Origin of the sequence: Janthinobacterium sp. MP5059B (assembly GCF_001758645.1) — a bacterium.
GTDB classification, from domain to species: Bacteria; Pseudomonadota; Gammaproteobacteria; order Burkholderiales; family Burkholderiaceae_D; genus Janthinobacterium; species Janthinobacterium lividum.
In genome coordinates this window covers 171,898-229,568 of sequence record NZ_LRHX01000023.1, presented here as the reverse complement: position 1 = coordinate 229,568, position 57,671 = coordinate 171,898, and the positions used below count along the sequence as shown (strand labels likewise).

Here is a 57,671-nt window from a genome sequence, read left to right as displayed (position 1 = left end):
CTGCGTTGCTGAAACGCAGGACCCATTCATCGGGGGCGGCCGCCGCGCGTGCCACGTCCAGGCGCAGCCAGACGGCGTCCTGCGTGTAGCCGGCGCTGACGGCGCCGGGCAAGGTGCGCCAGCCGGGCGCCGCCAGTGCCGCATCGGGGCCCAGCCTGCCCGTGGCATCGCGCAGCATCTGCAGGTGGCCGCTGGCGGACACGGGCTGCCCGCTGGCCGGCAGCAGCAGCGGCGCAGGCACGGGCGCTGCTGCTGCAGTGTGGGGGAACAGGGTGGCGAACAACAGGCAAATGGCGAGCAGGATTTTCATGGCGAGGCAGCTTACCACGGCCATCGGGGCAGTCAGAAAGACAACTTCCCGGCCCCACGGCGATCGGTTATCCTTGCGCCATGTTGAACCTCATCCTGCTTGAAGACGAAGCCGTGCTGCGCCACGAGCTGACCGAGTTTCTCGGCGATTGCGGTTACCGCGTCAGCGCCGTGGCCGACCTGGCCGCCTTCCATGCCTGCTACACGCCGGCCCTGCACCGCATTGCCATCATCGACCTCGGCTTGCCCGATGGCGAAGGCATGCTGCTGGTGCGCGCCTTGCGCGAGCAGGGGCAGCCCATCGGCATCGTCGTGTTTACGGCGCGCGGGGCGACGCAGGACAAGGTCAACGGACTGGGCGGTGGTGCCGATTACTACCTGCCCAAGAGCGCCGACCTGGACGAACTGGCCGCCACCCTGGGCGCGCTGGCACGGCGCCTCGGCGCGCCCCTGCCCGCCGCCGTGCCGCCGCCCGCCACGGCGTGGGTGCTGGAACTGGGACCGCGCCGCCTCTTGCCGCCCGGCTGTGGCGCCATTGCGCTGTCGCAACAGGACGTTACCGTGCTGCACGTGTTGATGGCCGAGCCGGAACGCATCGTCAGCCGCCAGCAGATCGTGCAATCGCTGGGCGAGGATTTTCTCAGCTACGACCAGCGCCGCCTGGATACCCAGATCAGCCGCTTGCGCCGCAAGGCGGAACAGGCGACGGGCCTGGCCTTGCCCATCAATACCGCCCGCAATGCCGGCTACCGCTTCTATGCGGACGCCGAAGTGCGCCCCTGAGTTTCCCGCCTGCCGCCGCGAAAGCGCTGTGGATAAGCCTGTCGATAAGTGTGCTCGCAACTTGTTGGCAAGCTGTGTGTAGCTGGTGCACAAGTTTGCCTTGCCACATCTTTACGCGTTTTTCATGCTGCTGCGGCACCGCGCGGGCCAGGTGACGGTGGCGCCTGCCTTACTCCCCCTGCCTGCCAGCCATGGCCAGCCCTCGTCACCCCTGTGTATAAACCTGTGGGCAAGTGCGGCATAAGCGGTGGAAAAGCACCGTATAAATCTGTGGGCAAGCGGTGGGCAAGCAGTGGATAAATATCATCGATGAATCACACGGTGATGCGCGTCTCGAATTTGCTGCGGAAGGTGGAAAAATAACTCTTCACGTTGCGCACATTCGCGTGCGCGGCGAACAGGCGGTGCGCCAGCGCGTGATAGGCGGGCATGTCGGCCACCTGCACCATCAGCACGAAATCGGGCCCGGGCGAGACGCGGTAGCATTGCAACACGGCGGGCTCGTCCGCTACGAGTTGTTCGAATTCCGCCATGCGTTCCGCCGCCTGCACGTCGAGCGTGATTTCCACGATGGCCGTCAGGCGCGCGCCCACCAGCTGCGGCGCGACGATGGCCACTTGCCGCTCGATGACGCCGCTTTCCCGCAAATGCTTGACCCGCCGCAAACAGGTGGGCGCCGAAACGTGCACCGCTTGCGCCAGCTCGCTGTTGGTTTGCGATGCATCAATTTGCAGGGCGTTCAGGATGCGACGATCGATCTCGTCGAGGGTAATGTTGCTATCGTTCATGATTGTGATGAATTGGAAAATAAATCGATTCTAAATGAAATAATATTTCATCGCAAAATAAGTGTGAAATATTCAGTCAAAAATACACGGATTTAGAAAGCATATTTCTTTCACTCTGCATTAGCATGCGTGCATTGATTAAATTTTAGACAGAGGTTTCCATGTGCGGCATCGTCGGCGCGGTAGCGCAACGTAATATCACTCCCATCCTGGTCGAAGGCTTGAAGCGTCTGGAATACCGCGGCTACGATTCCTGCGGCATCGCCCTGCATGCGGATGGCCGTCTGCAGCGTTCGCGCTCCACCTCGCGCGTGGCCGAGCTGGAAAAGCAGATCGCCGAAGAAGGCTTGAGCGGTTTTACGGGCATCGCCCACACGCGCTGGGCCACGCATGGCGCCCCTGTCTCCTTCAATGCCCACCCGCACTTTTCCCCAACGGAAGAGAATGCCCGCGTGGCGCTGGTGCATAACGGCATCATCGAAAACCACGACGAACTGCGCGCCGAACTGACGGCCCTCGGTTACGTCTTCCAGAGCCAGACGGATACGGAAGTGATCGCCCATCTGGTTGAGCACATGTACAACGGCGATTTATTTGAAACCGTGCAACAGGCCGTGAAACGCCTCGACGGTGCGTATGCGATCGCCGTCTTCTGCCGCGACGAACCGCACCGCGTGGTCGCCGCGCGCCAGGGCTCGCCCCTGATCGTCGGCCTGGGCAATGGTGAAAACTTTGTCGCGTCGGACGCCATGGCGCTGGCCGGCACGACCGATCAGATCATCTACCTGGAAGAAGGCGACGTGGTCGACCTGCAACTGTCGCGCTGCTGGATCGTCGACGTCGATGGCAAGCCCGTCGAGCGCGAAGTGAAAACCGTGCATGCGCACACGGGCGCGGCAGAGCTGGGCCCGTACCGCCATTACATGCAGAAGGAAATTTTTGAACAGCCGCGCGCCATCGGCGACACGCTCGAAGGCGTGACGGGCATCATGCCGGAACTGTTCGGCGACGACGCCTATAAAATCTTCAAGCAGATCGATCGCGTGCTGATCCTCGCCTGCGGCACCAGTTCGTATGCGGGCATGACGGCCAAATACTGGATCGAGTCGATCGCCAAGGTGCCCGTCAGCGTGGAAGTGGCCAGCGAATACCGCTACCGCGACAGCGTGCCGCACCCGAACACGCTGGTGGTGACGATTTCGCAAAGCGGCGAAACGGCCGACACCCTGGCCGCCCTGAAACATGCGCGCAGCCTGGGCATGCAGCACACCTTGACCATCTGCAACGTGGCCACCAGCGCCATGGTGCGCGAATGCGCCCTGGCCTACATCACGCGCGCCGGCGTGGAAGTGGGCGTGGCCTCCACCAAAGCGTTTACCACGCAGCTGGCCGGCCTGTTCCTGCTGACCCTGTGCCTGGCGCAAGTCAATGGCCACTTGAGCGAAGAACAGGAAGCGGCGCACCTGAAAGCCATGCGCCACCTGCCCGTCGCCATCGCTTCCGTGCTGGCGCTGGAACCGCAGATCATCGCCTGGTCCGAAGAGTTCGCCCGCAAGGAAAACGCCCTCTTCCTTGGCCGCGGCATGCATTACCCGATCGCCCTGGAAGGCGCGTTAAAGCTGAAGGAAATCTCGTATATCCACGCCGAAGCGTATCCGGCCGGCGAACTGAAGCATGGCCCGCTGGCCCTGGTGACAAATGAAATGCCCGTCGTCACCATCGCGCCGAACGACGCCCTGATCGAAAAGCTGAAGTCGAACATGCAGGAAGTGCGCGCCCGCGGCGGCCAGCTGTACGTCTTCGCCGACGTCGATTCGCGCATCAGCTCCGGCGAGGGCTTGCACGTGATCCGCCTGCCCGAGCACTACGGCGATTTGTCGCCGATCCTGCACGTGGTCGCGCTGCAATTGCTCGCGTATCACACGGCACTGGCGCGTGGCACGGATGTGGACAAGCCACGCAATCTGGCCAAATCGGTGACGGTGGAGTAAGCGGGCCGGATGTTGCCCTTCTCCGATGTCGCCAAACAATACGGTCTAACATCAGACAATACGGTTCGACATGACCTAAAGCAGTTTGACATTGATTTTTATGTCAATATCGGCCTTTTGATGAAAATAATAAAGTCTGAAACAAGATGGCAGGTGTGATGTTTGGTCGTTTCAACGCCCCCGACCTGTGGGGGCGTACATGCGGCGCCCCAGGCAAGGCGCCGCACCAACGCACTCAGGGCGAAGGGCGCAGTGTCGGTGACGTTCATTTCGCTGCTCGGTACCCTGAAAAGGGAGATAAATGTCTTCTTGTGATTGGGCTTAGCCTAGAGCAAATGGTAGCTAGATACCCTTCCAGTGCATAAAACGATGGGAATTCCACGACTGTACCGTTGAGGTTCCCAGGAATGGGGCCCACACTGCCACCCAGCGTGGAAATCACCAGGCGATGTGTGGCCTGGATGGTAACCTCGGCGTTTTCGCTGATGCGCCGCCATGTCGGGAACGTCACCGCTTCGGTGTATACCTTGTCGTAGGATGCCAAGCGCGATGGGCAGGTCGAAGATTTCGGCGTATTGTATTGATACGAAGAATAGCTTTATAAATCAACGTAGTTTCGTAGCTAACCTTTATCTACCTGACAGAAACGGTGTCCGGCTTCAAAAGCCATTGGGTGTCAGCTTGGCGTGCGAATCAGTGTTCAGGTTGATGATGAGGCTACTCGGAAATTTCTACCCTCATCATAGGTTAGGACACCGTCAACTTCGAGGCGTTTAACCCATCGCAGCGCTTGTTCAGGCATGACGTCTAACATTTCAGCTACCTCTCGGCGCCTTGCAGACGGAATTTCCTCTTGATGTTCTTGGTTTCCTTAATTATTAATTACTCCGGTTGGGTAGCTTAGTTCCGGTGGATCTTGGCGTAGCGATGGCCGCAGGTAATCACACGGCCGTCAGTAACGCTTTGCACGACATAGACGCCCATCTGGTTGCTGTGGCGCTTCACAAAATCAATCCCCATGTTTTGTTCAACGAGCTTCCGGCCGCGGCGATCGAGGTACTTCACGACACCGCCCCGGTGGTCGTATTCGCGGCTGCCGTACCTCAGCACCAGATCGACAATTACGGATGGGATACCCCGCTGCTGTTGCCGAACTTTCCCGTGATTTTTGCTATTCATCCCTATTCCTGATCTCAGTTGGTGGTATCCAACACTCCGCGAAAAGCGTGCCAAGATAAATTTCTTAATGAAATCAGATGGTTATATTTCTCAACCGCCGATGAAAGTTCGAATTCACGCATAAATATACTGAAAACGAGCAAAATTATTCTTATAAAAAAATGCAGCGAATATTTGCTCGAAAGTTGGCTATATAATGCTCATCAAATAAGTAGTCAGATACTAAGTGATTGATTTTTTTGGTGGGAGACTCCTGGCACGCCGATTGCATATAGACGCTCACTCATCCACCTGAACGAAAGCGATTCTTGGTTATGTTGACTCAACGTATTGCACGCTTGGCTGAACGCCTAGACCTCCCTCTACCCCGCATTGCCGGGCAAACGCGGTTGGGGCTTTCCGACACCCTGCGAGTGCACGGCGCAATTCCCCTGACCTGCTCGACCAAAGTGCCGGAACTTATCAAGAAAATCGACCCGGCGCTGAACTTCACGGTTGCCGTGGAGTTGCTCAATCAGTGCGATGTCTGGACCTGGTTCCAGACCAAAGGCACCGACGGCAAATTCAAGGCGACGGCTTTTCGCGAGCCCGCCAGCCTCGGGCTGGTACAAGCCAGTGAGGGCAAGTTGCCGCCGAATGATTTTTGCGTGGTGCTGGCAACCAACCAAATCGCGTTTGCCTGCAGCCCCGCGCACGACGGCCTGAGCCTGCGCGTGTTCAGCGCCTTTCGCCTGAAAACGCCGCCGGTCGCGCGCCTGCTGGTGACCAGCTTCGCTGAAGGCAATCTGCATGGCTTTGACGCGGTGGGCTTCTGCCAGATGGTGGCGGCGCAGACCCGCTTGCGCGCATGCATCGATCCGCGCGAAGCTGTGCGCGAATCGGACAAGGACCGCAACTTCATCAGCAATGTGCGCCGCTACCTGGAAGCGCTGCGTAACTACACAGAGTCTTCGGCGCCGCGCGCACGCTACGCACTGGCCGACCGCGCGCCAGTGCGTCTGCGTAACCTGGATACGGACGAGTGGCCACGCGCCTTCACCCGCGCGGGCACTCGGATTGAGATCCCGACCAGCAACGGCAAGAGACACACGCTGTCCTTCGACGATATTTCAGATGACGGCGAGGTGCTATCGACCGACTTCATTGACGACAGCGAAGAGTTGCTGGCAGAAGGCGAACTGCGCGTCAAGCCCGGTGATGACGCCTTCAAGCGCATGCGCGAAGCGCTCGACGCCATGGCGATGGGCAAGGATGAAGCCTATGGCCGTCTGCTGGAGGCGCTCACGCGCCCTGACGGGCTGCAGGAAATACCTCGGCCGGACCTGCCGTCCGGCGACCCGCAGACGCAGCGTCAACTGCAGGCCAGGGAGCTGGCACTGAACACGCCCGATATCGCCCTCATCCAAGGGCCGCCGGGCACCGGCAAGACCACCGTCATTTGCGGCATTATCGAGGAGCTGGTAAAGGCCGGTAAGCGCATCCTGCTGGTGGCGCCGACCCATGTTGCGCTGGACAATGTGCTGGAAGGCGTGGGTGACCGTCCCGGTGTTACCGCGATCCGCCTGGGTTCGGTAGAAAATGTCGAGGTGCCAGCCCAGCGCTTCCTGCTGCAGAACCGCAGCCGCGACCTGGTCCGCCGACTATCGCAGAAGCTCCGCAGCGCCGCCGGCGATGAGTTGGCGCAGGATCCCGTGGCCCGGGTGCAGCGCGAATGGGCCGAGCGCATCAAGGACGACGATGAAATCGGCGTTATGCTGCTGCTCAACGCCAATCTGCTGTGTGCCACGCCGATCGGCATCGCCATGGCGCGCGAGTTTCGCGAGGTGGAAGCGGTGTTCGACGTAATGATTATGGACGAAGCTAGCAAGGCGACCCTCACCGATTTCCTCGTCCCGGCGGCCCGCGCGCGCAAATGGATACTGGTGGGCGACCATCGCCAGCTGCCGCCGTATGTCGACCTGGGCGAACTGGAAGCGGTGGCGTCGGAACGCGCGAAACGGGCCGATCTGGCCGCGCCGAATCCTGTATGGATACGCGAAGTGAGCAGCCGGCTGCGACGGCATTTCGACGAGCGCATGCACCCCGATCCGGTGCGCAGGGAACGCGCCTGGCGCGCTTTGGTGGAGGAGCTGTGCCAACCCTTTGAGATCGGCGAGGCGGAGCGCGAGGAACTGGTGCTGCTGGGCTCCGATCCGGAAAAATGGCGCAATGAACTGAAGCGTACCGAGGTATCCCGCGCCGGCCACAGCAAGTTGAACGCCACGCTGCGTCTGGGTGCCGAGATGCTAGAACTGCAGAAGCTGGCACTGCCGAGTGTGTTTGAGCACCTTACCAAGTTGCCCGCCAGCCGGGTGGTCAAGCTCAATTACCAGCACCGAATGGCACCACAATTGGCCGAGTTTTCGTCCGAGCTGGTCTATGATGGCGACTACCCGCCGGCGGACACAACCGATCAGCTGGGCCTGGACATTCCCGGTCTGCAGACGCCATCGATCTGGCTCGACACCGCGTATCAGCCGGCCAAGCGGCGCTATGAATACCCGCGCGACACCAACTGGACAGGCGGCAACTACACCAATCCGCTCGAAATCGATGTTGCTATCGAACTGGTCGACACCTGCGCCTCTTGGGCAGTCCAGAGCTGGCGCGGCGACCTGCGCAAACGCGGGCGCGGTCCCGACGCGACGTTCGAGATCGGCGTAGTCTGCTTTTATCTGGAACAGGCACGCAGTCTTCGCCAGGCCATTTTCCGCCGCCTTCGCAGCGGCAGCGACCCGTGGCGCCGGCAATGGGATAGCCCGGCGGCAAACAATGCTCCCATCGATATTCACATCAGCATTGTCGACCGCTTCCAAGGGCGCGAGAAGGATTTGGTGATCCTGTGCACGACGCGCAGCAACCCAAACGGCAACCGCGGCCACGTCGACAATCTCAACCGCCTGAACGTGGCGGTCACGCGCGCGCGCCACAAACGCATCGTGATCGGAGACTCGACCACGCTGGCCGGCCAGGAGGGCGGCCGCCGGCGCGATCCCGGGGACCTGCTGGTTCGCCTATACGAGGGCAGCGAGCAGAAGAAGAAATGGGGTCGTGCATTGGGAGGCCAATAATGAGCGCACTGGACTTTCACGCGATTGAGGCGTCGCTGCACCACGCTGGTGTCCCCGGCGTGCCCACCGCAATCTTGGCGCGGGAGGTGCCGCTGTACGAAGTCGAATTTGCGGCACTGGAATGCGCGGAAGAGCGCAAGCTCCGCTCGGCTGACTGGGCAACCCTAGCGCTGGCGCGTGCGCTGGGGCGGATTTCGCCGGCGCTGGTCGATGAATACCTGGGTTTGGGTGACACGGTCTCGGAAGCCGCCGTCCACCGTTTGCTGGGCGACCAGCTGTTGCAGCACTTCCAAGCCGAGCCGGCGCAGGCCGACGAGAGCATGCTGCCCTTCCTCAGGCATTTTTTGATGTCCATGCCGCTCGCCGGCGACGCGCCGACGCAGGTAGCACCGGCGCCGACGCAGGCGCGCAAACTGCATACCTCGCAGGCATCGGACTCGCCGCTGTGCCAGTTGAGCGACCTGGGCAACACAGCACTGGAACGCGGCGCCTTTCCGCAACGGCGGGAGCGCCCGGCACGGCTCGTGTTCCTGGCTGAGCCGCTGCTGTTCATCAAGGTCGAAGATGAAAAACAGCAACGCAATACGCAGTATCAGCGCCGGCTGCCGCTGCCGCCGGAAGAAGTGCCGCCGTCACTACGTGCCTTGGACAGCACATTGTCCTTGCCGGCAGACGAGCGCATGACAGCCTGCGGCATTGGCGCCAGCGTGAGCGGCCTAAGGGGCCAGTTGGTGCGCATCGTGCCGGGTTCGCAGTGGGAAGTTCGGAAAGTCAGCCGCCCCGGCAACGAGAAACAACAACAGAAGACCGCGGCGCTGGTGCTGGCGGCATTTCACTCCACGTCCGGCGGACTGGTTTGGCGCACCTTCCTGCGGCACGGCACGCAGACGCGAGCCTGTCAGCAGATTGATGCCGCCGGGTTGATCAACGCTCAGGCGCAATATTCGGCCGGACTGCTGGCTGCCGTCAGCAGCGCCCTGGCGCTCCCAGCAGCCACCCGGCTGCGGGGCGACGGCGCGTACGAGCTGCCATGCGGTGGTGAACACATAGCCAACCTAATCAGTGGAAGCGACCGGCCGTGCGATGTCCTGCTGCCGGTGCAGCTCGACCAATGGCAGGCAGTCCTGCGCATTCACGCAGTTCCTGCCGATGGTGAGGCGGCGCGCCAGGCCTTTTACGCTTTCCTTCTGCGAAGTGACGCTGCGTTGCGGCGCAACTTCGACAGCACTTGCGTGGAAGTTGCGGCCCTCCTTACCGACTATTGGGAATGCAACCACGAGCTGCCGTCGGCCGACGAAGCCGCGATGAACGCATGGTCTCAGATTGAACTGCGTGCTGCGCTCTGCATGCGCCGCCTGCAGCGTGATCTGGTCTTTCCTTATGCAGCCAAAGAAGAACAAACATGACTGAAGACATCAAACAAGCGTCACAACCGGCCGCCGCCCCCATTATCGAGCTGGGCCAGCAGCGCGTAAAAGGTGTGCTGTTTATGCCCGCCAAATCGCCGGAACCGGCAGTCGGCTACTACGCGCAGGACACGGGACGTCTCGACATCGTGCATGTTTCCACCGACGACCTCAGCCAGTCCGCGCACATTCGCAATCGGCTGATCGCGCATATCCGGGCGGCCAGCGAGAAGGTGCTGTTCTGCAGCTTTCTGTTTGCCGACGAGGACATCGTACAGGCGCTGTGCGAAGCGGCGGAGCGCCTGCATGGAGGAGTCTACATCCTCACGGCGCTAGAAAAGCACCTGCGCGCCGAAGTGCTCGAGCTGGACGACGAGATTGACGCGCAGACCGCAAAACTGCAGGAACGCGCCAAACGTCACGAAGAGCACCTGCGGCGGCTGTCGCATGCCGGCGCTTGGCTGCGCAGCGCCGAAGACTGCCACGCTAAGTTCTGCGTTGTCGATGACACCTGCGCCATCGTCACCTCCGCGAATTCAACCAAGGAAGCCTACGAGATCAATCCCGAAGACGGCCTGGCCATCCACCAGCCAGTGACCGCGCGCGAGTTCGGTCGCCTTTTCGCCTACATCTGGCAGCAGCTGACCACCCTTGAATCGCTACCCGGCGCCAGCCTGGATGTGCACTCGCTGCCGGTTCCGCCCATCGTGCCGTGGCGCACGCTGACCAGCGCCGGCGAGAGCCGCTGTGTGACTACCCTGCGCCAACACGAAACCTCGCTACTGGATGCCGCCGTCGAAGTAATCGACCGCGCCCGCAGCCACCTAGCGATTGCCACCTACAGTTTCATGGGGATGGAATATCATCCAGTGGGCGTAGCGTTGCAACGCGCGTTGGCGCGTGGCGTTCGTATCGACCTGCTGGTGCAGCCACGGAACCACATCGAAGCGCAGCGTGCCTGCTTGGCCTGGCTGCTCGAGCTCGCGCCGAATCAGGTGCACATCCATGGCCATCGCCGCACGCATACCAAGTCCATCGTCGCGGATGGGCAGACCGTGCTGTTGTGGACCGGCAACCTGGACGCTAAGCATGGTTGGCATGACGGCATCGAGGTTGGAGTGGTGGTGGAAGACAGCGGCGTGGCGACGGCGGTCGGCCGCTGGACCCGCAACGTCATGCAACGCCGCACGCATGTGGCAGTGAGCGCACCGTCGGTACGTCAGCTGGCTGACGCGGGGTTCCCGACGGCCTTATCCGGCGACTGGGAGCTGCGGCTTCCCCCGAAGACGGCTATCGGACCGCTGATCGCCTCACTGACGCACCACCCCGTTGAACTGATGGAAGCGCCTGGCCAGCAGATGCTACGCAGCGCCGACGGGCAGGTGATGCACATTAAGGTGGATACTGCCAATCGCCACATCGACGTGCTGCGCCTGCAGCACGCCAACGGCAATGGCATCGCCCGTAGCAAGGGCTGGCTGGCGGACAGCATGCTGAAGATACGCGTGTCCCATCCACCCGCGCAGCAACAGGTACGCAAAAGCAAAGGACAACGATCATGAACCCTGAAAAAATCAGCGTATCGTGGGTATCGTTCAATAACGATCCCTACCGCCGTGAAAGGGACGGCTACTATAGCTATCAAAACAACGAGCGCGAAGCCGGTCCAACACTGGAGTTCCTGCTGAATCTGGGCTCTCCTGTGGCCGGCCAGATTAAGAAACACTATTTGCTGGTGCGCCGCCGGCGCACGCCCGAGGCTGGCGGACGGGACTTCCAACCATCTGAGGTGGACGTGGCCAAGGAACTGATGCGAGAGATAGGCCAGCAGAAAGGCCCCGAAGTGGAGCTGGTCTACTGGGACACGGACGTCGCACCGACTAACCATCAGGAATTGTTCCGCTTTACCGCGCCGGCGCTTGCGAAGATTAGACGCACCCATCCAAAGGCGCAGATCATCGTCAATCTCAGCCCTGGCACGCCGGCGGCGCAGACGGTGATGCTGGTCGCGTTGCAGGCTCGGATCTTGGGCGACAATGTCCGCGCCTATCAGGGCATTCCAAGGGATAAGAGGCAAACTGGGGAGGTCCTGCAGGAAGTTCACTGGAACCTGCTTGCCGAACTAGCAAGGAGCGGCGAAGATGATACTGCCTGTGAAGAATGGAGCATCGCTAATGCTCAATCGGAAAGCCTGCGAAAGGTCGCCGGGCTGGTGCAACGCTACGGTAAAGTGCCGTTTCCAGTATTGATTATCGGCAGCCGCGGATCCGGCAAGACCCATATCGCCGAAAGCCTGCGCCAGAACTATCTTGAGTGGAAGATGAAGCCCGTAAAGGAGTGGCACTACCAGATGAACTGTGCCGAGTTCCGTGGCGATCCGACGATACTGCGCAGCAGCCTGTTCGGCTATGCCAAGGGTTCCCACAGCACCGCCAGCAAGGACAGCAACGGCTTGCTGCAGCTGGCCCAAGGTGACTGCGTGTTTCTGGACGAGATCCACTGGATGGACCCACAGGCGCAGGGCGCCCTGCTGCTCGCGCTGCAACGCAACGGCAGCTTCCGCAAGATAGGCGGTGAGGAAATCATCAAGTCTAACTTCCGGCTTATTGCCGCCACCAATAAGTCGCGCGGCGCGCTGCGGGAGGTCCTAGCGCCGGATTTCCTCGACCGTATCTCGGAACTGGTCATCGAGTTGCCAGACTTGCGCGATTGTCGCGAGGATCTGGAAAACATATGGAAATCCGTGGTACGCCGCGCCTGTGAACAACTGGTGGAGCGCGATCCGGAGCTGGTGGTCAAGAGCGACAGCAGCGCCCCACTTATCAGGGACTACATCGAACAGTTCCGTCCGCACCAGCACTATATCGCTCGAGCGCTCCGGTCCATGCGGCTGGAGGGCAATTTCCGGGATCTGGAACGGCTGGCCAGACGCCTACTGGTGGGTGGTTTGCAGGAAGGGCGTCTGCTGTCGATTAGCCGCGAACTGGTCAATTCAGAATTGGAAATTCTAAGAAAGGAAGAGCTGGCCGAGGATGAACAAAGCGCTCGATCGCCCGTGTCACTGCAGGATGAGCTACCCACCATCTCTCGTTGTACAAGCTACCTGGGCGAAATGCGAGACAAAGGCAGGGTGCTGGCAGGTCCGGACTTGGTTGCAGAATGGGAGCGGCGACTGCTAGTGGCAGCCCAAAAAGCCACTAGCAGCGGCACGAAGGCTGCAGAGCTTCTGGGCATGAATCCCCGGACTTTTAATGCCAAGATGAAGGAGATCCAGCAAGACTGATTGTGGTGCCATACCGAGGATATGGAAATCTCACAGCTGGATGGTCCGGTGTTTTTGGTCATCCCCCTGTGTCAGCATAGATGTCGCGTCACTTGAATCACTTTAATCCATCCGGGGGCGGAAAAAAGACATGCAGTGAATCAGTATCCAGCCGAACGCAAGGAGGCCATCCTTCGGCAAATGATGCCGCTACACAACAAGCCGGTATCGACCTCGCAATTTGGAATGTAATGAAGTTGTAGCTTTCTGCCAAACGGAAAAACGTGCGCCAGCGTGACGGACGCAGAATCCACGGCTACTAGGATCACGTCAGGCTATTCTCCGGCGGAACTGTAAAGGTCGAGGAACATGTCGCCGTTGAAATGGATGAGGTGAGTCTGGTCGGACGAAAAGTTCTTGTTAATCCGTTTTATCACCGATCCGGTAGTACCGGCGGCAGTTATAAGTTTTTGTCGAACCGTATTAAAAAAATTCTAGCTGCGGCGTTTCATTAAATGTTTGATTTATAAGGAACTGCGTTGTCAAACCGTTTTAATTGTCCACATCTGGCGGCGCGCTGCCGCCGGAGAGGCGGCGCCTACATCGGATGCTCAAGGGCCTGGGCCGGTACGAGCACGGTACTGCTCTATCCAATTCACGGATTGTGCGATGCCGCCAAAGGGAAAGAAATGCAGGCTGACCTCGCCATGGGCTTCGGTCAGGCCATTGGCCAGGCGCTCGACAAACAGATCCGGTCCTGCCGTGCCGAACAGCTTGCCGATGGACACGCCGTACTTGGACCACATCGATGCGCAGGCGCTGACGCCGCACACGGCGGCATAACGGGCCAGCACCGCGATGCTCGCGGGGCCCGGCACGCCCACGCGCACGGGATGGTCAATGCCGCGCTCGCGCAGCGTTTTCAACCACGTCAACACGATGTCGGCATCAAACGCAAACTGCGTGACGATCAAGGGCGCCATGCCGCGCTTGCCGATGCTGTCGCACTTGCGTTCGAGCACCTCCCACTGTTCGGCCGTGCTCATGACCGGATGGCCTTCCGGGTGGCCACCCACGCCGATTACCTGCATGCCCGCGCGCTCGAAAATGCCTGTGTCGATCAGCGCGGCACTGTCGGAAAACGGTCCCATCGCGGTGGATGGATCGCCGGCGATCACGAAGCAGCGCTCGACGCCCGCTTCGGCGACCGCGCGCTGGATGAACGACTCAAACTCGGCGAGCGAGGCGATACGGCGCGCAGACAGGTGCGGCATGGGCTCGAAGCCGAGCCTGCGCACGGTGCGGGCCGCGGCCAGCCGCGCGTCGTTGTCCTCGCGTGGCAGGTAGGGAATGGCAATGGTTGACGCGGGCAATATCCGGGGAGCCGCCGCGTTCAATGCAGGCATGTCCTTCGCACTGATTTCCAGGGAATAGGCGTGCGTGATGTTGCCAGCGGCCCTGAGCTGAGCGGGATGCATCAGGAGATGACCCATGGCGTCGCTGCGGTCACTGCGCACTGGCGCTGGCAGGCTGGCGCGCCAGTGCGATGAAGGCCCGCACGTAGTCGATGGCGGTGTCCGTCTCGCGTGCCCCCAGGAAAATCTGCTTGGCGATGCCGTGCACACCCAGCCGCACAGGCACCACGTCCATCTTGGCCGCGTATTCCTCCACCAGCCAGCGCGGCAGGGCGGCCACGCCGCGGCCGCTGGCCACCATTTGCAGCATGATGTCGGTGGTTTCGATGGCTTTGTGGCGCTTGGGCGTGACACCGGCCGGCAAGAGGAACTGGTTATAGATGTCCAGGCGTTCGATGTCCACGGGGTAGCTGATGAGCACTTCCTGGGTCAGTTGCTGGGGCCGCACATAGGCCGCTGACGCCAGGGCATGGCCCTTGGCCACGACGAGCACCTGCTCGTAGTCGAACACGGGTTCGAATGTCAGCCCCGGCTTGTACAGCGGGTCGGGCGTGACCAGCAAGTCGATTTCGTAGCCGAACAGCGCGCCGATCCCGCCGAACTGGAACTTCTGCTTGACGTCTACATCCACGTCGGGCCATGCGGCCAGATACGGCGACACCACCTTCAGCAGCCACTGGTAGCAAGGGTGGCACTCCATGCCGATGCGCAGCGCACCGCGCTCGCCCTGCGCGAACTGGCCCAGGCGCTCTTCGGCCAGGTCCAGTTGCGGCAGCACCCGGTTCGCCACCGCCAGCAGATACTGGCCGGCCTGCGTCAGGCGCAGGTTGCGCCCTTCGCGCAGCCAGACGTCGGTGCCCAGTTGCTGCTCCAGCTTCTTCATGCTGTGGCTCAGGGCCGACTGGGTCAGGTGCAGCACGCCTGCGGCAGCCGTCAGCGACCCTTGTTTTTCGACCTGCTGGACGATGCTGAGGTGGATGCGTTCAAGCATTGAGATGAGCCATGTTCATGGATGTATGAAATAAGACCATTATACTTCATCGATTCCCGCCGCTATCATCGATTCCCTTGTTGCCTGCACTCTTACGGCCCTGGCGCATCCATCCACATGAAAGCAAACATGACACGTCCACTTCGTTTAGTCGCGGTTTCCGGCGGGCTGCAACGCCCTTCCAAGGCAGCAGCCCTGGCCGAGCACCTGATGGACCTGATCGCCGATGAAGTGCTGTGCGAACAACGCCTGGTCGAATTGGGCCAGCTCGCACCGCAGCTTGCCGGCGCGGTCTGGCGCTCCCACCTGCCCGATACGGTGGAGCGGGAACTTGCAGCGGTCGAGCAAGCCGACATCCTGGTGGTGGCAACACCGGTCTACCGCGGCGCGTACACGGGACTGTTCAAGCACTTCTTCGATTTCATTGACCAGGACGCCTTGATCGACAAGCCGGTCCTGCTGGCGGCCACCGGCGGCAGCGAGCGCCATGCCCTGATGATCGACCACCAGTTGCGGCCGCTGTTCAGCTTTTTCCAGGCACGCACATTACCGCTGGGTGTGTATGCGACCGACAAGGATTTCCTCGACTACCGCCTGCAGGACGAAGCCCTGATCCAGCGGGCCACGCTGGCGGTGCAACGGGCATTGCCCTTGCTCGACTTGACGCGTCATGCGAGATCTGCCACCGCTGAAGAGCTGGTCGCAGCCTGATACGCATCACGACGCTCAGCCATCAACACATACATTATTCGCAAAAATCAGGACACCAGATCACCATGAGCAAAGATTTTATATTCAGTATCAAGAGCATTGTTTTCGATGAAAACTATCACCCATCGGACAATACGCGCCTGACGACCAACTTTGCCAATCTGGCCCGGGGAAACAGTCGCCAGGAAAACCTGCGCAATACCCTGAGGATGATAGACAACCGCTTCAACAACCTGGCGCATTGGGACAACCCGAACGGCGACCGCTATTCGGTGGAGCTTGAAATCATCTCGGTGGAGCTGAATATTGATGTCGAAGGCAGTAATATCCCGTTGATCGAGATATTGAAACCGACCGTTATCGACAAAAAAACCGGTGAGCGCATCGATGGGATCGCGGGGAATAATTTCTCCTCCTACGTGCGCGATTACGACTTCAGCGTGCTGCTGCCTGAGCATAACAACAATCAATCCACCTTCACCGCTCCCGACGATTTCGGCGATTTTCATGGCAAGCTGTTCCGGCACTTTGTCAAATCACATACGTACAAAGAGCGCTTCAGCAAGCCGCCTGTCATTTGCATCAGCGCCTCGAGCAGCAAGGTCTATCACCGGACGGGGAATCAGCATCCCGTATTGGGCGTCGAGTATCAACAAAATGAATTTTCCTCGACGGATCAATATTTTGAAAAAATGGGCATGCAGGTTCGCTACTTCATGCCGCCAGATAGCGCCGCCCCCCTGGCGTTTTATTTCATCGGCGACCTGCTTGGCGACTACACCAATCTTGAGCTGATCGCCACCATCAGCACGATGGAGACGTTCCAGAAGATTTACCGCCCCGAGATTTACAACGCCAATTCGGCGGCAGGCAAGTCGTATCAGCCGAGCCTGAAGAACCAGGACTATTCATTGACGCAGATTGTCTATGACCGGGAAGAGCGCAGTCAGCTGGCAGTCAAGCAGGGAAAATATACGGAAGAGCATTTCATCAAGCCATACAAAAATGTCCTTGAACAGTGGACTGCCAGCTACGCTCTCTGACCAACCAACACACGAAATCACCACCATGAAAAAATTATTGCCTACCTCGACCGCCGGCAGCTTGCCGAAACCTTCCTGGCTTGCCCAACCTGAAAAACTCTGGTCGCCGTGGAAATTGCAGGACGAGGAATTAATCGAGGGCAAACAGGATGCCTTGCGTTTGTCACTGCAGGAACAGCAGCAGGCAGGCATCGATATCGTCAGCGATGGCGAGCAGACGCGTCAGCATTTTGTCACCACGTTCATCGAGCATCTGAGCGGCGTCGATTTTGACAAACGCGAGACCGTCAGAATCCGCGACCGCTATGATGCGAGTGTGCCGACAGTCGTCGGCGCGGTAAGCCGCCCGAAACCGGTGTTTGTGGAAGACGCCAAGTTTTTACGCCAGCAAACCACGCAGCCGATCAAATGGGCCCTGCCAGGTCCGATGACGATGATCGATACGCTGTATGACAGCCACTACAAGAGCCGCGAAAAGCTGGCCTGGGAATTCGCCAAGATCCTCAATCAGGAAGCCCGGGAATTGGAGGCGGCCGGCGTCGACATCATCCAGTTTGACGAACCCGCGTTCAATGTCTTTTTTGATGAGGTGAATGATTGGGGGATTGCCACCCTGGAGCGGGCGATCGAAGGGCTCAAGTGCGAAACGGCCGTGCATATTTGCTATGGTTACGGCATCAAGGCCAATACGGACTGGAAAAATACGCTGGGGTCCGAATGGCGTCAATACGAGGAATCTTTCCCCAAGCTGCAGAAATCGAATATCGACATCATCTCGCTGGAATGCCACAACTCGCGTGTTCCCATCGACCTGATTGAACTCATACGCGGCAAAAAAGTGATGGTCGGGGCCATTGACGTGGCATCCAATACCATTGAAACGCCGGAGGAAGTGGCCGACACCCTGCGCAAGGCGCTGCGCTTTGTCGATGCCGACAAACTCTATCCAAGCACCAACTGCGGCATGGCGCCCTTGTCGCGCCGGGTAGCCAGAGGCAAATTGCAAGCGCTCAGTGCCGGCGCAGACATCATCCGCAGGGAAATCTTGGCCTAGCCGCGCCGTGGCAAACTGGATTGTTGATTGACATGGATCAGGTCACGTAACAGGAAGCAGCCTATGCTGCATGACGCCACAGGCGCCGAGAGGCACCTGTGGCGTTGCTGCCTTAGAACTCTTCCCAGTCGGACGATGCCGTGGCGGCTGGCGCAGTTTTCCTGGCCGCCGGCACGCGCAGGGCAACGGCTTGCTGGCGCGGTACGGTTGTCGCGGCGATTGCCGGCTTGCTTGCCGGTGCGCCGGCGTCGAGCTTGAAGGCGCTCACCACCTGCGCCAACGTAGCCGCCTGCTCCTGCATGGCAGCGGCGGCGGCCGCCGATTCTTCCACCAGGGCCGCGTTTTGCTGGGTGACGTTGTCCATCTCGCTGATGGCCTGGTTGATTTGCTCGATGCCGGCCGTCTGTTCCGCGCTGGCCGAGGTGATTTCTTCCATGATGTCGGTAACGCGGCGCACGCTGTCGACCAGGTCGCTCATGGTGTTGCCGGCCTGATGCACGAGCTCGCTGCCCGCCGCCACGGTCCGGGTCGAGTCGTCGATCAGGGTCTTGATTTCCTTGGCCGCGGCAGCGGAGCGGTGCGCCAGGCTGCGCACTTCCGTGGCCACGACGGCAAAGCCGCGGCCCTGCTCGCCCGCGCGCGCCGCTTCCACGGCCGCGTTCAAGGCCAGAATGTTGGTCTGGAAGGCGATGCCATCGATGACGCCGATGATGTCGGCAATCTTGCTTGACGAAGCATCGATTTGCCGCATGGTCGCCACCACTTGCGCGATGACGGCGCCGCCGCGTTGCGCCACGCCGGAGGCCGTATCGGCCAGCACATGCGCCTGGCGCGCATTGTCGGCATTCTGCTTGACGGTCGAGGTCAGTTCTTCCATGGAAGAGGCTGTCTCTTCCAGCGAACTGGCTTGCTGCTCCGTGCGCGCAGACAGGTCCAGGCTGCCTGCCGCCACTTCGGACGAGGCCGAGGCGATCGTTTCCGTGCCGGCGCGCACCGTGCCCACCGTTTGCGCCAGGTTGTCGTTCATGCGCTTGAGTGCCTGCAACAGTTGTCCCATTTCATCGCGCGAATGCACGGTGATCTGGCTGCGCAAATCGCCTGCGGCCACCGTGTTGGCCACCTGCAGCGCCGTGGTGACGGGGCCGGTGATCGAGCGCGTGATGCCATACGCCAACGCCGCCGCGATGGCCAGTGCCGCCAGCGACATGCCGATCAGCAAGGTGCGCGTATTGGCATAAGTGGCATTGGCGTTGTCGCCCGCCGTGTTGGCCAGGGTGTTTTGCAAGCTGATCTGTTCAGCAATCAACTGTTTATAGACGAGCAATACGGGACGCAGCTGGCCGTACAGGTAAGCGCTGCTGTCGTCCGGCGTGCCACCACGGATCAGTTCAAGCAAGGCCTCCTGCCCCTGCGCGTAGCGGGTGTTGGCGTCGTTCATCTTGGCCAGCAACGCGCGCTCTCGGTCGGAATCGAGCATGTTCGCGAGCTTGCCGAGATTGCCGGCCGCCGCCTGGCGCGCAGCCAGGATGGCGTCCGTTTGTTTGCGTTGGTCGGCCGGATCGGCGCTAAGCATCATGTTGCGCAGGGCAATGGCGATATCGTTGATGTTGGCCGACACGCTGTTGGCGAGCTCGATCTTGGGCATGCTGTCATGCACGATATGGCCGGTGCCCTGGTTGATCTTGCCCAGCATGGCAATGCCCAGGCAAGAGATGATGATCAGCATGGCGCCGATGGTGCCAAAGCCTGTGGCGAGGCGTGTGCCGATGGTCAGATGGGATAAAAACTTCATGGCTGTCTCAATACGGAGGGAATGGTGAAAAGGTCGGCGGCGTACAGATGGCTGCCGCGCCGCCAAGCGGACGACGATCCTAGACCTTTTTGAATGATATTTCCATAGGGCAATATGCCTAGTTTCTCCCCGGGGCACACGCCAGTTCCGCCTGTCCTGCGGCTTGCCCGCGTTTTCAGCTATATTGGCAGACACCTGCCGGGCAGCACGCCATGACTGGCGCTGCTGCCAATCCGGCCGTTTTTCTCATTTCCAGCCATAGGTCCGCATGACTTCTTTCCGTCTCCGTTTCTTCCCCTTCCTGTTGGCCTTGCTGCTGGCGTGCTCGCTGGCCCCGCCGCCCGCCTGGTCGCAGCCCGTCGATGACGCCGCCACGGCCGACCAGCGTCTCGATGGCTTGCGCAAGCAGATCACCGGTATCCAGAAGGCGCTCGATGGCGAGGCTGAGCTCGATGATGCGACCCTGTCGCAGATGCGGGCTGATGCGCTGGCGGCCAGCGCCGAGGCGGACAAGGTGGCCGATGCGCTCGCGCCGACGCTCTCCAGCGTGCAGGCGCGGCTGGCCGAGCTGGGCAAGCCGGCGGCGGGTACGAAAGATGCGCCCGACGTGGCGGCGCAGCGCAGCCAGCTGGACCGCACCAGCAGCGCGCTCGATGCGCAAGTCAAACTGGCGCGCCTGCTGGCCGTGGAAGCGACGCAGGCCTCGGAACAGGTGTCGACGGTGCGCCGCGCCCAGTTGCAGGCGCGCCTGGGCGAGCGCACGGCCTCGATACTCGCCGGTTCGTTCTGGAAACAGCTGCATGCGGAATTGCCGCAGAACCTGCAGCGCTTGCGTGCGCTGGAGCTGGAATTGGCGAATGCGGCAGGCGCCACGCCGTGGTCGGCCTGGGGCGGCTTGCTGGCCGCCATCGTGGCCGTGATCGGCGCCAGCGTCTGGGCATCGCGCTACTTGCTGGTGGTGACGTCCACGCGCGTGCCGCACGGCCGCTTGCGCCGCTCGCTGCATGCGCTGGCCGTGCTGGTGCTGGCGCTGGCCACGCCGGGCCTGGTGGCGGAATTGCTGGCCATGGGGCTGCGCTGGGAGGGCGGCCTGTCCGAAAAAACCTCGACTTTCCTCAGCAGCTTGATCGGCATCATCTGCTTTGCCGGTTTTACGGCGGGACTCGGCCACGCGCTGCTGTCGCCGCGCCGCGTGTCGTGGCGTCTGCTGCCCCTGCCCGATGCGCTGGCGCACCGCATGCGCAACTTCCCGTCGATGTTTTCCTTCATCGTCGTGCTCGTGTGGGCGACGGAACGGGTCACCATCGTCATCAATGCGGGCCTGTCGACGGCCGTGGCCGTCAACTGCATCGTCGCCCTGGTGATGAGCACGACCATCGCCTATGGCTTGATGCGCGCCGAGCGCTGCTGGCGCCAGTTGCGCGAGGCCGATCCGGCCACCCTGGTCACGCCCCTGTGGCTGCGCTGCGTCACGGTGCTGTTGTGGCTGGCGCTGGCGTCGAGCGTCATCAGCTTGTTGATCGGCTATGTGGCGTTCGGCAGCTTTGTCGCCAAGCAAATCGCCTGGGTCATCGTGGTGGTGTGCAGCACCTATCTGTTGACGGTGCTGGTGGACGATATCTGCATGCTGCTGGCCTCCACGCCACCGCCGCCGGACGCAGCCCATCCTGTACTGGCCACGCCCAAGGCGCGCGACCAGGCGGCCGTGCTGCTGTCGGGTATCGGCCGCGCCATCGTCGTGCTGCTGGCCCTGATGCTGCTGCTGGCGCCGTTCGGTGAAGGTCCGGGCGAGCTGTTCCAGCGGGTCGGCAAGCTGCAGGATGGCCTGGCCATCGGCGAGGTGGCGATCCGCCCTGCCGCGCTGATCCAGGCCCTGCTGGTGCTGCTCGTTGGTTTTGTTGCGCTGGGCCTGTTCAAGCGCTGGCTGCAAAACAGTTATTTGCCGACCACTAATCTCGATACGGGCATGCAAGTGTCGTTCATCACCTTGTTCGGCTATATCGGCGGCGTGCTGGCCGTGGCGCTGGCCCTGTCGGCGGCCGGCATCGGCCTGGAACGCATCGCGTGGGTGGCGTCAGCCTTGTCGGTGGGTATCGGTTTTGGCTTGCAGGCGGTGGTGCAGAACTTCGTTTCCGGCTTGATTTTATTGGCCGAACGTCCTGTGAAAGTGGGCGACTGGGTGTCGCTGGGTGGCGTGGAGGGCGACATTCGCCGCATCAACGTGCGCGCCACGGAAATTCAACTGGGCGACCGTTCCACGGTGATCGTGCCGAACTCGGAATTCATTACCAAGACGGTGCGCAACGTGACCCTGGCCAATCCGCTGGGCCTGGTGCAGGTCAAGCTGCCGCTGCCGCTGGGCACGGATGCGCAGGCGGCGCGCGCGCTGATCCTGTCCGTCTTTGTCGACAATCCCGACGTGCTCGACACGCCGGCGCCCAGCGTGCAGCTCGATGGCATCGACAATGGCCTTTTGCTGTTCAATGCCACCGGCTTTGCCTCGTCGCCGCGCTTGACGTCGGGCATCCGCAGCGCGCTGCTGTTCGAACTGCTCAAGCGCCTGGACGAGGCGCACATCGCGATTGCCAAGCCCAGCACGATGGTGCTGAGCACGGTGCCGGCCCAGCCGGAGGCACCGGCCATGTCGGCGGTGGCAGCCGCACCGGCACCCACACCCGTGCCGCCGCTGACCTCTTAACGCACGGTCGACCACAGCAGCGCCGCCAGGTACAGGCCGATGCCGAACGCCGTGTGGGCCATCAGGCTGCGCAGGCGGGCGGCCGTCGGATGCGGCGTCTTGCTGGCGGCCAGGCCGGCGCCCATGCCCGGCTGCAAGATGCAAAATGGCGCGGCCACGCTCAGCACACCCGCCAGCAGGGCCGGCGCGAACGTCGGCCCTTGCACCCATTCCTCTCCCACCAGCGCCAGCAGCACGGCCGCAAACAGCACGCCGATCACATAATGAAACGTCCAGCCCAGGATGGCTTCATCGCGCACGGGCGCCGTCTGGGCGATGTTGGTGTGCGTGATCGTGCCGCGCGGCAGATGTCCCAGCCAGCGCCCCACCATCGCAAAGTTCAGCGAAGGAATGCACCAGAAGCGTTTTAACGCCACCGCCCACACATCCATCACCGCCGTCGCGCCCACGCCGATGGCCAGCGCATCGAGCCAGAGTATTTGCATTGCCGCTCCTAACATTCAATTAATTGCTTGAATGTTATAAGGGTGCTAGCATCGTGTCAATGAAAAATGCCGATATCGAATTTCTCACCGGTTCCGCCGGGTTTGCCCATATTTTAGGCAGTGCGCCGCGATTGCGCCTGCTCGAGCAGATCGCACATGGCGAATATGCGGTGGAGCAGTTGGTGGAGTTGACGGGTTTGTCCGTGGCGAATACTTCCCAGCATTTGCAGCAGTTGCGGCGCGCCGGTTTTGTGCAGGCGCGGCGCGACGGCAAGCGCGTGCTGTACCGGCTCGGCAGCGGTCCCATCGTGCAGCTGCTGGCCGCGCTGGACGTGTACGCGCAGCATCAGCGCAGCGAATTGCAGGCGCTGAGCCGGGGCGACCACGTGGAAGCGATCACGGGCAATGAGTTGCTGGAACGCATGCACGAAGCCAGCATCACCGTGCTCGACGTGCGGCCCGCGCAGGAATTCGCTGCCGGCCACTTGCCCGGTGCGATCAATATTCCTTTTGATGACTTGCAGCGCCGCCTCGGCGAATTGCCCGCGAACGCAGAGATCGCCGCGTATTGCCGCGGCCCGTACTGCGTGCTGTCCGTGCAGGCCGTGGCGGCCCTGCGCCAGCACGGCTTGCATGCGCGCCGTCTCGGCAGCGGCTACGATGACTGGCAGGCGGCTGGCTTGCCGGTGAGCCGGGCGGCGTGATGGCGATCCCCGACAGCAAGCAGGAACTCATCGAGGCCATCAACAGCACGTATGCAAAATTGATGCAGGAGCTGGCACGCGTACCGCCCGCGCTGGCGCGGGATCCCGTGCTGGAAGGACAAGTGGCGGGCACGCGCATGAGCGTGTGCGACCTGCTCGCCTATCTGGTGGGTTGGAACGAGCTGGTCTTGCACTGGCATGCGCAGCTGCGTGCCGGCAAACGCATCGAGGACATCGCCTTCCCGGCAGAAGGTTTCACGTGGAACGCTCTGGGAAAATTGGCGCAGCGCTTCTATGCGGACTATGCTGAACTGGGCATGGACGACTTGCTGCAGCGCCTGGAACAGGCGAAGAACCAGCTGCTGGCGCTGATCGAGGCGCACGACGACGCGCAATTGTATGGCCTGCCCTGGTACACGCATTACACGATGGGACGCATGATCCAGTTCAACACGGCGTCGCCGTATGCGAATGCGCGCACGCGCTTGCGGGCCTGGCTCAAGACCTTGTAGCAGCCGACCGGCAGGCTTGCACGATTGCATCAGTACGCTCAGAAAACTTTTCAGGCAGGATAGTGGTTTCACGCGTAACCAATGAAGGATCACCATGCTGACCATCGCCCTCGCGCAGATGAATCCCACCGTGGGCGATTTCGACGCCAATGTCGCCGCCATCATCGCGCGCATGCAGCGTGCCAGCGACGATGGCGCCGACCTGCTCGTGTGCCCGGAACTGTCGCTGTGCGCGTATTACCCGGGCGACCTGTTCGAGGATGCCGCCTTCCTGCGCGACATGCAGCAGGCGCTCGATACGCTGCTGCAGGCATCCACGCGCTGGCCGGCGCTGGTCACCGTCATCGGCACGGCGCGGCCCAATCCCGGCGTCGGCAAGCCCCTGTACAACGCCTTGCTGGCGCTGCGCGACGGGCGCATCGTGGCCGAATACTACAAGCAGCTGCTGCCCACCTACGGCATCTTCGACGAGGGGCGGCATTTCGAGCCGGGCCCGCCCGGCGCCTGCACCCTCGATATCGCCGGCTGCAAGGTCGGCTTCATGATTTGCGAGGATGGCTGGAACGACGATGGCCGCGCCTACGCCGTCAACCCCTTCGACGCCTTGCACGCGGCGGGGCCCGACCTTGTCGTCAGCATCAACGCCAGCCCGTCCGACATCGGCAAGCGCGCGCAGCGCCACGCCGTGTTTGGCGCCGCCTGCGCGCGCGTCAAGCTGCCCTTGCTGTTCGTCAACCAGGTGGGCGGCCAGGACCAGCTGGTGTTCGACGGCGCCTCGTTTGCCATGTCGCCGAGCGACGGTGTGCAATTCGAGGCGGCCCGCTTCGTCGAGGATTTTCCCTTGCTGCGCTTTGCCGATGGCCGTTTTACGCGACCCGATGGATCGGCGTTTCCCGTGCCGGATCCGGATGGCATCCCCGCCGTGGAGTTTGCGCGGCGCCAGATCGTGCTCGGTTTGCGCGACTATGCGCGCCGCTGCCGCTTCACGAAAGTCGTCGTCGGCTGCTCGGGCGGCATCGATTCGGCGCTGACCCTGGCCCTGGCCGTCGAGGCGCTGGGCGGCGACAACGTCGTGGGCATCACCATGCCGTCCGTGTTTTCCAGCGCCGGCTCCGTCACCGATTCCGTCGCCCTGTGCGCCAACCTCGGTATCGTCCTGCACACGCACCCGATACGCGACATCGTGGCGCAGTACGAAGCCGGCTATGCCCAAGCCTTCGACGGCAGGCTGCAGGGGCTGCCGCTGGAAAACCTGCAGGCGCGGGTGCGCGGCACCATCCTGATGGAATACTCGAACGCCTTCGGCGCCCTGCTGCTCACCACCGGCAACAAGAGCGAAATCTCGGTGGGCTACTGCACCCTGTATGGCGACACGAACGGGGGACTGGGATTGATCGGCGACCTGTATAAAACGGAGGTGTTCGCCCTGTCGCGCCACCTCAACGCCAGCGCCGGGCGCGAGCTGATCCCCGCCGCCGTGCTCGACAAACCCCCGTCGGCGGAACTGGCGCCGGGCCAGCGCGACACCGATAGCTTGCCGCCGTATCCCGTGCTCGATGAAATCTTGAAATGGCATATCGAGGGACGCCGCCTGCCGGCGGCTGAAAGTGCGCAGGCGCTGACCCTGGTCGACCAGCTGCGCGAGACGGACGAGGGCCGCGCACTGGTGACGCGCATCCTCGGCATGGTCGCCCGCAATGAGTACAAACGGCGCCAGGCGGCGCCCATCATCCGCGTGCGTTCGCGCGCCTTTGGCAGCGGGCGCCAATTGCCGATCGCCGCCCACTACCCCACCGGAGACGACGCATGAGCTCATCCTATCCTGCCGACGCGGCCATCCTGATCGGCCGCTTCCAGCCTTTTCACCATGGCCATGCGGGCTTGTTGCAGAAGGCGCTGACGACGGCCGCCCAGGTGGTGGTGGTGCTCGGTTCCGCCTTCCATGCGCGCAGCCCGAAGAACCCGTTTACGTGGCAGGAGCGGGCCGCCATGATCGCCGCCACCCTGCCCGAGGCGCAGCGCGCGCGCGTGCATTACGTGGCCGTGCGCGATTACTACGACGATGGCCTGTGGGCCGATGCCGTGCGGCGCGCCGTGGCGGGCGCCGTGTCGACGGCGCAGCGCGTCACCCTGGTGGCTTGCTTCAAGGATGCCACCAGCTACTACCTGCACCACTTCCCGCACTGGCAGTTATTGAATCTGGAGATCGATCCCGGTGCGCCCATCGGCGCGACGGCCATCCGCAACGTGCTGTTCGAAGCGGAAGACGTGGATGTGTCGCTGAGCGCCGTGGCGCAGCTGCTGCCGGCCGCCATCGGCCAGTATGTGAAGGCGTGGACCTTGTTGCCATGGTACGCACCGCTGGTGCAGGAATACCGCGCCATCGAAGCGTATAAAGCGCGCTGGCGCGCGGCGCCGTATCCGCCCATCTTCACGACTGTCGACGCGCTGGTGCAGACGGGTGGCCACGTGCTGCTCGTGCGCCGCGGCGGCTATCCGGGCAAGGGCTTGTGGGCGCTGCCCGGCGGCTTCCTGGAGCCGCGCGAACGCCTGCTGCAGGGCGCCCTGCGCGAACTGGCGGAAGAAACCCAGCTGGGCGTGCTGGCGCCCACCCTCGTCGAGGCGCTGGTCGGCGTAGCCGTGTTCGACCATCCGGACCGCAGCCAGCGCGGGCGCACCATCACGCATGCGCATTATTTTGACTTGAAGACGCGCCAGCTGCCGGCCGTGAAGGCGGCCGACGATGCGGCGCTGGCGCAGTGGGTGCCGGTGAGCGCCCTGCCGGCCATGGAAGAGCAGTTCTTCGAAGACCACTTCCACATCCTGAACCACTTCCTCAAGCTCACGCACGAGGGGCGCTGAGGGGGCTATCCCCCTCAGCGCGCATCAGGACGTGATGCGTTCCCAGCCATGTTTGACAGCCGCCTTGAAGTTGTCCCACGCTGATTGCGGATACGTGTGCTCCCACGTGGAACGCAGGTCCGCTTCCACGTCGTCCCACGGGCGGCCCCGGTAGCTGTCGCTGCTGGCCATCGAATGGCCATAGCGGTAGGCGGGATCGTAGTCCTCGAAGCGCGCGCCGGTGGCGACATAGGTGGCGCTCCAGTGGCTGCGGTAGTACTGCTCGTCGTCGTAGCTGGTGCCTGGCAGGTTGTCCGCGCTCGGGTAGCGGCGCGCGTTGGCGCCCGCGCCCGATGACGGCGGTGCCATGCCGCCCGCAAATTGCTGCGATGCCGCCGCTTCGTTCAGGTTGCCCTGCTGCGATGGCGCGCTGGATTGCATGCTGGCGCCCTGGCGCATTGCGCTGTCGTCGTGCGGCGCGCCTTGCCAGCCGCCGGCGCGCCAGTGGTCGGCGTGCGCATCGATGTCGAGCGGCGCGTAGCGCTCGACGAGGTCGGTGGCGCGCTGGATATCGGCGTCGCTTGCGCCTTCCAGTGTCAGCACGACATGTCCGCGTCGCACGGCTTCCGCATAGATGTGGCGGTCGGCGTGGCTGCCGAACAGATCCGTAAAGAAATGCTTGATATTGTCGAGCAGGCTGTCGCTGTCGTCGCGGCGGATGTTTTCCGTGGCGGAAAAGTCGTCACTGCCCGCATCGTGCAGGCGGATGCTGGCGCCGGGAAAGCCCGCCGTGATCAGGTCGTGCCGGGCGCGCTCGGCCATGTCGCGGACGGCGAAAACTGCTGCCAATGTATGTGCCATGATGGTCTCCAATCGGTGAACAACGTCCTTCCAGTGTAGGCCGTGAAAACCGAAAGGGGCGCTCGTTTGCCCCTTGGAAACCGTTGTCTTCGTCAAATATTGACGAAGTGAAATCTCAGTCCGGCGTGCCCACAAACGTGCGCAAAAAGTCGATAAAGGCGCGCACCTTTTCCGCGATATGCTGGGTGTTCGGATACACGGCATACACGCCCTGCTCCGGGAAGGCGACGTCGGGCAGCAGGCGGCGCAGGCGTCCCGCGCGCACTTCTCCTTCCACCTGCCATTGCGGCAGCAGGGCCACGCCGCAGCCGCCCAGGGCAAAGCCCAGCAGGGCCGAGGCGGAGTCGGAATGGATGGCGGCGTCGTCCTGCACGGCAAAGGCGGCGGGGCCATCGGGCGTGTGCACGTCCCAGCGCAGGGGCGTGCTGAGGCGGCTGTGCGCCAGCCAGCGCGCGCGCTGCAAGTCGGGCAAGGTGGCAATATCCCTGCCGGGCAGGCTGGCCAGGTAGGCGGGCGAGGCGACGGGCCAGATCGCATACGGCTCGATCAGCGCGGCGCGGTAGCTCGAATCGTTGAGTGAACCCATGCGGATGGCCAGGTCGTAGCCGCCCGAGATCAGGTCTTCATGCGACGACGACGAGGAATGCTGGATCTGCAGCTGCGGATGGGCGGCGGCAAAGGCGATCAACGCGGGGATCACCGTGCGGCTGCCGTATTCGACGGTGGTGGTCAGGCGCAGGGTGCCGCGCAAGCCCTGATGGCCCTGGCGCGCCGTTTCGATGGCGCCCTGGGCTTCGCTCAGCACGCGCTGGCAATCCTCATAAAAGCGCCGTCCCACGTCGGTCAGCGCCAGGCTGCGCGTGCTGCGCGTCAGCAGCGACACGCCCAGCTCCGCCTCCAGCTGTTTCAAATTGAAGCTGACGACGGCCTTGCTCTGGCCCAGCACGGCGGCGGCGGCCGTCAGGGAGCCGGCGTCGACGATGGCGATGAAAATACCCAAACGGTCGAGACTGATCATAAATAAAAATGAGTAAACATGCGGCTTCCAGCGGTTTGTCAAAATTTCTTTGACAGTGTAATCGGGGCTGGCCCGTTACGCAAATGGCGCTGGACGCTTAAGCTGGCCGTTTGCCATTTGGAGCACCATGGACTATCGCAAAAAGGTGGCGGCCATCTATCTGCTGGGGTTTTTCGTCGACCTGATCAACATGTTCATCACCAGCGTCGCCTATCCCGACATCGGCCATGCCTTGCACGCCTCGGTGGCGCAGCTGGCCTGGATCAGCACGGCCTACATCCTCGGCCTGACCATCGTCATCCCGGCCAGCGCCTGGCTGGCTGCCTATTATGGCAGCAAAACCGTGTTCATGGCATCGTTGCTAACTTTTTTATGCGCCAGCATCGGCGCCGGCCTGGCGCCATCGATCGAGGCGCTGATCGCCTGGCGCTGCGTGCAGGGCCTCGGCGGCGGCTTGCTCATTCCGCTGGGACAAAGCATGACCTACCAGCTGTATCGGCCTGCCGAGCGTCCCGGCCTGTCCTCCGTCATCATGCTGGTGGGCTTGCTGGCGCCCGCCCTGTCGCCCGCCTTGGGCGGCGTCATCGTCGACAGCCTGTCGTGGCGCTGGATTTTTTACCTGAACGTGCCTTTTGCCGCGCTGGCGCTGCTGCTGGCCGCCTGCTGGCTGCGCCCCGACCCGCCGCGCGCGGCCGTTCCCCGTCTCGACGTGGGCGGCCTGCTGGCGGGCAGCACGGCCATTCTGCTGTTGTTGCTGGGCTTGACCATGCTGGGCACGCCAGGCGAGTGGCTGGCCGGCGCCGCCATGCTGGCGCTGGGCGTTGCCTGCGCATGGGGCTATGTGCGCGGCGCCCTGCGCAAATCCACGCCGCTGCTGAACCTGCGCCTGGCCGCCGAACCGCTGCTGCGCATCGCCATGCTGATGTATCTGCTGGTGCCGGGCGTCTTCATGGGCGTGAGCCTGCTGGCCATGCTGTATTTGCAGGGCGTGCTGGGCATGTCGGCGTCGACGGCGGGCGCGCTGATGCTGCCGTGGGCGCTGGCCTCGTTTGCGGCCATTTCGCTCACCGGCAAAAGCTACCGCCGCGTGGGGCCACGGCCGCTGTTCCTCGCTGGGGCGCTGCTGCAGGCGGCGGGCATGCTGATGCTGCTGCGCGTGGCTGCTGCCGACCAGTTGTTCTGGCTGGCCGGCGCGTATGCCGTGATGGGCTTTGGCGGCGGCTTGTGCAGCAGCACGGCGCAAAGCACGGCGTTCCTGCGCACGCCCGACGCGCAGCTGAGCCAGGCCAGCGCCGTGTGGAATATCAACCGCCAGCTGGGCTTTTGCCTGGGCGTGGCGCTGCTCAGCGTGCTGCTCAACGGCTTGCTGGCGGCGCAGGGTATCGCCACCCTGGACGACCCTGCCCTGCATGCGCGCGCGGCACAGGTGTTTCACTGGTGCTTTGCGCTGGCCGCCGCCTCGTGCGTGTTGCCCCTGGCGCTGTGCATGCGCATCGATAACCGCGCCGTTCTCGACCTTTTACATCACCATGGAGCAAGCAAAAAATGAAGACAACGAATCCCTGTTTTGACGACGTGTTATCCACGCATGTGCTGATCCGCGAGTGGCTTTCCGGCGAGGCCACGGCGCCGGAACATTGCGCTGATTTGCTGGCGCGTTTTTCGCCCGCGTTCACGATGGTGTCACCCGGTGGCAAGCAGCTCGATCATGCCGGCTTGACGGCGTTTTTCCAGGGCGCCGGTGGCAGCCGTCCGGGCCTCGTCATGCGCATCACGGACTTGCGGCTGATCCAGGACAGCGCCGCCGGCGCCACCGTGTCTTACCGCGAGTATCAATCGCTGCCCGGTGGAGAAAATACCGAGCGGCTGTCGACCGTCGTGTATGAGAAAACGCCGGCTGGTAGCCTGCTGTGGCGCCATTTGCACGAGACGTGGGTGGCGCGGGCGGATTGATCTTGCCACGTGGTGGCACGCGCGCTGCCTGAAGGACGATGCGCGTATCATGCGGTTCTTGCACTCGGAGAAAACAAAGATGCGCATAGACACGACATCGGACTCGCCAAGCTGGACCAAGGTCTTTGACATTGGTCATGAACTGCGGCAGCTTGGTCCTTTGATGGAAGAAAAATATCCTGATCTCGACTGGGAATTGTTTGTCTGCCTGCGCTGCGTGCCAAAAGACTTGCAGCGAAAAACATTCTGCCGCTATTACGCCAGCGACAAAATGTTTGGCCTCGATATCGCCATGGAAGAGGAAGACTTCGTGCCGGTGAAAAAAGACACGCCTGGGCAACGCAAATTGATCGGCACCGCTTTCTTCACTTTTTTTGCCGCCAGCATCCGGAAATACGAGAAAAAACTCCCGGGACTCCAGCCCGTTTCAGCGCAACTGATCGCCGATGTGCGGCAATGGTGCATCGATAATCAGTGGACGGATTCCGCCGTCTGATCCGCCATGCACACACGGGCACTCAAGTGAGGTCGTGCAAGTCCTTGCGCTGGGCCGGGCCCACCGTAAATTGCGAAAACGCGACCTCGAGGCCGGCGCGTTCCGGCGTGCAGCACATGGGCCCGACAAGGTAGCTGCTGGCCTCGGGAAATGGCGCCAGGCGCAGCAGCGGCCATAGCTTGCCATCGGTCGAATACTGCACCCGGATCACGCCCTTTTCCACCGTCACGCGCAGCCAGAAACCGTCCGGCATGGCGGGAGCGATGCTGACGGCCCAATCCGATGTGTCCACCGTCAGCACAGTGCTCAACAGTAACTGGCCGTCGGAAAATTCGACGCCGCATTTGATCCAGTTTTCCGCGTCGATGCGCACCATCATTCCCGCCTGGTCGTACAGCGCTGCGTACTGCGCCGCCACATGCAGCTGCGCCGTGAAATCGCCTTTGATGTCAGTGCCGAAAAAGTGGCCGCTGTCGCGGATAAACCCATACGCGGTCTTGCGCCAGAAATCCGTGTTGGCATCCGTCGTCACGCGCAATTGCGCGCCGTCGGCGGACCAGTTTTCCGGTGGATTGAGCCAGCTGCCTTGCGTGAACATTACGTGCCTTTCCGAGCTAAAAAGATCACATAGTTTGCCCCCATCCCAGCGCCTTGTACAGGGCAATCGCATCGATATAGGACGCCGTTTCCGTCAGCAGCGCTTCGCGCCGGATATCGTATAAGGCGCGCTGGTTTTCCAGTACGGCCTGGTAGCTGCCGGAACCGCCCTGATAGCGCGTGCTGGCGATGCCGAGGGCCGCGTTGCCGTGGCGTGCCGATTCCAGCAGGGAAGCCAATCGCGTCTGGTTTTGCGCCAGCTGCGTGACGGCATTTTCCACGTCTTCCTGCGCCAATAACATCGTTTGTTCATAGCGCGCCAGCGCGCCTTGCGCTTCGGCCTGCGTGCCGCGCAAGCGCGCCTTGACGCTGCCGAGGCGGAAGGCCGGATAGCTGACGGAGGGCGCCACCTCGAAGGCGCGCGCGCCGCCGTCGAACACGCCGCTGCCGCGCAGCGCAAAGAAGCCCAAAAAGCCGCCCAGGCTCAGGCGCGGATACAGGTCGGCCGTGGCGGCCCCCACGTCTTCGCTGGAGGCGGCCAGCAGGCGCTCGGCACGCACCACGTCGGGCCGCTGCTTGATCAGGCGGTTCACGTCGCCGAGCGGCAGCTGGCCCGCCAGCGGCGCTTCCTGGCGCGGCATGGTCGCCAGCGAAATGGCGCCCGGCGCCTGGCCGCTCAGCACATCGAGCCGGTACTGCGCCTGGCGCAATCCCGCCTGCAATGGCGGCAGCATCGCCTCGCTGCGGGCCAGGTTGGCCAGCGCGTTGTGGCGCTCTTCCGGCAAGCCGCTGCCGGCACGGATGCGCGCATCGATCAGGGCGACGGTGTCGCGCCAGCTGTGCACCTGCGCCTGCGTCAGCGCCAGGTTTTGCTGGTAGCCCAGCGCCTCGTAGTAATTGCGCGCCACCTCGGCGGCGATCGTCAGCTGCACTTGCCGCAAGTCCGCCTGCACCGCTTCGGCGCGCGCCTGCGCCGAGCGGCTGATATGGGCCAGGCGGCCGAACAGGTCGATCTCCCATTGCGCGTCGAAACCCACGCGCGTGCTGGCGCTGGCGGCGCGGCTATCGGGTGTGTCCTGTCGCACCTGGCGTTGCCATCCCGCCTGGCTGGTGACGGCAGGCAGCTCATCGAGCCGGCGTTCGTCGAAGACGGCGCGCGCGGCCAGCAGGTTCGCTTGCGCCTGGACGATATCGAGGTTGTGTTCGAGCGCGCTGGCGATCAGCTGCGACAGGCGCGCATCGTCGAAAAACGTCCACCAGGCGGCTTCGCTGACGGCGCTTGCACCGGGTGCGAATTGCGCCTGCTGTGGGCTGGCCAGGGTGATGGCGGGCGTGCCCGGCGTGACATAGGCGGGGCTGACGGCGCAGCCGGCCAGCAGGGGGAAAAGGGAGACGAGATAGCGGTAATTTTTCATGGGGATTCCTTCAGCGCCTGGGACAGGTCGCGCGCGCGCGGCGTGGCATGGTCGGCCGTGTGGCGGCGGGCCAAAAAGGTGTACACGGTGGGCAGCACGAACAGGGTGAAGAAGGTGCCGATCAACATGCCCGAGACGATCACCACACCCAGCCCGAAGCGGCTGTTGGCGCCGGCGCCGGAAGCGAACAGCAGCGGCACCAGGCCCACCACCATGGCGGCCGTCGTCATCAGAATCGGGCGCAAGCGGATCTGCGCCGCCTTGCGGATGGCCGTGATGCGGTCGAGCTGTTCATGTACCTGCAATTCGTTGGCAAACTCCACCATCAGGATGCCGTGCTTGCTGATCAAGCCGATCAGGGTCACGAGGCCGATTTGCGTGTAGATGTTGACGGTGGCGTAGCCGAGGGCCAGCGGAATCAGGGCGCCGCAGATCGACAGCGGCACGGTGATCAGGATGATCAGCGGGTCCGTCAGGCTTTCATACTGCGCCGCCAGCACCAGGTAGATGACGACGACGGCCGCCAAAAAGGCCAGCAGCAAGGCATTGCCTTCCGTGGCGAACTGGCGCGCATCGGACTGCCAGTCGTAGCTGAAGCCCGGCGGCAGGGTTTTCGCCACGCCGTCGAGAAAGGCGACGGCGTCGCCCAGGGTCACGCCCGGCGCCGGCACGCCCTGGAAGGTGGCCGCATTTTGCTGGTTGAACTGGGTCAGCATGTTCGGCTCGATCTGTTCCGTCACGGACACCACGGCGGACAGGGGCAGCAGGCTGCCGTCGTCGGCGCGCACGTACTGCTGCGTCAGGGCTTGCGCCGTCAATCTCTGTTCGCGCGGGCTTTGCGCGATGACATCGTAGGCGCGGCCATCCATGCCGAAGCGGTTCAAATAATTCTCGCCCACCAGCACGGCCAGCGATTCGCCGATGTCCTGCATGCGGATGCCCAGGCTGTTCGCCTTGGAACGGTCCACGCGTACTTTCACGACGGGGTTGTTGTAATCGAGGTCGCTGTCGACGACGGCAAACAGGCCGCTGTCGCGTGCGCGCTGCTTGACGTCTTCCATGGTGCGGAACAGGGTGGCGTAATCCTGCGCGCTGCGCAAGACCATCTGCACGGGCAAGCCGCCGCTCGATCCCGGCAAGGGCGCCAGCTGGAAGGTGAAGATGCTGGTGCCTTCCACGTCGCCCACGGCGTGCTGCAATTCCGCCTGGATGACGGCCGCATTGCGCGAACGCTCGGCCCACGGCGTCAGGTTGATGCCGCCGATGCTAGACGCAGGCCCCTCGCCGCCGTTGATGATCCAGCGCGAGTCCGTTTCGGGGATATTCTTGTAGATGTCATCGAGCTTGTAGGAAAAGCGTTCCACGTAATCGAGGTTGGCATGCTGCGGCGCCTTGATCGCCGTCAGCACGCTGGCCTGGTCTTCCGCCGGCGCCAGTTCGCGCTGCGGCAGCAGGTACAAAAACGGCAGACTGACCATCACCAGCGCGGCGAAACCGGCGCTCAGCCAGCGGTGGTGCAGGGAGCGGTCCAGCAGGCGCGCATAGCGCGAGGTCAGGCCTTCGAAGAAATGCTCGGCGGCGCGCGCCATGCGCCCTTCCGTCTGTTTCGGCTGCAGCAGCAGGGAGCTCATTACGGGAGACAGGGTCAGCGCCACCACGCCCGACACCACCACGGCGCCGGCCAGGGTCAGCGCAAATTCCTTGAACAGCGCGCCAGTCAGTCCCCCCATCATGCCGATCGGCGCATACACGGCCGCCAGGGTGATCGTCATGGCGATGACGGGGCCGGCCACTTCGCGCGCGCCCACCAGGGCGGCCGCCACGGGCGTCTTGCCTTCCTCGATATGCCGGTGCACGTTTTCCACCACGACGATGGCGTCATCGACCACCAGGCCCACGGCCAGCACCATCGCCAGCAAGGTGAGCAGATTGATGCTGAAACCGAAGGCCAGCATCAGCGTCGCCGCGCCCAGCATCGACAGCGGGATGGTCACGACGGGAATCAGCACGGAGCGCAGGGAACCCATGCACAGGTAGATGACGATGACGACGATGAGCAGCGCTTCGAGCAGCGTATGCGCCACCTCGTCGATGGACGACTGGATGAAGCGCGCCGTCTCGAATGCCAGTTCGACCTTCACTCCGGGTGGCAGGGTTTTCTGGATCTCCGGCAGCAGCTTCCTGATGCCGTCGACGATCACCAGCGGGTTGCCGCCTGGCGTGGGCGACAGGCCCAGGTACACGGCCGGCACGCCGTCCATGATGCCGCTCGTCTCCGTGGCGGCCGCGCCCAGTTCCACCGTGCCCACATCCTTCAGGCGCACCAGGGCAGCACTGTCATCGCCACCCTTGCGAATGACCATGTCGCGGAACTCCGCCACGCTGGTCAGATCCGTGTTGACGCTGATGTTCGAGACGACGAATTGTCCTTTCACCTTGCCGGGCGCCGCCTGGTAGTTATTGCGCCGCACGGCGTCGGCCACGTCGGCCGCCGTCAAGCCGCGCGCGGCCAGCTTGGCCGGATCGATCCACAGGCGCATGGCCAGCTGCTGGCCGCCATACACGTCGACCTTGGCCACGCCGTCGATGGTGGCGAACATTGGTTGCACCACGCGCGCCAGGTAGTCTGTCAGCGCGGGCGCGGACACGCTCTCGCTGGCAAAGCCGACATAGGCGACGGCCGAGGAATCGCCGGCCGAGCGCTCGATGACGGGGTCAAACGCGCCTTCGGGCAGCTTGTAGCGCACCTGGTTGACCTTGGCCATGACTTCCGTCAGCGCCTGCGTGGAATCGCGGTTCAGCTCCATGCGCACGGTGACAGTGCTGCTGCCCTGCACCGACGACGAGGTCAGGTAATCGATGCCTTCCACCGACGATACGGCTTGCGCGATGGGCTGTGTGACAAAACCCTGCATCAGTTCCGCCGAGGCGCCCGGATACGTGGTTTTCACCGTGATGGTGGACGATTCGAGCATCGGATATTGGCGGATCGGCAGCTGCAGGATGGCGATCACGCCCAGCATCAGGATCAATGTGCTGATCACCAGCGCCAGCACGGGGCGGCGTACGAATAAATCGGTAAATTTCATGGTGATGGCCTTCCCTTACGAGCCGGCCTTGGGCGCGGCGCGCTTGGCCTCGTCCAGGGTATTGGCCACGGCTTGCACTGCCATGCCGTCGGCCAGTTTCAACTGGCCCGAGGCGACCACGCGCTGGCCTTCGCGCAAGCCGTCAAGAATGGCCACGCGGCCCCCGGCCCGCTCGCCCAGTTTCACGCCCACGCGCTTGACGGTGAGCGGCTGTTTTCCTTCCTGCTGCGCGACGAACACGGTGTCGCCATACGCGCTGTAGGTCACCGCCGTTTCCGGCACCGTCAGTTGCTGGCCTGCCTCGCGCGCCACGCGCACATTCGCATACATGCCCGCTTTCAGCGCGCCGCGGGGATTGCTCAATGCCGCCTGTACCTGCACCATGCGCGAGCGGGCGATCAGCGGGTCGATGGCGTTGATCTTCGCCGTGAAGATGTCATCGGGATAGGCGTCCACCAGCACTTGCACGGCCTGGCCTGGCGCCAGCTTCGCGCTGCTCTGTTCATCGAGGGCGAAGTTCACCATCAGCGACTTCGTGTCGATCAGGCTGGCCACCGTGTCGGCCGCGTTCAGGTACTGGCCCGCGTGCACCTTGCGGATGCCCAGCTGCCCGGCGAACGGCGCGCGGATGGTCTTTTGCGCGATCAGCGCTTCCGTCTGGCGCACGTCGCCCAGGGCTGCGTCGCGCGCGGCCAGGGCCGTGTCGAGCTGCTCCTGCGTGGCCGCCTTTTCCTTGACCATCTGCACCGTGCGGGCATGGCTGCTTTCCGCGTTTTTCAGCTGCGCGCGCTGGCGCAGCAGGGCCGCCTGTTCCGGTGCGTCATTCAGCTGCACCAGGATGGCGCCGGCGGGCACGGTCTGGCCCGACTCGAAGCGGATCTGCGTGATGCGCCCGCCCGCCTCAGCCGCCACCTGCACCTGGCGCGCCGCTTCCAGTTCGCCCACGCCAGCGAAGTAGCGTTCCTGCGTGCCCAGCATGACGGGTACCAGCGCCACCTTGGTGGCAGGATAGGCGGCGGCGTCGGCCGCATGCGAGTCGGCACGCGGATACAGCGCGGCACCGGCGACGGCCAGGGTGATGGCCAGCGCGGAGGCGCCGACGATTTTCGTATTCATGATGAAGTCCTTTACTGCAGTCAAAGGGAGAAGAGGCGCAGCGGAGGCTGATCAGGTCCGCTGCGCGTTGAAAAGTACAAACAGGGCGATGGTCCACAGCAGCAGCACCAGATGCGTCGTCTGCAAGCCTTCCTGTGCGATCCAGTAGCCGAACCACAGGCCGCCCAGGTGCATCAGCAGCAAAAATGCGGCCATGGCGCACAAGGCCAGATTTAGCCAGGGCAAGGCAGCGGCCAGGCCGTCGCCGGCAAACAGCGCCACGCCCGTCCAGGCGGCAATGGCGGCCAGCAGTTGCAGCGTCAGCACCACGCCCAGCGACAGCCGATGCAAGCTCAAGGATGTGAGCGCGCGGCGCAGCAGCGGCGTCTGGATGGTCGGGTCCTGGCGCAGCGGGTCCATGCGCATGGTGTTGCCGATGGCCCAGACGGAGCCGTGGAAGGCGTGCAAGTTGTTGATGGCGGCCAGGGTGAGCCAGATGGCCAGGCCGGTAGCGAGGATGGCGTGAAACAGCCAGATGGAGTGCTGCAGCTGCATGGGATTCCAGTCCAAAGAGTGTCTTGCTGGCACGCGGACGTGGAAACTCCTCGACAGCGGGGAGCTACCGGCCTATTATGCAAGCAATTAGTTGGTTAACTGGCCCCATGATAGTTGAGCGAAATGAATTACACAAGTAAACGTTTGGATAATAGCGAGGCGCCGCAAACGACGGAGCGCATCCTGTATTTCATCAAGACCAAGGGACCCGTCTCCACGGCAACCCTGGCCAAGACGCTGGACATGACGGGCGAGGCGGCGCGCCAGCAAGTGCAAAAGCTGGTGGCGGCGGGTTTGATCGAGGGGCGCCAGGAAGCGCAGGCGGGCGCCGGACGGCCGCGCCAGAACTGGGTCTTGACGGAGGCGGGCAATGCGCGCTTTCCCGACACGCATGCGCAGCTGACGATCAAGCTGATCGGCTCGGTGCGCCAGCTGTTCGGCGAAGCGGGGCTGGATAAACTCATCACCCAGCGCGAGGAGGAAAGCCGCAGCGCGTATGCGTTGGCGTGCTCGGCGCCGGATTTGCCCACGCGCTTGCAGCAGCTGGCGGCCGTGCGCGATGAAGAGGGCTATATGGCGCGCGTGGAAGCGGACGGCGACGACTGGCTGCTGATCGAAGACCACTGCCCCATCTGCGCCGCCGCGCGCACCTGCCAGGGCTTTTGCCGCTCCGAATTGCAGCTGTTCCAGGAAGTGGTGGGGCCAGGCGCCAGCATCGTGCGCGAGCAGCATGTGCTGGCCAATGCCATGCGCTGCGTCTACCGCATTTCTGTCTTGCCCTAAGCCTTGGGAAACAGGGGCCAGGTGCCTAGCGCCACCAGCCCCGCCAGCCACCACACGACGGGCCAGCTGCTGGCCGCCAGCAGGTGCGGGATGGCGATCGGCGTAAGGAACAGCCCCACGTAGACCGCCGTGTTTGCCATGCCCAGAGCCGTGCCCGCGTTGGCGCCGCCCGCTTCCGTGGCCAGCTCCGTGTAGGCCACGCCATGCCAGGCGGATACGGCGATGCCGGCAGCCACCACGGCGGCCATCAGCAGCCAGCCCGGCGCGTCCAGCCAGGCGATGCATCCAAGCACAATGAACGACGTCAGCGCCACCAGGGCCGAGCCGCGCAGCCAGGCGGGCCGGTTCGCGTGGCGGTCCGTGTGGCGTCCGCTCCAGATGCGCATCACCATGGCGCCCGCCTGCAGGGCCACCATCACGGCCGTGATGGCCGCCAGGCCCAGGTGGCCATGATCGTGCAGGAAGACGGTGGCGAAGCTGAGCACGGCAAATTGCGGCACGCACAGCAAGCCGATGGCGGCCACCATGCGCCAGACTTTACGATTCCGCAAAGGCGGCGCAGGCTTGACCTCCATCAGGCCCGTGGACGCGTTGTGCGGGCCCGTGGCAGCCTCGGCAGAGAAATCGGGTTCATGCATCCAGCGCCACGTAAAAAACGCCGACAGGGCGCATACGAGGGCCAGGGCGCCAAACACGGGCATGAAGCCATAGCGCGATGCCAGGCTGGGCAGGACGAGGGCGCCGAGGCCGCCGCCCAGGGGCACGGCCGTCTGGCGGATGCTCATGGCGAAACCCCGTTCGCCGGCGCCGAACCAGCGCATCACGGCGCGGCCGCTGGCGCCATTCACGCTGCCGCCCAGCACGCCGACCAGCGCCAGTCCGGCCGCCAGCGCCCATAGCGGTGGCACCGTGCCCTCAGTCGGGGTGATCCATAGCAGCAAGGTCAATAGTGCCAGCATGGACCCCAGCAAGCCCGTCAGCAGCACGGGGCGGTCGCCCCAGCGGTCGGTGGCCATACCCCATGGCAATTCGGTCAGGGCCACGCCCAAGCCCATGGCGCCCAGCGCCACGCCCAGTTCCGTATTGCTCAGGTGATAGCCGCTGCGCAGCCAGATGGCCGTCGTGGGCATGCCGTTGGCGGCGGCGGAAAAGCTGGCATTGGCGGCCACGCCGACGGCCAGCACCTTCCAGCGGTGGGCATTGCCCAGCGCGGGCGCGGTGGCGGGGACAGGAACAGGAACAGGAACGGCTGGGCAGCTGGTGGTCATGGCAGGGAGGGGAAAGTGGTTGACCCTGACAGTGTTGCGCAGTACGATCGTTCTGAATATCAGATAATTTACCAGTCACCATCCCATAAAACAGGACAATCTCCGTCACGCCATGAGCTTGCTGAATTTCGACATCGCCTTCTTGCGCAGCTATGTGGCTGGCATCGAGCTGGGCAGCTTTGCCCGCGCGGCGGACAAGGTGGGCCGTTCCACCTCGGCCGTCAGCGCGCAGCTGAAAAAACTCGAGGAGCAGGCGGGCATGCCCCTGTTCCGCAAGGATGGCCGGGGACTGGCGCTGACGCCGGCCGGCGAAGTCTTGCTCGGCTATGCGCGCCGTTTGCTGGAACTGAACGACGAGGCGGCCGTCGCCTTGCGCGGCGCGGAACTGGAAGGCTGGATCCGGCTGGGCTTGCAAGAGGATTTTGGCGAAGCCTTGCTGCCCGACGTGCTGGGGCGCTTTGCCCGCGCGCATCCGAAGGTGCGCATCGAGGCGCACGTGGCGCGCAACACGGCCTTGATGCAAGGCCTGGCCATGGGCCAGCTGGACCTGGCCCTGCTGTGGGGCGGCGCGTGCATCGCTGACGTGGCCGAGTATCCGTCGCAGCAGCGCCAGCATATTGCCGAACCGGCGATGCGCTGGATCGCCTCGTCCAGCCTGGCCTGGCGGCCCGAGTCGGGCGAACCGTTGCCGCTCATTGCGTTCGACCGCGACTGCCTGTTCCAGCGCTGCGCCACGCAAGCGCTGGACCATGCCGGCATCGCCTGGCGCACGGCGTTTACCAGCCCCAGCCTGGCCGGTCTGTGGGCGGCGGCCGCAGCCGGGTTGGGCGTGACGGTGCGCACGGGCCTGGGCTTGCCCTCAACCGTGCGCGCGCTCGATCACGTGGCGGCGGGCTTGCCCGCCCTGCCCCCGTTGTCGCTGGAGCTGCTGCGCGCCTCCAGCGTGTCGAGGCCGCCCGTCGAGCGGCTGGCTGGCTTGATCATCGAATCGCTGCAGAATGGGGCGATTGAAAACGCCTGAAATTCAAGTGCGCGCAATCAACACCTGCACGGGCGCCATGGGGAAATCGCTGGCGCTGTATTGTTCCACTTCCCGCCAGCCCGTGTCGCGCAGCAACTGCGCCAATTCTCCCTGTAGAGTTACCGTGCGGCCCAGCATGCGCATCGGCAAGTAATACGGCAGCACGCGCGCCGCGTCGCCGGCTGCCGGGGCGATTTCCGCCTGCACGCAGATGAAGACACCTCCGGGTTTCAAGGCTGCATGGATCTTGCGCAAGGCCGCCGCCATGTCGGGCACGAAATGCAGCACGGACGAGCACCAGATGAGATCGTAGCCACTGCCGATATCGTCGCTGTCCAGGTCGCCACCCAGCGTTTCCAGCCGGTCCGATAGTTGCGCATGGGCGATGTTCGCTGCCGCCACGGCCACCGTTTCCGGCCAGTCGAAAACGCAGCCGTGCAAGCCCGCATGGGCTTGCGCCAGTGCAATGGCAACCCAGCCCGGGCCGCCACCCACGTCAAGCAGGCGCAAGGGCGTGTTGCCGTTCGCAAACGGGGCGATGCGCTGCATCACGGACAGGGCCGCGCGCATGGTGACGGCGCGTTGTTCCTGGCCAATCTGCTGCTGCGCGGCAGCGGCCCAGTTGACCCCAGTCGCCGTGTTGTACGGTGCGGCCTTGCCACCCTCGCGCACCAGTGTACTGAGCTGCGTGGCGAAATGGCGCAGCGCATGCAGCCGGTACAGCCAGGCGTCGCCGCAAAAGGCCACGGAGGTGCGGCAGAAATACTGCAAGGTGGCGGCCGTGCAGCGGTAGCGCTGTGCCTCGCCATCGGCCGCATCGCGTTCCAGCACCTGCATGCTCCAGAGTAATTCCAGCAGCAGGGCCGTGTGCGGCGCGTGCAGCGACAGGGTGTCGGCCAGCTGCGCCGGCGTGTGCGGCGTGACCAGCAGTTCAAAAATGCCCAGTTCCAGGGCGGCGGCCAGCCCGTCCGCCTGCACGGGGGCGACGGCCAGGTCCCAGTAGGGTTGCAAGGCGTGTTGTGAGGTGAACGGCATGGTGCTTCCTTTCTGCGTAGTGGGCACGAGGTGTGCATAACGCTATTTTATGCAACAATGAGAATAATTATCATTTGCATTTGTGTGCGACCCGGCGCATTTCGTATGCGCGACGGCGCGCGCGAAAACAGGAGGAGCGATGATGGAACAGGACAGGGAAGCGGCAGGCTGGACGCGGCGCCAGCTTGATCCCGGCATGGGCGAGTGCCGCGCCGACCAGCGCCAGGTCGATCAGGGCTTGCTGCTCGTGCATTCCGATTACCGCCCGCGGCTGGCGCTCGTCGAGCAATCGAAGCATGACGATGCGGGCGGCATGGTGATCACCATCGGCCTGCAAGGCGTGTCCGGCTACACGACGCGCGATGGCGAACAATTGCGTTTCCGGGGGGGGCATACGACGGTGACGGCGTTTCGCCACGTCAGCGGCGAGCGCCGTTTCGAGGCGAATCAACGGGCGGCGCAATTGCGCGTGCTGGTCGCTGAAGACGCGCTGGCGCGCTACTGGCCGGAGGGCCTGGCATCCCTGCTGCCCAACGGAGGCGCGCGCCAGCTGGCGCATGCGGCCACCACGGCGGCCTCCGCCCTGCAGGCGCGGGCGCTGCTGCGTGCGACAGACCCGCTGGCCGTGCATATCGGCGTGCTCAGTGTCCTGGCGGAACAGTTGCGGGCACTGCGCCCGGCGCCCGCGTCCGCTCCCGCGCCGCGCTGGCCCGAGGCCGAGATGATCAAGCTGGAGCGTGCCTACGCGCTGATGCAGGAGCAGATGGCGCAAGACCTCACGCTCGATTACTTGTGCGCGCAAGTGGGGCTGAGCCTGTTCAAGCTCAAGCAAGGATGGCGCTACCGCTACAACGACAGTCCGCAGCGCACCCTGCTGGCGCTGCGCATGCAGCGGGCAAAGTTACTGCTGGAAAATGGTTGCCAAGTCGCCCAGGCGGGCTGGCAAACGGGCTATCGCCATCCGTCCAATTTCAGCGCCGCGTTCAGCCGCTATTTCGGCTACGCGCCGAAGACCGTGGGACGCGCTGGCACGTAAAAAGCCGGTGTAGAATCGGCGGGCAGCACACTCATACGACCCACAAGGAGACATGATGGCCCGCAAAATCTTTGTCAATCTGCCCGTCCAGTCGCTGGAACGTTCCGTGACGTTCTTCACGGCGCTGGGCTTCAGTTTCAACGCCCACTTCACCGATGAAACGGCGACGTGCATGATCGTTGCCGACGACATCTTCGTGATGCTGTTGACGCACGACAAATTCCAGCAATTTACGCCCAAGCAGCTGTGCGATACCAAGGTGGCGACGGAAGTGCTCGTGTGCCTGTCGGCCGAGAGCCGGGGCGAAGTCGATGAGCTGGTGGCGAAGGCCGTCCAGGCGGGCGGCAGCATCTACAAGGAGCCGATGGATTTCGGCTTCATGTATGGCCACAGTTTCCAGGACCTGGATGGACATCAGTGGGAGTTGATGTACATGGAACCAGGCGCCGTACCTGGCTGATAGGTGGTGGTGTCTGGTGGTGTCGGATTACGCGGCGTGCCGCCGCTAAGCCGACCTACGCGACAGATCGGGTAGGTCGGATTAGCGCGGCAACGCCGCGCGTAATCCGACGTCTCCGGCCAGCTCAGGAAGCCAGCGCCAATAAATCGACCACTTCCAGTCCGGCCAGGTCTTGCGTCGTGTTGCCCGCAAACGCGGCGCGGCTCGGCTGGCCGTTCTTCAGCCAGGTGCGCGTGACAGCCTTGATCTGCGCCAGGGTGCAATTGAGCACGCCGGTGCGGAATTGCTGGCGCACGGCTTCCGTCGTGCCGCGCTGCTGCATGTTCCACGCCGTCAGCGCTTCCGCGTATGGCGAGTGCGGCTTGTCGAGGCCCTTGATGACGCAGATGATGGCTTCTTCCACTTGTTCCTGCGAGAAATCGCCGTCGAGGATTTGATCCAGGGTCGTGCCGAAGTCGGCGTACGTGCCGGCCAGGCGCGGATCGCGGTAGGAACTCAACGTGAACGTGCCGGCGCCGGCCGCATAGCTGGCGCTGCCGCCATACGCGCCGCCTTTTTCGCGCAGGGCCGTATGCAGCACCTGGTTGGTCATCAGTTCGGCGGCCACGGCCAGGGCGGACGCGTCCGGGTTGTGCACGCCAGGCACGGCCCAGGACACGAAGCAATGGTTGATCTGGCTCGTCGCATGCAGGGCCGTGTTGGCCAGCGGCAAGGCATTTGGCGTTGCCGTGTCGCTTGGCGTCGTGGCATCGGTGCTGGCTGCCGGCAATTCCAGCAAGCGGGCCAGGGTGATGCCATCTTGCTCCAGGCCTGCGCACAGCACGGTCGGCTGCTGGGCGATGATGTGCGCGTGCAGGGTGTCGAGTTCGCGGGCGATTTCCTGCAAGCCTGCCGACGTCTTGCTCAATTGCTGCAAGCGGCGGTAGAACGGCAGCGCTGCCGGGCCGCCGACGATGTCGTCGAAGCGGCGCGTGGGCGACAGCGGCGCCGCCGCAGCCAGCATGGCGTAGCGGTTGCCCGATTCGGCCAGGCTGCTCAATTTGTCCTGCACCAGGCTTTCGATCAGGAAAGCCAGGCGCTCTTCTTCATCGAAGCGGGGCTTGGCGATCCAGGCCGACAGCACGGCGGCGATCGCCGCGTGTTCTTCACGCAAGCCGCTGGCCGAGAACGACAATTCCACGCGCATCGCTTGTTGCGGGCGGGGAATGGCTTCCAGGCCGATGTGGAACGAGGGAACCATGCTCTGGCGCCAGGCGCTGGCGTCGTCGAACGACATGTCGCCCACGCCCAGTTCCGGCGCCAGGTCCGTGTACAGGCGCAGCCAGGGCCACGACGCTTCCGGCAGGTTCGACACGTCGTACAGTACGTTGGCATAGCTGATGCCGTTCGAGGCGATACTGAACGCCACGGCGCCGTCGACGGCGGCGGGAATCGGCAGTGCCGGGCGCGGCAGCGCACTGACGTCGCCGGGGCGGATGCGCGGCAAGACTTCGGAATTCGATGGCAGTTGCTGATGCGCTTCCAGCGCGGCGGACTCGGCCACGATGTGCTCGCGTTCCGCATCCGTCAGCGTCGCTTGCAGGGCCGCCAGCTTGGCGTCTTCCTGTGCGGCGCGGTCCGTGAAGTAGGCGCTGTCGGGCACCACGTGGGTCGTCAAGCGGGTCGGATTGGCGATCAGCTCGCGCACCAGCTGCTTGAAGAATTCCGGGTCTTCGATCTGTTGTTCCAGGGTTTCCAGGATGGCCGCGTTGTCGAACGCATCCATCACGTCGCCGCCGTACATGGCCAGCGGCAAGGCGTGCAGCAAGCGGCCCAGGCCGTATGGCATGCGGCCGCTGCTGATTTCGCGCTGGCTGTACTTGATGTCGCGCAAGGCCGCGTGCAGCACGGCGGCGGGAATACCCTCTTGCGCCGTCTCTTCCAGGGCCGTCCAGATGCGCTGGTGCGCATCGGCGATTTGTTCTTTGGTTAAACCTTCCATGCCGATGTGGAACACCATCTGGCGGATGCCCGCGTCGCGGCCATTCATATCCGATGGGCGGCCATAGCCGGCCGATTCCATGGCGCGCATGATGGGCGCCGACGATTCGCCCAGCAAGCCGTGCGACAGCAGATGCGCGTGGTAGTACGCGATGGGGTCGCTCGACTCGCCCATCAGCCAGGCGAATTGCAGGCCGAACTCATCGTCGCGCGCTTCCTGCGACGGAATCTTGACGATGTTTTCCTGCGGCGTGGTCCACGCGGGCGCCAGCTGCGGCAGGCGGCGTTCGGAGAAACCGCTGAGCTTGGACAGCACGCGCTCGGCGACTTGTTCCTGCACGGCCGACGCTTCGATATTGCCGGCGGTCATGATCACGGCTTGCGACGGATGGTAGTGGCTGGCGTGGAATTCTTTCAGCATGTCATGCGTCAGTTCCGGGATCACCAGCGGATCGCCGCCCGACTCCACTTCATACGTCGTACCCTTGAGCAAGGCGCTGGCGATGCCGCTGTCGAGCGCGCGCATGGGGCTGTTGAAAGCGCCCTTCATTTCATTGAAGACGATGCCCTGGTACACCAGCTTGTCGCCTTCGAACGCATGGCGCCAGCCTTCCTGGCGGAAATTCAGGTAATCGAGGTTCGGGAAGAAGGCCGCGTCCAGGTAGACGTCGAGCAAGTTGAAGAAATCCTTGCGGTCGGTGCTGGCGAACGGGTACACGGTGCGGTCCGGATAGGTCATCGCATTCATGAACGTGGCCGTCGAGCGGCGCAGCATCGAGAAGAAGGGGTCGCGCACCGGGTAGCGGGACGAGCCGCACAAGGCCAGGTGCTCGAGGATGTGGGCGCGCCCGTCGCTCACTTCCGGCACAGTGGGAAAGGCCACCAGGAACACCATCTCAGCCTGCTCGGTATGCATGTGGATATGGCGCATGCCCGTTGCTGGCTCGACATATTGTTCGATGGTTGCCTGCAAGACTGGAATGAAGTTGCTGCTGACTTTTTCAAATGTGCTCATGCGGTATGGGATCTCTGCGGTAGGTGATTCGGAGTGTCAGTGGGGCTGCATCACATATGGGGGCAAACTGGCGCAATGCCAGGGCGGGCCCCAGTTTGATGCCTGTATGAAGCTTTTCTCTATTGTACTAGGAGTATTCGTGCGCCGCCGCCGGGGCCTTGCTGGCGGCTGGAAAAGCGACAGTGTTGCAAAATTGATCATTTCAGAGTGGCTGGCGTCTCCGAATGAAAGCTTAGCGTACCATGCGCCTTTTACTGTCCAGACTGAACCGAAGGCGCCTACCTTGTCCCGACTTTCCTTTCGCCAACTGTTATTTGCCGCCTTCATTTTGACGACGGGCATTTTGACGGCCACCTCCGTGCAAGCCCTGCTGACCCTGGAACACCTGGCGCGGTTGGGGCGCGAGACGGCGGCGCAGGCGATTGCCTTGACGGAACAGTCGCAGCGCCTGTCCGAGCGCACGCTGGCCATGGAGCGCAGCGCGCGCCAATTCCTCGTGCTCGACGACCCCGTGTTCCGCGAGCGCTACGCGGCGGCCCGCGACGAAGCGACGGCGGCGCTGCAAGTGCTGAACCGGGCCACGCCCGAGTTCGCTCCCCAGCTGGCCGACGAATGGACGGTGCAGGCGCAATCGGCGTGGGAAGTCTTGCAAGCGGGTAAGCGCCGCAAGCGCGATGGCCATGCCGTCGTGTACCGCGCGTTTGCCCGCATGACGCAGATCAATGACAGCCTGGCGCGCGAAAGCAAGACGGAAATCGGCAGCCGCAACGACGCCCTGCTGGCCGAGCTGGAACGCCAGCGCCGCCTGCTGGGCGTACTGGTGGGCGGCGCCGTGCTGCTGGCGGCCGTGCTGGCCACCTGCTTTGGCTTCTTGCTGTCGCGCCCGCTGCGTCGCATCGAGACGGCCATCGAGCGCCTGGGCGACAAGCGCTATGACCAGCCCATCGTCGTCGGTGGACCGGCCGATACGCGCCGCCTGGGCCAGCAGCTCGACTGGCTGCGCCAGCGCCTGGCCGATCTCGATGCCGACAAGGAGCGTTTTTTGCGCCATATTTCGCATGAGTTGAAAACCCCGCTGGCAGCCCTGCGCGAAGGCGTGGCCTTGCTGGAAGACGAGGTGGCCGGCAAGCTCAGCGACAGCCAGCGCGAAATCGCCGGCATCCTGCAGCAAAACACGGCCTCGCTGCAAACCCAGATCGAAGACTTGCTGCGCTACAATACCGCCGCTTTTGACGCCCAGCACCTGGCGCGCAGCAAGGTCGATCTGCTGGTCTTGCTGCAAGATGTGGTGGCCGGGCAGCGCCTGCAATGGCTGGCGCGCCGTTTGACGGTCGAGGTGCAGGGCGAGTCGCTGATCGTGCAGGCCGACCGCGACAAGCTGGCGACGGCCTTGGCGAACCTGTTGTCGAATGCCGTGCGCTTCAGCCCGGAAGGCGGCACCATACGGTTTACCCTGTCTTGCGAAGGCGGCCGCGTGCGCATCGACTGCATCGACGAGGGAGCCGGCGTGGCGCCCGAGGATGCTGCGCGGATTTTTGAACCGTTTTACCAGGGAGTGCGCCAGGCGGCCGGCGCGCGCAACGGCAATGGCATCGGCCTGTCCATCGTACGCGAATATATCGCCGCCCACGATGGCAGCGTCACTCTTTTACCGCGCCCCGCCGGCGCGCATTTTCGGATAGAACTGCCCTTATGATGACGAGAATTTCCCTGGCCGGCATGGCCGCCAGCGCGCTGCTGTTGGGTGCTTGCGCCGCCAAGCCCCCCATCCAGACGCCCGTGCTGGTGCAAACGCCGCCGCGCGTGGTGGTGGTGGCCGATCCTCAGCTGACCGAATTGCTGGCGTATCAAGGCGCCTTGCGCCTGATGACGCCGTCGGAACTGGTGAAAGCGCAGCTGGACCTGGCCAAGGCCGATCACGCGCCGCACAACACGCTGCGCCGCGCCATGCTGCAAGCGGCCTTGCGCGGTCCCGGGGACCTGGCCCGCGCGCAAGCCTTGCTGGAACCGCTGGCCACGGCCACGGGCAAGGACGCGCAATTGCTGGCGCCGTTGGCGCAATTGCTCGGCAGCCAGTATGCGGAGCTGCGCCGCCAGGAAGAGAGCATCGACAAGCTCAACACGCAGTTGCGCGACGCCCAGCGCCGCATCGACCAGCTCAATGAAAAACTGGAAGCACTGAAAAACATCGAGCGCAGCCTGTCCGTGCGCCCCGCCGCGGGAGCGCCGAAATGAGCGAGCACGCCCACATTCTATTGGTCGACGACGATCCCGACCTGCTGCGCCTGCTGACCATCCGCCTGAAGGCGGGCAACTATCGCGTGACGGCCGTGGGCAGCGCGGAAGCGGCACTGGCGCGCCTGGCCGTGGAATTGCCGGCCTTGGTCATTACCGACGTGCAATTACCGGGCCGCGACGGCCTGGCCTTGTTCGATGAAATCCGCCGCCAGCATTCGGCCCTGCCCGTGATTCTCTTGACGGCGCACGGTACCATTCCCGATGCCGTCGAGGCGACGGCGCGCGGCGCGTTTGCGTATCTGACAAAGCCGTTCGACGGCAAGCTGCTGATGGAAAAAGTGGCGTATGCCATCAACTTGTCCACCGTCATGCCGGCCGCAGCGTCCGGTGACGAGAGCTGGCGTGCCGAGCTGATCAGCCGCAGTGCGCAGATGGCCGAACTGCTGGCCGAAGCCAAGCTGGTGGCCGGATCGGACGCCAGCATCCTGATCCGCGGACCCTCCGGCACGGGCAAGGAATTGCTGGCGCGCGCCCTGCACAACGCCAGCCGCCGCGCCAAGGCGCCGTTCATTGCCGTCAACTGTGGCGCCATTCCCGAGCAGCTGCTGGAATCGGAACTGTTTGGCCACGTCAAAGGCTCGTTTACGGGGGCCGTCGGCAACCGCGAAGGCTTGTTCCAGGCGGCCGATGGCGGCACCCTGTTTTTAGATGAGATCGGCGACATGCCCTTGCCGCTGCAGGTGAAACTGCTGCGCGTGCTGCAGGAGCGGGCCGTACGCCCCGTGGGCGCCGACCAGACGCGCCCGGTTGACGTGCGGCTCCTGTCCGCCACGCACCGCGACCTGGACGTGGCCATGCAGGAGGGGCAATTCCGCGAAGACCTGTATTACCGCCTCAATGTCGTGACCTTGACCCTGCCGCCGCTGGCCGAGCGCCGCGAAGACATTTCTCTGCTGGCGAACCATTTCCTGCAGAAGCTGGCGGCCAAGTACCAGAAACCCCTGAATGGCTTCGCGCCCGATGCCTTGACTGCCCTGGTGGCCGCGCCATGGCCCGGCAATGTGCGCCAGTTGGTCAATGTCGTCGAGCAAGTGTGCGCGCTGGCCACGGCGCCGCTGGTGCCCTTGTCCCTGGTGCAGCGCGCGCTGCGCGTGCCGTCCTTGGAGGCGCTCAGCTACAACGAAGCCAAGCAGCGCTTCGAGCGCGACTACCTGATCCAATTGCTGCGCCTGACGGATGGCAACGTGGCCGACGCGGCCCGCTTGGCCGACCGCAACCGCACGGAGTTCTACCGTTTATTACAGAAATACGAGCTGACGCCGGCCCTGTTCCGGCTTGACGGCGACCCTGTCGCTGAATAGCGACAAAAATAAAGCGTTGAAAATCAGGGGCTTGGCGTAAAACATTGACGGTCTTGCCACAAGCTGTCGCTGTCAGGCGACAAAAAGCCCCGTTTTTTCGGCCAGATCCGTCTCAAACGGGCTGGAAAAATCGAGTTAGAATGTAAGTCGTTGATTTTCAAGGAAATTTAAAAGCTGGCACGGTGCTTGCTGTATGGGTAGATGTGACGCTTCAAAGTGTTGCTTTATCCAAGTAAGAAGCTTTTAACTTCATTGAGAGGAACTACCATGCAAACATCGAAACTGTTCAATACCCTGGTTGCCGCTATCGTACTGTCGGGCGCCTCGATCACCGCTTCGCATGCAGCTGACTCCGCCCCAAAAGCACAAGCTCCTGCTGACACCGTAGTGGCCGCCAACGCTGCCGCTGCCGTCCCTGATGAAACCATCACTTCCTCGGCCAAGGCCGCCCTGAGCGCCGATGCGCAAGCCGCTGCCCTGCCAGTCAAGGTAGCAACCCAGCAAGGTGTGGTCGTCCTGTCGGGCGACGTGCCGAGCGCCGAAGCGGGTGACCGCGTCGTGCAGATCGTCGCTTCCGTGAGCGGCGTGAAAGAAATCAAGAACGAGCTGAAAGTCAAAGCCGCCGGCTAATCCCCGCGCGGTAACGCCTCGCGCTGTACTTTACTCCGGGTTGCCCTGTCTGCGGACAGGGCATTTTTTTGTCCGCCCGGTTTGCGCCGAAAAGCCAGGCCATGCCATCAGGCAAGGAATTGGGCAATACAGGTAGAATAGCCAGTACTGGCGCCGCTCCCGGCGCTGTTTGTCATCCCCGGCACAGCATGCTGTTGCAAGGCTGCACCGTTACCAGGCTACCGCATGTCTTCTTTTTCCCCCGCTGCCCTGTTGCGCAATCTGAAACCCGATAATTTCACCATCGCCCTGCTCGTCACCGTGGGGCTGGCCACATTCCTGCCCTGTACGGGCCAGACGGCCGTGGTCTTCGGCAACATCACCACGGTTGCCATCGGCGCCCTGTTCTTCCTGCATGGCGCCAAGCTGTCGCGCGAAGCCGTGGTGGCCGGCGCCATGCACTGGCGACTGCACTTGCTGGTGCTGGCCAGCACCTTTGTCCTGTTTCCGCTGCTGGGCCTGGCCCTGCGTCCGCTGGCGCTGACCTTCCTGACGCCCGACCTGTACATGGGCATTTTGTTCCTGTGCGCGCTGCCCTCTACTGTGCAATCATCGATCGCCATGACGGCCATGGCGCGCGGCAACGTACCGGCCGCCATCTGCAGCGCCTCGGCCTCGAACTTCATCGGTATCTTCCTCGCCCCCATCCTGGTGGGCTTGCTGGTGGCCAAGGGCGCGGAAAGCAAGTCGTCGGTGGACGCCGTGCTGTCCATCGTCATGCAACTGCTGCTGCCATTCCTGGCCGGCCAGTTCCTGCGTCGCTGGATCGGCCGTTGGGTTGACCGCCATAAAGCCACCCTGAAATATGTCGATCAGGGTTCGATCTTGCTGGTGGTCTACACGGCCTTCAGCGAAGCCGTCAGCGAAGGCCTGTGGCATACGATTTCGGTGGAAACCCTGGTCGCCCTGGGCTTGATCAGCCTGCTGCTGCTGGCGCTGGTGCTGGGCATTTCCACCTTCATCAGCCGCCGCCTGGGTTTCAACAAGGAAGACGAAATCGCCATCGTCTTTTGCGCCTCGAAGAAAAGCCTGGCCAGCGGCGTGCCGATGGCCAAGGTGCTGTTTTCCACCCGTTCGCTGGGCATGGTGATCTTGCCGCTGATGTTGTTCCACCAGATTCAGCTGATGATCTGCGCCGTGATCGCGCAACGCTATGCGCGGCGCGATGAGGGGCAGGAAGTGCCTGCTTCAACGCTGTGATGGCTATCCTGCCCTAGCAGCAGCGCCTGCCGCAACCCCGCCACGATCACTTCGTAAGCCTGCCGCCGGCTCCCCTCATCCGGCGCGCGCAGCACATACGAGGGGTGATATACGGCGACCACCCAGCGTCCATCGTGCCGGATGGGCGTGCCGACCAGCGGCGTCATGCTTGCCGCGCCGTCCTGCAGGATGGACTTCAATGCCGTGCTGCCCAGCGCCACGATCACTTGCGGTTTCACGCTGGCCAATTCCTGTTCCAGCCAGCCATGGCAGGCGAGGATCTCGCGCTGCGCTGGCGTCTTGTGCAGGCGGCGCTTGCCACGAGGTTCCCACTTGAAATGCTTGACGGCATTGGTCAGGTAAATACTGTCGCGTGCCATGCCCGCTTCCTGCAGCGCCTGGTCCAGCAGCGCGCCGGCCGGGCCCACGAACGGCAAGCCTGCCAGGTCTTCCTGGTCGCCCGGCTGCTCACCCACCAGCATGATGCGCGCCTGAGAAGGCCCCGTGCCGGGCACGGCTTGCGTGGCGTGCTGCCACAGCGCGCAGCGGCGGCATTGGTCCAGGGTGGTGGGCAGGTCGCGCGGGGGCTGGGCGCGCTCGGCGGAGACCGGGATCATGGTCGCGCCGCTGCGCTGGCCCACGCTGGCCGTCTGGCCCGTGCGCCGTTCGCCGTTGGCGGCGCCGCTGAGCATGGCGGGCACGATGGCGCCTTCCGGCAAATTCTTCCAGAAACGCGAGGGGATATGGCTGCGCAGCAGGCCGGCATTGACGCGCGCGGGATTGAAGATGCTGCGGTAGTAAGTCAGCCACAGGGCTTCGCCCGCATCGTCGATATCGGCCGCGCCGCGCAGCAGGGCCGGTCCCGCGTGCAAGGTCGTGCCATCCCACAGCATGCTGGCGGTCGGCGTGGCGATCATCCAGCTGTTGGCTCCCATGCGGCGGGCGAAGTGGCGCGCCACCTGCGGCAGCACGTCGTGCGTGGGCTCGAACCAGGCCACGAAGCGGGGCGCGCCCTCGCTTTCCGCCCGCTCGCGGAAGCGCACATACGCATGCATGTCGTGCTCTTCGCGGTGCACGGCCTTGGCCATGGCATGCAGGCGCGCGCCGTCCGCGTCGGCCGGCGACATCACGTCATGCTGGCCCAGCTGCCAGCGCCAGAGCACCTGGTACAGGAATGCCCAGCGGTCATGCACGTTGAAACAGGCGGCGCTTTCCAGCAATTCCACCAGGGAACGGGGCAGGCGCAGCAGTGGCGCGCTGGTATCCGTCGCATCTGGCGTCGAGGAAAACAGGTCGCCATCACCAGGCTGTGACTGCCAGGCAACGTCGGCAGGTGGCACGCCGCGCGCGATCAGTTCGCGCGCGGCCGCGCGCCACTCGTCGAACGATTGGGCCAGCCGCACCACCGTACTCATGCGGCCTGCAGCTCAGGCCACAAATTCATCTGCTGCGGCGCTTCCGCCATGGCGCGGCGCAGGTGTTCCGAGGCGGTGGTGTCGCGCGCGGGAAAGTAGTCGGCCGTGATGATGAAGGGGGCGATTTTCTTCATGCTGCAGCGCAGGCGCGACAGGTCAGCGTAGCGCACTTGCCGCAACTGGCGCAGGTCGACGATGCGCTGCGCGTTGCGCAGGCCGATGCCGGGCACGCGGGCGATCATGTGCTGCGCCGCGCGGTTCAAGTCCAGCGGAAAATGTTCGCGGTGCGCCAGCGCCCACGCCAGTTTCGGATCGATATCGAGCGCCAGGTTGCCGCCCGTGGCGGGCAGCAGTTCGCTGGCCTGGAAACCATAGCTGCGCAGTAAAAAGTCGGCCTGGTACAGCCGGTGTTCGCGCAGCATGGGCGGCGGCGCCAGCGGCACGCTTTTCGGGCTGTCGGGGATGGGACTGAACGCCGAGTAGTACACGCGCTTGAGCTTGTAGCTGCCGTACAGGGTCTCGGCCGTGGAGAGGATTTGCTGGTCGTCGCTGGCGTCGGCGCCGACGATCATTTGCGTGCTTTGCCCGGCCGGCGCGAAACGCGGCGCGCGCGGTTCTTCCGCTTTCTCATCGAGCTTGCGGCGGATGGCGCCCATGGCCAGCTTAATCGTATGCACGCTTTTTTCTGGCGCCAGCTTTTGCACGCTGTCCTGCGTCGGCAGTTCGATATTCACGCTGAGCCGGTCGGCATAGCGGCCCGCCTGCGCGATCAGGGCGGGATCGGCGTCGGGGATGGTCTTCAGATGGATATAGCCGCGGAACTGGTGCACCTCGCGCAACTCGCGCGCCACCTGCACCAGCTGCTCCATCGTATAGTCGGCCGACTGGATGATGCCGGAACTGAGGAACAGGCCGTCGATATAGTTGCGCAGGTAAAAGTCGGCCGTCAGCTTGACCACCTCGGCCACCGTAAACCGCGCGCGCGGCACGTTCGAGCTGCGACGGTTGACGCAGTACTGGCAATCGTACAGGCAGTAATTCGTCAGCAGGATCTTGAGCAGCGAGACGCAGCGCCCGTCCGGCGTATAGCTGTGGCAAATGCCCATGCCCGAGGTGGCGCCAAAGCCGTCCTTGCCGATGGAATCGCGTTTGGGCGCGCCGCTGCTGGCGCAGGACGCGTCGTACTTGGCCGCATCGGCCAGGATTTCCAGCTTGTCCGTCAATTCCATGGCTCACCCCGATATACTGTGTTTATATACAGTATATCAGGAATGTGCAGCGACATTGCCTGCAAAGGGCCGTGTCTTTTGAATATGGAAGAATGGCCTGAAAACGGTAAGGACATTACGTATAAGCAATGAAATATAGTGCTAACATGTCAATGTTAGCTGGCGTTTCATTCTTTGAGACGCTTAGCCAAAAATACCTCCGATTCACTCTCATGTTCAGCCTATTCCAGAAAAAACTCGTTTTAGTATTCCTCATCCTCTTCTTCCAGAGTCCGTTTGCACAAAGCTACACCATGCCCACGATCACCGTTACCGCCGAGCGGGAACGGCAGGCCTATGAAGACTGCGTTGCCATGAGCGGTGTATTTTGCCGCTGGCCCGGCGACATGTTCGACCTCTACAACCGTCCTTCGCGCGGTGCCGGCACGCCAGGCCCCGCCAATACCGATGCCGCGCCATCGAATGCCAATACGAATATCAATCGCTGCGGTGCCATGACGGCGCATCCGGTGGTCATTGCCACCGGCGAGAAGATCAAGCCTGAGGTGGATTTCCAGTCCTTGGGCCTGTACGGCCTGGGGCTGAAGCGAACCTATCGCAGCAAGCATGCGGTCGGCACCCTGTTCGGACCACAGTGGCTGTCCAACGTGGATGTGCCCAGGTTGAATGAACCGAATTGCGGCAATACGGGAACGGGGCGATGCATACCCCGTTCCGTGACGGTGACCGATCCCACCGGCAGCACGACCAATTATCAATTTGTCGGGGAAAACGAGTTCCCCTCCACCTTGGACCCGAAAGCCGGTTCTTACTTATACCTGTCAGGAAAATCGGCGCGCAGGGGAGAAATGGTCTACACGCCGGGAATGGGATGGGTCCTGTGGGCCAATGGCAATACGTATACCTATAATAAAGTGGGTGCCATCGTCTCCATCATGGAAGGTGCTAGCGCGCAACTCAATTTCCAGTACGGCGCCAATCCCAACCAGCTTGCCAGTGTCAGCAACAGCAGCGGCCAGCTGATCCAGTTCACCTGGGGCGGCAATGGCAAGGTGAGCCGCGTGCGTGATCCGGCGGGCAATGATTGGAATTATGAATACCATGCCAGCGGCATGCTCGCCAAGGTCACGGCGCCAGCCAGCCAGGAGGTACGCGAGTATCACTACGAGACGGCCAATCCCGTTTTGTTGACGGGGATCAGCATCAATGGGCAGCGCCATGGCCGCTATGCGTATTTCGCCGATGGCCGGGTCAGCGAGAGCGGCCTCGAGGGTGGAGAGGAGCGCGAGACGTTCGTCTATGGCGCCAATCAAACGACGGTGACCGATGCGCGTCAACAAGCGACCACCCACAAGTTTGCCCTGATCGGTGGCGAGCTGAAGCCGACATCGGTTTCCCGCGCCGGCACGGCGACGTGCGCCGCGGCGGCCGCCAGCACCGCGTATGACGCCAACGGCTACGTCGACTATACGCTGGACTGGAATGGCAACAAGACGGACTACAGCTATGACGCCGGCGGCCGCCTGCTGAGCCAGACGACGGCGGCAGGCACGGGCGCGGCGCAGACGGTCGTGCATAGCTGGAATGGGAATGAAATTGAGAAGACCGAATACCGCAATGCGGGCAACGTAGCCTACTTGCGCGTCAGCTATACCTACTACCATGCGTGGGCCCCGTCGGGAAAGCTCGAGAGCGAAACCTGGGATGATCTGAAGACCGGCAAGCAAAAGAAATTCGTGCACACGTACACGTTTTATCCGAACAGCACCATGTCGAGCTGGACAGTATCGCGCAGCCTGCCTGGTGGCGCCGCAGTCACGCGCTATGACTACGACACGCGCGGCAACCTGACTGGCATGACGAATCCGCTGGGCCACCAGCAAGCGTGGGCAGGCCATGACGGCATGGGGCGCCCATCGAGCTATACCGACAGCAATGGTGTCGCCAGTACCTATGCTTACGATGACATGGGCCGCCTACTGGCAACGACGCTCAATGGCAGCCAGACGACGCATCTTGCCTATCATGCGGGCGACCTGGTGCGTTCCATCAGTTATCCAGACGGCAGCATGACGCAGTATCAATACACTGCCGGCGGCCGGGTCGAATATGTCGGCAATGCGCTGGGGGAATTCACGCATATTGCGGTGAATGTTCCCGACAACAGCGTGCGTGTGAGTTCTGCCCTGCATCATGCGGAGGTGAGTGCTGGCGTGCCAGTCCCGGTTGCTGCCGGTGAGATGAGCGCCACGATGGAAATGGATTCCTTGGGCCGTCCGTATAGTGAGCTCGGTAATAATAGTCAGCGTCTCGACAAACGATACGATCACAATGGCAATCTCGTGAGCGTTACCGATGCGGCTGGCCGCTCGACCTCATATGCGTATGACGCCGCGAATCGTCTCGTCAAGATGACCGCGGCCGATGGCGGGGTAACCGTAAGGGGCTATGATGCCGAAGGCAGGCTGGCATCGGTGACTGATCCGCGCCCCTTGCAAACGCGTTATACCTATAATGGTTTTGGGCAGGTGACCAGCATCGTCAGTCCAGATACGGGTACCGCCACATATGGCTATGACCCTGCGGGCCGGTTGGAAAGTGAAACACGTTCCGATGGCAGAGTTACCCGCTACACCCTGGATAGTCTGGATCGTCAAATATCACGCAGTAATAGTGGTGAAACCGAGAAATTTACCTATGACGAGGGACGGTTTGGCAAGGGGCGCCTGACTGGTTTCACGGATCTTACGGGGTACACCGGCTACGCCTACAACGCATCTGGGCAGCTCACTGTACAAGTCAATAATA

46 protein-coding genes (2 of these 46 only partly in view) are annotated in these 57,671 nt (G+C 63.2%); 27 read left to right on the top strand and 19 right to left on the bottom strand.

Annotated elements, in window-relative coordinates:
• Window positions 1-310: the beginning of a sensor histidine kinase gene (locus JAB1_RS28580; RefSeq protein ID WP_175445130.1), read on the bottom strand. It extends 1,697 nt beyond the left edge of the window; only the first 310 of its 2,007 coding nucleotides appear in the window; its start codon is at window positions 308-310; the stop codon falls past the left edge of the window.
• Window positions 311-390: 80 nt separating this feature from the next.
• On the opposite strand from JAB1_RS28580, the gene JAB1_RS28575 reads away from it, so the two are divergent.
• Entirely contained in the window at window positions 391-1,092 is a 702-nt protein-coding gene (locus tag JAB1_RS28575) for a response regulator transcription factor (protein WP_070283032.1), read from the top strand.
• Between the two features lie 314 nt (window positions 1,093-1,406).
• On the opposite strand, the gene JAB1_RS28570 is transcribed toward JAB1_RS28575, so the two are convergent.
• The gene (locus JAB1_RS28570) at window positions 1,407-1,880 is read right to left on the bottom strand and encodes an Lrp/AsnC family transcriptional regulator (protein ID WP_070283030.1); all 474 of its coding nucleotides are present in this window, start codon (window positions 1,878-1,880) and stop codon (window positions 1,407-1,409) included.
• Window positions 1,881-2,041: 161 nt separating this feature from the next.
• Between JAB1_RS28570 and glmS the strand changes: the two genes are divergently transcribed.
• Window positions 2,042-3,871: a glutamine--fructose-6-phosphate transaminase (isomerizing) gene (gene glmS, locus JAB1_RS28565; protein WP_034782627.1), complete on the top strand. Its 1,830-nt coding sequence runs from the start codon at window positions 2,042-2,044 to the stop codon at window positions 3,869-3,871.
• 900 nt (window positions 3,872-4,771) lie between these two features.
• Here glmS and JAB1_RS28560 read toward each other — a convergent pair.
• Window positions 4,772-5,050 (bottom strand): hypothetical protein, encoded by a 279-nt coding sequence (locus JAB1_RS28560; RefSeq protein WP_070283028.1) that lies wholly within the window; start codon window positions 5,048-5,050, stop codon window positions 4,772-4,774.
• Window positions 5,051-5,364: 314 nt separating this feature from the next.
• Here JAB1_RS28560 and JAB1_RS28555 point away from each other — a divergent pair, with 314 nt between their 5' ends.
• The 4 genes from JAB1_RS28555 to JAB1_RS28540 are packed head-to-tail and all read left to right on the top strand — an operon-like array spanning window position 5,365 to window position 12,849.
• Window positions 5,365-8,160: an AAA domain-containing protein gene (locus JAB1_RS28555; protein WP_083300064.1), complete on the top strand. Its 2,796-nt coding sequence runs from the start codon at window positions 5,365-5,367 to the stop codon at window positions 8,158-8,160.
• Window positions 8,160-9,566 carry a hypothetical protein gene (locus tag JAB1_RS28550; protein WP_070283023.1) on the top strand — a complete coding sequence of 469 codons (1,407 nt, stop codon included), beginning with the start codon at window positions 8,160-8,162 and terminating at the stop codon, window positions 9,564-9,566. Before JAB1_RS28555 ends, JAB1_RS28550 begins: the two co-directional genes overlap by 1 nt.
• Window positions 9,563-11,128, top strand: coding sequence for a phospholipase D-like domain-containing protein (locus JAB1_RS28545; protein ID WP_070283021.1), 1,566 nt, complete (start codon window positions 9,563-9,565; stop codon window positions 11,126-11,128). Before JAB1_RS28550 ends, JAB1_RS28545 begins: the two co-directional genes overlap by 4 nt.
• Window positions 11,125-12,849 (top strand): sigma 54-interacting transcriptional regulator, encoded by a 1,725-nt coding sequence (locus tag JAB1_RS28540; RefSeq protein WP_070283019.1) that lies wholly within the window; start codon window positions 11,125-11,127, stop codon window positions 12,847-12,849. Before JAB1_RS28545 ends, JAB1_RS28540 begins: the two co-directional genes overlap by 4 nt.
• A 590-nt stretch (window positions 12,850-13,439) precedes the next feature.
• Here JAB1_RS28540 and JAB1_RS28535 read toward each other — a convergent pair.
• Both JAB1_RS28535 and JAB1_RS28530 read right to left on the bottom strand, forming a co-directional pair.
• A complete protein-coding gene (locus JAB1_RS28535) occupies window positions 13,440-14,321 on the bottom strand; it encodes a methylenetetrahydrofolate reductase (protein WP_070283073.1) in 882 nt (293 codons plus the stop codon).
• A 13-nt stretch (window positions 14,322-14,334) separates the two neighbouring features.
• Window positions 14,335-15,234, bottom strand: coding sequence for a LysR family transcriptional regulator (locus tag JAB1_RS28530; RefSeq protein ID WP_070283017.1), 900 nt, complete (start codon window positions 15,232-15,234; stop codon window positions 14,335-14,337).
• A gap of 129 nt (window positions 15,235-15,363) precedes the next feature.
• Here JAB1_RS28530 and msuE point away from each other — a divergent pair, with 129 nt between their 5' ends.
• From msuE to JAB1_RS28515, 3 genes are all read left to right on the top strand, one after another.
• Entirely contained in the window at window positions 15,364-15,945 is a 582-nt protein-coding gene (msuE, locus tag JAB1_RS28525; protein WP_070257841.1) for an FMN reductase, read from the top strand.
• A 65-nt stretch (window positions 15,946-16,010) separates the two neighbouring features.
• Complete coding sequence (locus JAB1_RS28520; RefSeq protein ID WP_070283014.1) at window positions 16,011-16,988, top strand: DUF1852 domain-containing protein; 978 nt, start codon at window positions 16,011-16,013, stop codon at window positions 16,986-16,988.
• Between the two features lie 25 nt (window positions 16,989-17,013).
• Complete coding sequence (locus JAB1_RS28515; protein WP_070283003.1) at window positions 17,014-18,042, top strand: methionine synthase; 1,029 nt, start codon at window positions 17,014-17,016, stop codon at window positions 18,040-18,042.
• Between the two features lie 112 nt (window positions 18,043-18,154).
• Here JAB1_RS28515 and JAB1_RS30620 read toward each other — a convergent pair whose 3' ends face one another.
• On the bottom strand, window positions 18,155-19,834 hold the full coding sequence (locus JAB1_RS30620; protein ID WP_070283000.1) for a methyl-accepting chemotaxis protein: 1,680 nt from the start codon (window positions 19,832-19,834) through the stop codon (window positions 18,155-18,157).
• Window positions 19,835-20,102: 268 nt separating this feature from the next.
• Here JAB1_RS30620 and JAB1_RS28505 point away from each other — a divergent pair, with 268 nt between their 5' ends.
• Window positions 20,103-22,532 (top strand): DUF3772 domain-containing protein, encoded by a 2,430-nt coding sequence (locus JAB1_RS28505; protein WP_070282998.1) that lies wholly within the window; start codon window positions 20,103-20,105, stop codon window positions 22,530-22,532.
• Here the strand turns inward: JAB1_RS28505 and JAB1_RS28500 are convergent.
• On the bottom strand, window positions 22,529-23,017 hold the full coding sequence (locus tag JAB1_RS28500) for a DUF2938 domain-containing protein (protein WP_213086087.1): 489 nt from the start codon (window positions 23,015-23,017) through the stop codon (window positions 22,529-22,531). The two genes, JAB1_RS28505 and JAB1_RS28500, sit on opposite strands and share 4 nt — an antisense overlap.
• 59 nt (window positions 23,018-23,076) lie before the next feature.
• On the opposite strand from JAB1_RS28500, the gene JAB1_RS28495 reads away from it, so the two are divergent.
• The 4 genes from JAB1_RS28495 to JAB1_RS28480 all read left to right on the top strand — a co-directional run bounded on the left by JAB1_RS28495 (window position 23,077) and on the right by JAB1_RS28480 (window position 27,095).
• Window positions 23,077-23,721, top strand: coding sequence for a metalloregulator ArsR/SmtB family transcription factor (locus JAB1_RS28495; RefSeq protein WP_034782640.1), 645 nt, complete (start codon window positions 23,077-23,079; stop codon window positions 23,719-23,721).
• Window positions 23,721-24,233, top strand: a complete 513-nt coding sequence (locus tag JAB1_RS28490; protein ID WP_070282994.1) for a ClbS/DfsB family four-helix bundle protein — start codon at window positions 23,721-23,723, stop codon at window positions 24,231-24,233. Before JAB1_RS28495 ends, JAB1_RS28490 begins: the two co-directional genes overlap by 1 nt.
• A gap of 94 nt (window positions 24,234-24,327) precedes the next feature.
• On the top strand, window positions 24,328-26,043 hold the full coding sequence (locus JAB1_RS28485) for an NAD+ synthase (RefSeq protein ID WP_070282992.1): 1,716 nt from the start codon (window positions 24,328-24,330) through the stop codon (window positions 26,041-26,043).
• A complete protein-coding gene (locus JAB1_RS28480) occupies window positions 26,040-27,095 on the top strand; it encodes a bifunctional nicotinamide-nucleotide adenylyltransferase/Nudix hydroxylase (protein ID WP_070282990.1) in 1,056 nt (351 codons plus the stop codon). The genes JAB1_RS28485 and JAB1_RS28480 overlap by 4 nt, the downstream gene beginning before the upstream one ends.
• Before the next feature lie 24 nt (window positions 27,096-27,119).
• Here JAB1_RS28480 and JAB1_RS28475 read toward each other — a convergent pair whose 3' ends face one another.
• Together JAB1_RS28475 and JAB1_RS28470 are read right to left on the bottom strand one after the other, a co-directional pair.
• Entirely contained in the window at window positions 27,120-27,935 is an 816-nt protein-coding gene (locus JAB1_RS28475) for a hypothetical protein (RefSeq protein WP_070257921.1), read from the bottom strand.
• A 115-nt stretch (window positions 27,936-28,050) separates the two neighbouring features.
• The gene (locus tag JAB1_RS28470; RefSeq protein WP_070282988.1) at window positions 28,051-28,953 is read right to left on the bottom strand and encodes a LysR family transcriptional regulator; all 903 of its coding nucleotides are present in this window, start codon (window positions 28,951-28,953) and stop codon (window positions 28,051-28,053) included.
• 127 nt (window positions 28,954-29,080) lie between these two features.
• Between JAB1_RS28470 and JAB1_RS28465 the strand changes: the two genes are divergently transcribed.
• The 3 genes from JAB1_RS28465 to JAB1_RS28455 all read left to right on the top strand — a co-directional run bounded on the left by JAB1_RS28465 (window position 29,081) and on the right by JAB1_RS28455 (window position 31,402).
• Window positions 29,081-30,502: an MFS transporter gene (locus tag JAB1_RS28465; protein ID WP_070282986.1), complete on the top strand. Its 1,422-nt coding sequence runs from the start codon at window positions 29,081-29,083 to the stop codon at window positions 30,500-30,502.
• On the top strand, window positions 30,499-30,906 hold the full coding sequence (locus JAB1_RS28460; protein ID WP_070282984.1) for a hypothetical protein: 408 nt from the start codon (window positions 30,499-30,501) through the stop codon (window positions 30,904-30,906). Before JAB1_RS28465 ends, JAB1_RS28460 begins: the two co-directional genes overlap by 4 nt.
• A 79-nt stretch (window positions 30,907-30,985) precedes the next feature.
• Window positions 30,986-31,402, top strand: coding sequence for a hypothetical protein (locus tag JAB1_RS28455; protein WP_070282982.1), 417 nt, complete (start codon window positions 30,986-30,988; stop codon window positions 31,400-31,402).
• Window positions 31,403-31,424: 22 nt separating this feature from the next.
• On the opposite strand, the gene JAB1_RS28450 is transcribed toward JAB1_RS28455, so the two are convergent.
• From JAB1_RS28450 to JAB1_RS28430, 5 genes are read right to left on the bottom strand one after another with little or no spacing between them, the layout of a single operon-like run.
• Entirely contained in the window at window positions 31,425-32,000 is a 576-nt protein-coding gene (locus JAB1_RS28450; protein ID WP_070282980.1) for a DUF1349 domain-containing protein, read from the bottom strand.
• A 25-nt stretch (window positions 32,001-32,025) separates the two neighbouring features.
• Window positions 32,026-33,414, bottom strand: a complete 1,389-nt coding sequence (locus JAB1_RS28445; RefSeq protein WP_070282978.1) for a TolC family protein — start codon at window positions 33,412-33,414, stop codon at window positions 32,026-32,028.
• A complete protein-coding gene (locus JAB1_RS28440) occupies window positions 33,411-36,503 on the bottom strand; it encodes a MexW/MexI family multidrug efflux RND transporter permease subunit (RefSeq protein ID WP_070282976.1) in 3,093 nt (1,030 codons plus the stop codon). Before JAB1_RS28440 ends, JAB1_RS28445 begins: the two co-directional genes overlap by 4 nt.
• 15 nt (window positions 36,504-36,518) lie before the next feature.
• The gene (locus tag JAB1_RS28435) at window positions 36,519-37,619 is read right to left on the bottom strand and encodes an efflux RND transporter periplasmic adaptor subunit (protein WP_070282974.1); all 1,101 of its coding nucleotides are present in this window, start codon (window positions 37,617-37,619) and stop codon (window positions 36,519-36,521) included.
• 51 nt (window positions 37,620-37,670) lie between these two features.
• Entirely contained in the window at window positions 37,671-38,153 is a 483-nt protein-coding gene (locus JAB1_RS28430) for a DUF2165 family protein (RefSeq protein ID WP_070257862.1), read from the bottom strand.
• Between the two features lie 123 nt (window positions 38,154-38,276).
• On the opposite strand from JAB1_RS28430, the gene JAB1_RS28425 reads away from it, so the two are divergent.
• Window positions 38,277-38,936 carry a MarR family transcriptional regulator gene (locus JAB1_RS28425; RefSeq protein WP_034782669.1) on the top strand — a complete coding sequence of 220 codons (660 nt, stop codon included), beginning with the start codon at window positions 38,277-38,279 and terminating at the stop codon, window positions 38,934-38,936.
• On the opposite strand, the gene JAB1_RS28420 is transcribed toward JAB1_RS28425, so the two are convergent.
• Window positions 38,933-40,204, bottom strand: a complete 1,272-nt coding sequence (locus JAB1_RS28420) for an MFS transporter (protein ID WP_070282972.1) — start codon at window positions 40,202-40,204, stop codon at window positions 38,933-38,935. The genes JAB1_RS28425 and JAB1_RS28420 overlap by 4 nt on opposite strands.
• 112 nt (window positions 40,205-40,316) lie before the next feature.
• Here JAB1_RS28420 and JAB1_RS28415 point away from each other — a divergent pair, with 112 nt between their 5' ends.
• Entirely contained in the window at window positions 40,317-41,225 is a 909-nt protein-coding gene (locus tag JAB1_RS28415; RefSeq protein ID WP_034782671.1) for a LysR substrate-binding domain-containing protein, read from the top strand.
• Between the two features lie 3 nt (window positions 41,226-41,228).
• On the opposite strand, the gene JAB1_RS28410 is transcribed toward JAB1_RS28415, so the two are convergent.
• On the bottom strand, window positions 41,229-42,260 hold the full coding sequence (locus JAB1_RS28410; protein ID WP_070278496.1) for a methyltransferase domain-containing protein: 1,032 nt from the start codon (window positions 42,258-42,260) through the stop codon (window positions 41,229-41,231).
• Window positions 42,261-42,399: 139 nt separating this feature from the next.
• On the opposite strand from JAB1_RS28410, the gene JAB1_RS28405 reads away from it, so the two are divergent.
• Both JAB1_RS28405 and JAB1_RS28400 read left to right on the top strand, forming a co-directional pair.
• Window positions 42,400-43,296: an AraC family transcriptional regulator gene (locus tag JAB1_RS28405; protein ID WP_070278494.1), complete on the top strand. Its 897-nt coding sequence runs from the start codon at window positions 42,400-42,402 to the stop codon at window positions 43,294-43,296.
• A gap of 55 nt (window positions 43,297-43,351) precedes the next feature.
• A complete protein-coding gene (locus JAB1_RS28400; protein WP_070278492.1) occupies window positions 43,352-43,756 on the top strand; it encodes a VOC family protein in 405 nt (134 codons plus the stop codon).
• A 124-nt stretch (window positions 43,757-43,880) separates the two neighbouring features.
• On the opposite strand, the gene JAB1_RS28395 is transcribed toward JAB1_RS28400, so the two are convergent.
• On the bottom strand, window positions 43,881-46,751 hold the full coding sequence (locus JAB1_RS28395) for an insulinase family protein (protein ID WP_070278490.1): 2,871 nt from the start codon (window positions 46,749-46,751) through the stop codon (window positions 43,881-43,883).
• A gap of 283 nt (window positions 46,752-47,034) precedes the next feature.
• On the opposite strand from JAB1_RS28395, the gene JAB1_RS28390 reads away from it, so the two are divergent.
• The 5 genes from JAB1_RS28390 (at window position 47,035) to JAB1_RS28370 (ending at window position 52,219) form a co-directional block, all read left to right on the top strand.
• On the top strand, window positions 47,035-48,447 hold the full coding sequence (locus JAB1_RS28390; protein ID WP_070282970.1) for an ATP-binding protein: 1,413 nt from the start codon (window positions 47,035-47,037) through the stop codon (window positions 48,445-48,447).
• The gene (locus JAB1_RS28385; RefSeq protein WP_070282968.1) at window positions 48,444-48,986 is read left to right on the top strand and encodes a hypothetical protein; all 543 of its coding nucleotides are present in this window, start codon (window positions 48,444-48,446) and stop codon (window positions 48,984-48,986) included. The genes JAB1_RS28390 and JAB1_RS28385 overlap by 4 nt, the downstream gene beginning before the upstream one ends.
• Window positions 48,983-50,350: a sigma 54-interacting transcriptional regulator gene (locus JAB1_RS28380; protein WP_070278488.1), complete on the top strand. Its 1,368-nt coding sequence runs from the start codon at window positions 48,983-48,985 to the stop codon at window positions 50,348-50,350. Before JAB1_RS28385 ends, JAB1_RS28380 begins: the two co-directional genes overlap by 4 nt.
• Window positions 50,351-50,617: 267 nt before the next feature.
• A complete protein-coding gene (locus JAB1_RS28375) occupies window positions 50,618-50,980 on the top strand; it encodes a BON domain-containing protein (protein WP_034752546.1) in 363 nt (120 codons plus the stop codon).
• A 225-nt stretch (window positions 50,981-51,205) separates the two neighbouring features.
• Window positions 51,206-52,219, top strand: coding sequence for a bile acid:sodium symporter family protein (locus JAB1_RS28370; RefSeq protein ID WP_070257873.1), 1,014 nt, complete (start codon window positions 51,206-51,208; stop codon window positions 52,217-52,219).
• Here the strand turns inward: JAB1_RS28370 and JAB1_RS28365 are convergent.
• Together JAB1_RS28365 and JAB1_RS28360 are read right to left on the bottom strand one after the other, a co-directional pair.
• Window positions 52,171-53,634 (bottom strand): UdgX family uracil-DNA binding protein, encoded by a 1,464-nt coding sequence (locus tag JAB1_RS28365; protein ID WP_070278486.1) that lies wholly within the window; start codon window positions 53,632-53,634, stop codon window positions 52,171-52,173. The genes JAB1_RS28370 and JAB1_RS28365 overlap by 49 nt on opposite strands.
• Window positions 53,631-54,863 (bottom strand): putative DNA modification/repair radical SAM protein, encoded by a 1,233-nt coding sequence (locus tag JAB1_RS28360; protein WP_070278483.1) that lies wholly within the window; start codon window positions 54,861-54,863, stop codon window positions 53,631-53,633. The genes JAB1_RS28365 and JAB1_RS28360 overlap by 4 nt, the downstream gene beginning before the upstream one ends.
• 212 nt (window positions 54,864-55,075) lie before the next feature.
• Between JAB1_RS28360 and JAB1_RS28355 the strand changes: the two genes are divergently transcribed.
• Window positions 55,076-57,671: the 5' portion of an RHS repeat-associated core domain-containing protein gene (locus JAB1_RS28355; protein ID WP_070278481.1), read on the top strand. Its footprint extends 1,520 nt past the window's final position; only the first 2,596 of its 4,116 coding nucleotides appear in the window; the start codon lies at window positions 55,076-55,078; its stop codon lies beyond the right edge, outside the window.

Bases quoted from the DNA above. Each gene is read 5' to 3' on its own strand.
- JAB1_RS28575 (WP_070283032.1), top strand. From the start codon at position 391: ATGTTGAACCTCATCCTGCTTGAAGACGAAGCCGTGCTGCGCCACGAG.
- JAB1_RS28570 (WP_070283030.1), bottom strand. From the start codon at position 1,880: ATGAACGATAGCAACATTACCCTCGACGAGATCGATCGTCGCATCCTG.
- glmS (WP_034782627.1), top strand. From the start codon at position 2,042: ATGTGCGGCATCGTCGGCGCGGTAGCGCAACGTAATATCACTCCCATC.
- JAB1_RS28560 (WP_070283028.1), bottom strand. From the start codon at position 5,050: ATGAATAGCAAAAATCACGGGAAAGTTCGGCAACAGCAGCGGGGTATC.
- JAB1_RS28555 (WP_083300064.1), top strand. From the start codon at position 5,365: ATGTTGACTCAACGTATTGCACGCTTGGCTGAACGCCTAGACCTCCCT.
- JAB1_RS28550 (WP_070283023.1), top strand. From the start codon at position 8,160: ATGAGCGCACTGGACTTTCACGCGATTGAGGCGTCGCTGCACCACGCT.
- JAB1_RS28545 (WP_070283021.1), top strand. From the start codon at position 9,563: ATGACTGAAGACATCAAACAAGCGTCACAACCGGCCGCCGCCCCCATT.
- JAB1_RS28540 (WP_070283019.1), top strand. From the start codon at position 11,125: ATGAACCCTGAAAAAATCAGCGTATCGTGGGTATCGTTCAATAACGAT.
- JAB1_RS28535 (WP_070283073.1), bottom strand. From the start codon at position 14,321: ATGGGTCATCTCCTGATGCATCCCGCTCAGCTCAGGGCCGCTGGCAAC.
- JAB1_RS28530 (WP_070283017.1), bottom strand. From the start codon at position 15,234: ATGCTTGAACGCATCCACCTCAGCATCGTCCAGCAGGTCGAAAAACAA.
- msuE (WP_070257841.1), top strand. From the start codon at position 15,364: ATGACACGTCCACTTCGTTTAGTCGCGGTTTCCGGCGGGCTGCAACGC.
- JAB1_RS28520 (WP_070283014.1), top strand. From the start codon at position 16,011: ATGAGCAAAGATTTTATATTCAGTATCAAGAGCATTGTTTTCGATGAA.
- JAB1_RS28515 (WP_070283003.1), top strand. From the start codon at position 17,014: ATGAAAAAATTATTGCCTACCTCGACCGCCGGCAGCTTGCCGAAACCT.
- JAB1_RS30620 (WP_070283000.1), bottom strand. From the start codon at position 19,834: ATGAAGTTTTTATCCCATCTGACCATCGGCACACGCCTCGCCACAGGC.
- JAB1_RS28505 (WP_070282998.1), top strand. From the start codon at position 20,103: ATGACTTCTTTCCGTCTCCGTTTCTTCCCCTTCCTGTTGGCCTTGCTG.
- JAB1_RS28500 (WP_213086087.1), bottom strand. From the start codon at position 23,017: ATGCAAATACTCTGGCTCGATGCGCTGGCCATCGGCGTGGGCGCGACG.
- JAB1_RS28495 (WP_034782640.1), top strand. From the start codon at position 23,077: ATGAAAAATGCCGATATCGAATTTCTCACCGGTTCCGCCGGGTTTGCC.
- JAB1_RS28490 (WP_070282994.1), top strand. From the start codon at position 23,721: ATGGCGATCCCCGACAGCAAGCAGGAACTCATCGAGGCCATCAACAGC.
- JAB1_RS28485 (WP_070282992.1), top strand. From the start codon at position 24,328: ATGCTGACCATCGCCCTCGCGCAGATGAATCCCACCGTGGGCGATTTC.
- JAB1_RS28480 (WP_070282990.1), top strand. From the start codon at position 26,040: ATGAGCTCATCCTATCCTGCCGACGCGGCCATCCTGATCGGCCGCTTC.
- JAB1_RS28475 (WP_070257921.1), bottom strand. From the start codon at position 27,935: ATGGCACATACATTGGCAGCAGTTTTCGCCGTCCGCGACATGGCCGAG.
- JAB1_RS28470 (WP_070282988.1), bottom strand. From the start codon at position 28,953: ATGATCAGTCTCGACCGTTTGGGTATTTTCATCGCCATCGTCGACGCC.
- JAB1_RS28465 (WP_070282986.1), top strand. From the start codon at position 29,081: ATGGACTATCGCAAAAAGGTGGCGGCCATCTATCTGCTGGGGTTTTTC.
- JAB1_RS28460 (WP_070282984.1), top strand. From the start codon at position 30,499: ATGAAGACAACGAATCCCTGTTTTGACGACGTGTTATCCACGCATGTG.
- JAB1_RS28455 (WP_070282982.1), top strand. From the start codon at position 30,986: ATGCGCATAGACACGACATCGGACTCGCCAAGCTGGACCAAGGTCTTT.
- JAB1_RS28450 (WP_070282980.1), bottom strand. From the start codon at position 32,000: ATGTTCACGCAAGGCAGCTGGCTCAATCCACCGGAAAACTGGTCCGCC.
- JAB1_RS28445 (WP_070282978.1), bottom strand. From the start codon at position 33,414: ATGAAAAATTACCGCTATCTCGTCTCCCTTTTCCCCCTGCTGGCCGGC.
- JAB1_RS28440 (WP_070282976.1), bottom strand. From the start codon at position 36,503: ATGAAATTTACCGATTTATTCGTACGCCGCCCCGTGCTGGCGCTGGTG.
- JAB1_RS28435 (WP_070282974.1), bottom strand. From the start codon at position 37,619: ATGAATACGAAAATCGTCGGCGCCTCCGCGCTGGCCATCACCCTGGCC.
- JAB1_RS28430 (WP_070257862.1), bottom strand. From the start codon at position 38,153: ATGCAGCTGCAGCACTCCATCTGGCTGTTTCACGCCATCCTCGCTACC.
- JAB1_RS28425 (WP_034782669.1), top strand. From the start codon at position 38,277: ATGAATTACACAAGTAAACGTTTGGATAATAGCGAGGCGCCGCAAACG.
- JAB1_RS28420 (WP_070282972.1), bottom strand. From the start codon at position 40,204: ATGACCACCAGCTGCCCAGCCGTTCCTGTTCCTGTTCCTGTCCCCGCC.
- JAB1_RS28415 (WP_034782671.1), top strand. From the start codon at position 40,317: ATGAGCTTGCTGAATTTCGACATCGCCTTCTTGCGCAGCTATGTGGCT.
- JAB1_RS28410 (WP_070278496.1), bottom strand. From the start codon at position 42,260: ATGCCGTTCACCTCACAACACGCCTTGCAACCCTACTGGGACCTGGCC.
- JAB1_RS28405 (WP_070278494.1), top strand. From the start codon at position 42,400: ATGATGGAACAGGACAGGGAAGCGGCAGGCTGGACGCGGCGCCAGCTT.
- JAB1_RS28400 (WP_070278492.1), top strand. From the start codon at position 43,352: ATGGCCCGCAAAATCTTTGTCAATCTGCCCGTCCAGTCGCTGGAACGT.
- JAB1_RS28395 (WP_070278490.1), bottom strand. From the start codon at position 46,751: ATGAGCACATTTGAAAAAGTCAGCAGCAACTTCATTCCAGTCTTGCAG.
- JAB1_RS28385 (WP_070282968.1), top strand. From the start codon at position 48,444: ATGATGACGAGAATTTCCCTGGCCGGCATGGCCGCCAGCGCGCTGCTG.
- JAB1_RS28380 (WP_070278488.1), top strand. From the start codon at position 48,983: ATGAGCGAGCACGCCCACATTCTATTGGTCGACGACGATCCCGACCTG.
- JAB1_RS28375 (WP_034752546.1), top strand. From the start codon at position 50,618: ATGCAAACATCGAAACTGTTCAATACCCTGGTTGCCGCTATCGTACTG.
- JAB1_RS28370 (WP_070257873.1), top strand. From the start codon at position 51,206: ATGTCTTCTTTTTCCCCCGCTGCCCTGTTGCGCAATCTGAAACCCGAT.
- JAB1_RS28365 (WP_070278486.1), bottom strand. From the start codon at position 53,634: ATGAGTACGGTGGTGCGGCTGGCCCAATCGTTCGACGAGTGGCGCGCG.
- JAB1_RS28360 (WP_070278483.1), bottom strand. From the start codon at position 54,863: ATGGAATTGACGGACAAGCTGGAAATCCTGGCCGATGCGGCCAAGTAC.